Raw genomic sequence first — 56,247 nt, forward strand, 5'->3', positions numbered from 1 at the left:
GCCGATGTGACCCACGTCCACCGCCGCCCGGCCCGCGTTCGTGACGATCGCGATACGCCCCTCTTCGTTGGGCCGGGATGCAGCGACACATACGCGATTTCCGAATTTCGGTAAAGTGGAATATTTTTGATGATGTGGGTTGCCCCACCGCTGGCATGTTTTGCCCGTCGGCCCACACCAGGTCTTGTAGAGATCCTGCCGGCGGCGGCTCGGGTTTTCCGTGGAGGCGCGATTCCCGACGCGCTGCCGCGTCTTCATCGACGCGAAAGCGGCCAAGCATGAGGCCGCGGGGCTGCCGGCATGCGCCTTGAATCAGGGCGTGTACCCATAAATGTCGGCTCACCGCGTAAAGCGGAAGTCGACCACCTTGAGCGTGATCTGCAGCTTGTGACCCAACCTGGACATGGCTGCGCCGCAGCCATGTCCGGCTCGATCGTCACGGCGAAAATGAACGGCATCGACCCGCAGGCGTGGCTGGCCGATGTCCTTGCCCACATCGCCACTCATCCGGCCCATCGGCTTGACGAGCTTCTGCCTTGGAACTCGAAGCCAGCGACAGCACCAATCTCCGCTCAAGCGGCATGGGAGCGGCGCGTTCCACAAAGGTTATCGTGGCAAAGCCTATCGTAGGCATGCAAAATGCGAAATCTTACGAGTCTCGGCGCAGCCCGTGGCTCTGCGGCACCGAGGCAGACATAGGAATAATCGATATGGAGCACTTGCCGGAGGTCGGACTTGCCTTTGGTGCCTTTGCACTTGGTATGTTTAGTCCTGGTCCCAACATCCTTTCTGTCATCGGCACTTCAATGGCAGTCAGCCGCAGGGCAGGCGTCGCTTTGGCGACAGGTATCTCGGCCGGGTCGTTTCTCTGGGCGTCCATGACAGCAATCGGTTTGACGGCGCTGATCGCCGCATATGCCTCAGTGTTGACCGTCATCAAGATTGTCGGGGGACTCTACCTTCTCTGGCTGGCGTACAAAGCATTCTGCTCAGCGGCCTCTGCGAAGCCGATACCGGACCCGCCACAGTTAGCGGCACGGAGCCTCATCGCATTTTTTCTTCGCGGTCTTATCATCCAGATGACAAACCCGAAGGCCGCCCTGACATGGATCGCGATCATGTCGCTTGGTCTCTCCCATTCTGCGCCGGCGTCAACAGCGCTAACTATCGTGGTCGGTACGACGATCCTGTCGGTTATAGGGCATGTCGCCTATGCTCTAGCCTTCTCCACCGAGCGTGTGATCATCTTGTACCGTCGCGCTCGCAGGGGAATCGACGCTGCATTGGGTGTCTTCTTCACAATAGCTGGAGTGAAGTTGCTCACGAGCAGAACCTGAATTTTTGTAGAGACTGTCTTTGGCCGTTCCCACCGAATAAGCGAGAGTCCAACGCACCCAAGCTGCGGCCTTCAACCGGAGGGGCATACATGTGCACCGGGACAAGTAGCCCTTGGTGTCCGGTGAGGCTGCCGCCTCACCGGACCGATGAAGCTTCGACCGCTTTAGTTGAATGTTTGCAGCCTCAATTTGAGCGCGCCGTCGGCTTGGCGTTCGAATACGTGCATCGCCAAGCCACCCAACGGAGATGGCTTGCCCTCCTTGTCCTTACGTCAGCCACGTTGACAAATGGGAGAGAGCGACGGCGCATATAATGCCTGGGCCGGAAATCCTTGCGCTTATCACCGGAGTAATTCGCCTTTTGGCCCGAAGGCGAGGTTCGGGCGGCGTCCTCCGTTGTCGGCTCGTGGGGGTAGACCGGAAGCACCGGCCGACCTTCCAAGCGGCGCTAATGGGCTCATGGCGGACTTAAGGATGCTATGTTTGCCAAGGGAAGATTATCCCTCCGGTCCGGGAATGAAGCAGCGCCACAAAGGAGTCATTCTTCCATCGGCATAGGATGGCCACCACCAAACCATCGCCCTGCCGCTGAGGTTCTGCCGGTTGAGCACGACAGAGTTTGGCACGTCAAACCATTGACCGCGTTCGCTTGGCCGCTGCGGATTTTTCAGAAGGACTCTATAGCCATTCTTTGCCGTATCCCACTCGGCCTCCGCATATTGGCCGTCCCCTCCATCACAGCACGGCTCACCTGCTTTGTTCTTGAGACTTTTGAACCAAGCGTTCAGTTCTGGTCGCATCAGGTCATGTGAATGGGCTGTGTTGATGCCGAAAGATGTGACCGCACACAATCCCAACGTGCGCGCTACCATCAACCGATAAAGATGCACCTGGCGTCCATTGGAACTGGTCATGGAAACCTCCGTTTCCCTGCCCACGAGCGTGGGTCATCGGAACCGCGCGAAGGTTCAACGTGCCGGTCACTTCATCGGCAGGGCTTTACTTTTTCGCGTGACGCGGGGTCAATTTCGCCTCTTGGCCCGACTGAGAAATCCTCACGGCCGAAATCGTTGTCTGCCATCTGCGGTAGTGCAGACCAGATTTGCTCTGAGCGGGACTTTCGGCCTTTGACCCGTAGCCGTCTTGCACGATGCGACGCAGCAATTGCCGCCTCAGCGGGTGCGACGACCATCGATGCGTGATACGCTGCGTCACCTCGTCCTCAAGCTGCGATGAGGATCCGATGAAGCGGCGGGAGTTCATAGCGGCTACTGCGGCACTGCTCGTTTCGCGAAGGCGCTCGTGGGCGCAGGGAGCTCGCCGTCGACTTGGCTTTCTTGCCATAGGTGATGGGAGCGGGCGGGCCCTAAACCAAGCCGAGCGTGTGTTCGTTGATACGCTGCGAAGTCTCGGCTGGGTGGAGGGAAAAATCTGGTGATCGAGTATCGCTTTTCCCAACCCCTGGATCGACTACCAGCCTCCGTCGCCGACTTGGTTGCACTCAATCCGGATGTCCTCGTTGCTCCGGCATGAGTCCGCAGATGTCCCATCTGCGACCTCGGAGGCCATCCGCTCCTCGGCCGATGCTGCCGGTAAGCCGGGCGTCAGGCGGACAGCCGATTAGCGAGGCCAGGCCTTAACGGATGATCGTCGTCAGCGACGAATAACGCTTGTTCGGCTTTGCATCGCTCGGCGCAAACCGCGCGAACGCGTCGCTGACGCGGACCGCCGGCGGTGTGTCGCTCGCAAAGCGAAATTCCTTCGGCCGCGGCGCATAGAAGTTGGCGCGGTAATAGGCGTCGTCGAAGCGCATTTCGCCGACCCCGAACAATGCATCGCAAACGACCAGGAGCGCGTAGACTCCCGCGACCGCTGCAACGATCTCCCTTAGAATTGACATGCCGATAGCCCTGCCCTTTTGCCGGCAGGATGCAGGTCGGTTCCAAAGGTCTGGTTTAAGGCACCACGCTTCTTGTCCGCAGGGTTTGCCGCGGCTGAGCGGATTGCAGACAATTTTATCGATCTCAAAAAGAGCCCGCCGGATCGGACGATCAGGCGGGCTCAGGATTGGCCGCTCGGGAGGTTATCGGACGGCCAAATCAGATGGCTAAGTTCATCCACACGGCCTTGGGCTCGGTGAAATTGTCGAATGCGGCGGTACCGTGCTCGCGGCCGAGGCCGGAGTCGCGCTCGCCGCCCCAGGGCAGACGCACGTCGGTATAGCCATAGGTGTTCATCCAGACCGTGCCGGCGCGCGCCCGCTTGGCGAAGCGCTGCAACTTGCCGAGGTCGCGGCTCCAGACGCCGGCGGCGAGGCTATAGGCCGTGCCATTGGCGATACGAAGCGCATCGGCTTCGTCCCTGAACTTGATGACGCTCACGACAGGCCCAAAGATCTCCTCCTGCGAGATGCGCATCTCGTGGGCGACATCGGCGAACACGGTCGGGGTGACGAAATAACCGCGCTCCCCGACCCGTGTCCCGCCGGTGACGAGCCTCGCCCCCTCCTTCTGGCCGATGTCGACATAATCGAGGATCGATTTCATCTGCTTCTCGGAGATGACAGGACCGAGTGCCGTCTTGCGATCGAGCGGATCGCCGATCCGGATCGACTTCGCGCGCGCCGCGAGCCGCTCGACGACTTCGTCATAGGCCTTTTCCTGCACCAACACGCGAGAGCCGGCCGAGCAGACCTGGCCCGCATTGAAGAAGATGCCGGAGGCCGCAGCCTTGCTGGCGGCTTCGAGATCGGCGTCGTCGAAAATCACGTTGGCCGACTTGCCGCCGAGCTCGAGCGAGACGCGCTTGAAGTTGCCGGCCGCGCCCTTCATGATTCCGCGCCCCACGCCGGGCGAGCCGGTGAACGTGACCTTGTCGACATCAGGGTGATTGACCAGCGCGTCGCCGACGACGCGGCCGGGTCCCGTCACCACGTTGAACACGCCCGCCGGCAGGCCGGCTTCGAGCGCGAGCTCGGCGATACGCAGCGCCGACAGCGAGGTCAGCTCGGCCGGCTTCATGACGATGGTGCAGCCGCAGGCGAGCGCCGGCGCGAGCTTCCACATCCCGATCATCAGCGGGAAATTCCACGGCACGATCGCCGCGACCACGCCGACCGGCTCGCGCACGGTATAGGTCAGCGCGTCCTCGCGCACCGGCACGACGTCGCCACTGATCTTGTCGGCCCAGCCGGCGTAGTAGACCAGCGTGTCGACGGCGGCCGGAAAGTCCTGGCGCGTGGTCGCGGCGATCGGCTTGCCGGCATCGATCGACTCCAGCTCAATGATCTCCTCGGCGTTGCGCTTGAGCAGATCCGCCCAGCGCAGCAGGATCTGGCCGCGCTCGGAGGCGCGCATGGTGCGCCACGGGCCTTCGAACGCGCGGCGGGCGGCGGCCACGGCAAGCTCAACGTCGGCCTCGCCCCCCTCGGCGATGGTAGCGATCACCTGCCCGGTGGCAGGATTGAGGGACTTGAAGGTGCGGCCGGAGCTGGCGGGGACGCGGCGGCCGTCGATGAGCAGATGCTGCGGCCGCGCCATGAACTCGCTGGCCGGCGAATGCGCAAAGTCATATGCAACAGACATCATATTTCCTCCTGATCTGGTATGCCAGACTAGGCAGCTATTGGCTGTAGTAAATATGATATGGTTTGCAAATGGGCTCCCCATATATGAAGCCAAGTTCATAAGGACAACAGATGCTTCAGATCGAGATCGAGGCCGTCTGGCGGTTTCGCCGGGAGGGCAGCCCGCGCACCGCCGTCATCATGCTCGGCGTCCTCAACGAGATCCGGAAGACCGGAAAGATCACCAGCGCCGCCAGCGATGCGCACCTCTCCTACCGGCACGTCTGGAATCTGATCGAGCAATGGTCGGAGTTCTTCGGCACCCCGCTGGTCGAAACCCAGCGCGGCAAGGGCTCGAAGCTCACGCCGTTCGGCGAGCGCCTGGTGTGGGCCGGCGAGCGCATGCAGGCGCGGCTCGGGCCGCAGCTCGAAAACCTCGCACAAGAACTCGCCAGCGAGATCAAGCCGTTCCTCGAACAGCGCCCGTCCGTGATCCGCGTCCACGCCAGCCACGGCTTTGCGGTGGCCAAGCTGCGCGAATTCCTCGACCGCGAACCCGGCATCGGCGTCGACCTCCGCTATGTCAGCAACCAGCATTCGCTGGTCTCGCTCGCGCAAGGCGCCTGCGACCTCTCCGGTCTGCATCTGCCGCACGGCGCGCTGCGCGCGCAAGGCATCAAGGCCGCGCGCGAATGGCTCGATCCGCGCGAGGATCGCATCATCAGCTTCGTCACCCGCGAGATGGGCCTGATGGTCGCGCGCGGCAATCCGCAGCGCATCGCATCGCTCGATGATCTCAGCAGGCCAAACGTCCGCTTCGTCAACCGCGACCATGATTCCGGCACGCGCCTCTTGTTCGATCAGTTGCTCGCAGCTCACGGCATCGACGAGAGCAGGATCAACGGCGCGCAGCAGATCGAGTTCACCCATGCCGCGGTCGCGGCCTATGTCGCGAGCGGCATGGCGGATGCGAGCTTCGGTGTCGAAGCCGCCGCCCGGCATTTCGGCCTCGACTTCATCCGCATCCTCACCGAGGACTATTTCTTCGTCTGCAAGCGCGCCTTCCTCGAGACGGGGCCGATGCAGCGCATCCTCGAAATCATCCGCAGCGCCGATTTCCGCGCCGCCATCGCCACCCTGCCCGGTTACGTGCCGTCGGACACTGGCACCGTGACCGGCGTGAAAGCGTTTCTGGAGATGCACGCCGTGCGGTGATGGCCGCATGGCGCGGCCGCCTTGTCCGCGACGGGCAAGAGTGGCAATGTTGCGAAGCAGAATCCGAGAGACTCGTCATGTCGCGCGCGAGCGCCAAATCGCTGCCCCAGCTGAGCCTTCGCATCGACCTCGACGGCGAGGATCGGATCGGGCCCGGCAAGATCGAGCTTCTGGAGCAGATCCGCGAGCACGGCTCGATCTCGGCGGCCGGGCGCGCGATGGATATGTCCTACAAGCGGGCATGGGATCTCGTCGACGAGATCAACCGCATCTGCGGACATCCCGTCGTGGAGCCGCAGGCCGGTGGCAAGGGCGGCGGCGGCGCGATGCTGACGCCGTTCGGCGAAAAACTCGTCGCGCGCTACCGCAAGATCGAGCGCGACGCAGCGCGCGCCGTGCACAAGGAGCTGGAAGCGCTAAAGAGCGACATCGGCCGCTCCCGAAAGTCGTGACCTAGTTCGGCCGCACCGTCATTTCGGGCATCGATTGGGTCAGGGCTTCGCCCAGAAGACCCTGCTCGGCTTTCGGGATCGAGAACCGCACCTTGAAGCCGTTCTCGGTCTGCAGCGTGATGATGCGCTGGGATGTGTCTGTCGACTGCTCGATCGCCCAGGACGCCAGCGGATAGGCGTAGCGCAGGCTCTGGTCGCCATAGCGCGCCTTCAGCGCCGCCTCGAGCAGGCCCGGAAGCGTCATGATCAGCGCGCCGACCTGGTTGAGCGAGACACTGACGGCGGCGGAGCTGCCCGTCATATCCTCGAACCCCAGCGAGATCGCACCGCCGTCGGCCGCGACCTCGCAGGTCGTGAGCTGCCTCACCTTGATTTCCATCGCCGATCCCGGGCCTCGCACCTCGCTATATCCATCACGATATATCGATAAGTCCACCCGCGTCCAGCTCGCTTTTCTGGAATTGATCGAATCCGCTGCCATGGCCGACCCGAGGAAGGCGTGATATATAATTCGATATAACGAGGCCCGAACGGCCCGTTCTGCAAGGGAGCGCAAAGCCTATGAGTGACTTCAATCTTCTGATCGACGGCAAGATGGTGCCCGGCGACATGACGATGCCGGTTCTTAATCCCGCGACCGAAGAGGTGCTGGCGCAGTGCCCGCGTGCCTCCAAGTCCCAGCTCGACACGGCCGTGGCCGCCGCGAAGGCCGCCTTCCCGACCTGGGCCGCGACGCCGATGGAGGATCGCCGCAAGGTCGTGATCGGGATGGCCGACGTCATCGAGGCCAATGCGGGCGAACTGGCACGCCTGCTCACGTCAGAACAGGGCAAGCCGCTGGCGGATGCGACCGGCGAAGTGCTCGGCATGGCCGCCTTCTTCCGCTATCTCGGCTCGCTCGAATTGCCGATGAAGGTGATCGAGAATTCCGGCGACCGCAAGGTCGAAGCCTATCGCCGCCCGCTCGGCGTCGTCGGCGCCATCATCCCCTGGAACTACCCGCTCCTGATTCTCGCCTTCAAGCTTCCCTCCGCCCTGCTCGCCGGCAACACGCTGGTGGTCAAACCGGCGCCGACCACGCCGCTGGCGACCCTGCGCTTTGCCGAGCTGATCAAGGACGTCGTGCCGAAGGGCGTGCTCAACTTCATCACCGACGCCAACGATCTCGGCGGCGAGATGACCAAGCATCCTGATATTCGCAAAATCTCCTTCACCGGCTCCACGGCCACCGGACAGAAGGTGATGGCGAGCGCGGCGCAGACCCTCAAGCGCATCACGCTGGAACTCGGCGGCAACGATGCCGGTATCGTGCTCGACGACGTCGATCCGAAGAAGGTCGCGCCCGGCATCTTCGAAGGCGCATTCCAGAACTCCGGCCAGGTCTGCCTCGCCATCAAGCGGCTCTATGTCCATGAGTCCGTCTATGACGAGCTTTGCAACGAGCTGGTTGCGATCGCCAAGAACACGGTGGTCGACGACGGCTCCAAGCAGGGCACCAAGCTCGGGCCGCTCCAGAACAAGATGCAGTACGAGAAAGTGAAGGCGTTCCTCGAGGATGCGCACAAGAACGGCAAGGTGGTTGCCGGCGGCGCCGCAATGGACCGTCCCGGCTATTTCATCGAGCCGACCATCGTGCGCGACATCCAGGAAGGCTCGAAGCTGGTCGACGAGGAGCAGTTCGGGCCCGTGCTCCCGTTGATCAAGTATTCCGACAAGGACGATGTGATCCGCCGCGCCAATGCCACCACCTACGGCCTCGGCGCCTCGGTCTGGTCATCCGACATCAAGCGTGCGCACGAGGTGGCAACGCAGCTCGAGTCCGGCACAGTGTGGATCAACAAGCATCTCGACATGGCCCCGCACATCCCGTTCGGCGGCGCCAAGCAGTCGGGCATCGGCACCGAATTCGCCGAGGAAGGCCTCGCCGAATTCACCCAGCTTCAGATCATCAACGGACCGCCGGCGGCCTGATCCGAAAGCCGGGGCCGCGGCGACCGTCGCGGCCCCATCCACTATTGAAGACGGAGGCGGACCATGTTCGATGCGCAATGCGACCTCGCCGCCCTCGTCTACGAGCCGCATCAGGATCCGGACACGGTTTTGCGGAACTTCGCCAGCGATCTGCATGCGCGCGGCGTTCGCGTGGTCGGCATGATGCAGGCGGGACAGTGCGCCGACTCGAGCCTATCGGCAATTCTGCTTCACAGCGGAGAAACACTGCTCCTGGCGCAGGATTTCGATTCTGCCGCCCGAGGCTGCCGACTCGATCTGGCGCGGCTCCAGAATGCCGGCGAGCGAATCGCGGACGCGCTCTCTCTTGGCGCCGATCTCGTCATCATCAACCGCTTCGGGAAGCGGGAGCGCGAGGGCAAGGGACTTGCCCATCTCGTCGACAAAGCGCTCGATGCCGATATCCCGGTGCTGATCGCGGTTGGGAGCGATCGGTTCGATCAATGGATCAAGTTCGCCGGCGGCATGAGCGTGAAGCTCTATTGCGCCCGTGCCCCACTCGATGCCTGGTGGCGAAGCGTGACAGCGCCGCGTGCGGATCAGACAATGCCGCACGCGACGATCTGTGAGTTCAAGTAGGCCTACTTGCCGATCATCACGTCGGACGCCTTCACCACGGCATGCACGCTATCGCCGACCTTGAGGCCGAGATCGTCCACCGCCTCGTTGGTGATCGACGATGTCATCGTCACGCCCGAGGCGAGCTCGATCTTAACGTGAGCGGTCGTGGCGCCCTTGTTGATCGCGACGACCTTGCCCGGAAGCTGGTTGCGAGCGCTCAGTTTCATCTCAAAATCCTCTCTTCGACGGCAATTCGAACACTGCATCGCCGCGCACGGCTCAGTGTAGGATTACGACCGAAAGTCACCGAAGTCCGTCCGGCTGATCACCATGATTCGCCGTGACGTCAGATAGCTGCCCTTGGCCTCGGCCGTCAACCGGCCAAGAGCTAGCCGCGCGAGCTCAGCCGTGGCCGGCCTCCCTGCGATGGCCGTTGTCGCTGAGGCGGTCGACCCAGGCGATGCCGATCGCCGAGACGATGAAGGTCATGTGGATCAGCACCTGCCACATCACGCCGGTCTCGGTGAAATTGCTGCGCGTGGTGCCGAGATTGCCGGCCTCGATGAAGGTCCGGAGCAACGAGATCGAGGAGATGCCGATGATCGCCATCGCGAGCTTGATCTTGAGCACGCTGGCGTTGACATGGCTGAGCCATTCCGGCTCGTCGGGATGACCGGTCAGGTTCAGGCGGGACACGAAGGTCTCGTAGCCACCGACGATCACCATGATCAGAAGGTTCGAGATCATGACGACGTCGATCAGGCCGAGCACGACCAGCATGATCTGCTGCTCGCTGGCATCGAACGAGTGCGCGACCAGATGCCAGAGCTCCTTCAGGAACAGCAGTACATAGACGGCCTGCGCGACGATCAGGCCGACATAGAGCGGTACTTGCAGCCAACGCGAGCCAAAGATGAGCTGCGCGAACAGGCCTAGGCGCGGCGGCGCGGCTTGCGCCGAGGGCGCTTTGGGTTCGGACGTCATGAATTACTCCGGATTGCGGAAAGAGGTGTCGCCTCAGAGACTCGCGATGACAGGCGCGAGCTCGAGCGAGCCCCGATAGATCATCTCGAAGGCGACGTAAATGATGATGGCAAGGCCGACATAGGCGACCCAGCGATGCTTCTGGAGCACGCGGCCAAGCAGATCGGCGGCAACGCCCATCATCGCGACCGACAGCAACAGCCCGAAGACGAGAATGTAGGGATGCTCGCGCGCGGCGCCGGCGACCGCGAGCACGTTGTCCAGCGACATCGAGACGTCGGCGGCGACGATCTGCACCGCAGCCTGACCGAAGGTCTTTCGCTGCACGGTCGCACCATCCGCACCGCCGCCATGGCTGAACGCCAGATGCCTCGCATGCGCCTGCTCGCGCAGCTCGCGCCACATCTTCCAGCAAACCCAGAGCAGCAGCACGCCGCCGGCAAGCAACAGGCCGATGACCTGCAGCAACTGGGTCGCGACGCCGGCGAAGACGATGCGCAGTACCGTGGCGGCGGCGATACCGACGATGATGGCGCGGCGGCGCTGTTCGGCCGGAAGTCCCGCTGCGGCGAGGCCGATGACGACGGCATTGTCGCCGGCGAGAACGAGGTCGATCAGGACGACTTGAAGGAGGGCAGTGAGCGCTTCGGGTGTGATGAATTCAATCATGTTTGATCATTTTTTGGCGCAGACGGATCGAGCCAATGCGGCTTCTTGCGCTCGACCCAATCCAGGACCTTCGAACGTGAGGAGCGCAACGCAGGCACGTCCTCGGCAAGCAGCGCGAGACCGAGCGGCAGCATCCAGACGCCGAGGATCGGAAGGAAGGAAAGCACGCCGCCCACGATGAGGAGCGCGCCCGATGGAATTCTGACCCAGCGGCTCGACGGCTTGAGCAGATAGGTGACCGTGTCACCCATACGGGGCGGCAGCCGATCGACGAGCTTTTCGAGGCGCGGGTCGCCGCCGGCCATTTCGCTGGCGGGACTTGCGGCTTCACTCGTACGCTCGTGCGATGCTGCGTTCATGCTCACTCCTCTATGGCCGTCTGCCGTTCGGTGCGCCCTTGACCCGACGTGACCGGCTTCGCGCGCGGCAGCACCAGCGTCAACAAGCGCAACAATTTGATCGCCTGCACTTCATGGGGATGGACGTCCTCATCCGCCGCAGCCACGCGCTCCGACAGCTCAATCAAATGGGACGACAGCGGCAAGTTCGAAACCGGTCGCAGCGTGTCGATCACGACATTGGCAAAATCCGGTTCCTCGAGCCGTTCGGCGAGTTCATCGAACATCGCATAGAGCCGTTCGTCCGAAATGTGCGGCGCCAGCTTGCGATCCTTGATGAAACGGATCACTTCGTCGCGCTCGACCGGCGAAACCCGCCGGTCGGCAACCGCGACCAGCGCGCCCACGATCACCAGCGCGACCGCGGCCTGCTCGTTCAGGCTGGACGGTTCCGTGATCTCGATTTCGATCGGATTTGAATGCTTGGCGTCAGTCATCGTTGCTCCTCAATGTTGCGAAATGACCGCACGGAGCTGCGATGGGGGACGAATGGTCGGAGAGAACGTACAGAGGCCCGACGATCGGCCGATCCATCGCATTCGCGCGGGACAGGTCATCCGACATCACGAGGTTTGCCGACATCGTCGGCGTCCTCGCCAGAGGGGCCCGGATTCTTGTTCGTGTCAGACATAAAGGTGGGTCCGTCGGAATCAAGACGAGATGACTGCGACCAGCCGCCGCATCGGTTCCGTGATTGTGTCCGGGAGTTAAAGCGCTTCAGGCGCTATTGCGCAGAGCACGGGAACCAGGAGGCAACGAAACTTCGTTGGATAGGCCCCGGCCCCGCAGCGCACCGCCGAAGCGCGCCGCGCCGCTTCCGGGGGCAAGAGACCACCATCTCGGCGCAACTGCATCAACGCGCGTGTCACCCCACCGGCTCCACCAGATGCGCACGGGATGGCGCGGGATCGAACCGGTCGCCGAAATATTGCGTCTCGTGCGTCACCAGCCCGTCATGGAATTCCATGATGCTCACGACATATGACGGCACCCCGTCATAGCTCAGCACGAATTCACTGACCCAGAAATCGCCGCCGCCAACGATCCGCCGAACCGTGAAGCGCTTCTGGTTCGGCTGCACGAACCTGCTCTCCTGAATGTTCCTGCGACCGCGGATGCGCTCGCCCGACTGCGGATAGTCGAGCACTGCATCCTCGCGATAGATATCGTGCTCGACCTCGAAATCATTGGCGTCCGAGGCGTCCCAATGTCGCTGAAGCGCGGCCAATACGGCTTGATCGTTCATCGCGGTCTCCAATTTCGAAGTGCCGCATCGTAACACTGAAGCCGCCTCTGGTCCTGATCGCTGCTTGGCGCGGGGAACCACGAGGCCGGCACGTCGGTTAGTGCAACTCACGACCCATCCGCCGCCTCACAGGAACACTCATGTGCCGCTGGATCGCATACCGAGGCGAGACCACCTCGTTTGAGCCTTACGTCACCGAGCCCGAACATTCGCTGGTCGCGCAAAGCATCCGCTCGCTGCAATCCACGGCGGGCTCGAACGGTGACGGCTTTGGTCTCGGCTGGTACGGCGAGCATCCGGAGCCCGGCCTTTATCGCGAAACGCGCCCGGCGTGGTCGGACGAAAACCTGCGCTATCTCTGCCGGCATCTGCGCTCGCATTTGTTCTTTGCCCATGTGCGCGCCGCCACCGGCACGGCGGTAACGCGGCAGAACTGCCATCCCTTTGCCTGCGGCCACTGGATGTTCATGCACAACGGATTCGTCGGGAGCTGGAATCGGCTGCGGCGCAAGGTCGAGGCGCTGATCCCCGATGCTTATTATCCGTCGCGGCTGGGCACGACCGACTCGGAGGCCGTGTTCCTGGCAATGATGGGCGCCGGGCTCGACAGCGATCCGCTGCAAGCGACGCGGCGCGTGCTGCACGCCCTCGTCGGCCTCGTCAATGAAGGCCAGCTGCGCGAACGGCTGCGCTTCACCAGTGCGATCGCCAACGGCCGGGATCTCTATGCGTTTCGCGTTGCGGTCAACGACGCCGCGAACACGCTCTACTACCGGGAGGACGGCGGCCAGGTCATCGTCGTGTCCGAGCCCTTCGACAAGGAATCCGACTGGACCGAAGTGCCGCCGAATCACGCGCTGATCGCCCGCGCGTCCGAAAACGTGAAGATTGTTCCATTCGACGCGACAATTTGCAGGTGCGCCGACACGGAACCCGCCCCGACCAGAAGGATTAGTGCCCGCAGGTGACCTTTGCCGGGTGGGATATGGCATTTGCTTCAGACGTTTTGAAACTGCTTCGCCTCGATTCCTCGGGTGACAAGCAGAATCTCGTGATTCGCTCCGCTGGCGGCGGCGGCAAGGCGGCTGAATATTCCTTCGGCATCGAGGAGGAGTACTTCCTGGCCGATCGCCGCAGCTTCGAGGTCGCCATCCAGACTCCGAACGAGCTCTTCGAGTCGGCGAACTGGTCGACCGGCGGCCAGGCCATGCGCGAGATGCTGCAATCCCAGCTCGAGGTCGCCACCAACGTCCACGTCGACGTCAACGACGCCCGCGAAGAGCTTCGCTTCCTGCGGCGCGAAGTCGCGAACGTCGCCGCGCAATATGGTTTCGTGATCATGGCCTGCGGCACGCACCCGACCGCGGTCTGGCGCATGTCGCAGCCGAGCCCGAAACCGCGGTATGAGGAGATGATCGAGGATCTCCGCAGCATCGGCCATCGCAACATGATGTGCGGCATGCATGTGCACGTCCAGCTGCCCGATCCCGAGAAGCGCATGGCGGTGATGCGGGCGATGCTGCCGCATCTGCCGCTGTTCATCGCGCTGTCCGCGTCCTCCCCGTTCTGGAATTCGCACAAGACCGGACTGAAGGGCTACCGGCTTGCCGCCTATTCCGAGCTGCCGCGCACCGGCCTGCCCGAACTGTTCGAGAGCCGGCAGGACTACGACGATTATGTCGGCGCGTTGCAGCGCTCCGGGGTGATTCCCGACGAGAGCCACATCTGGTGGGCGATGCGCCCGTCAATGCGGCACCCGACCCTCGAGCTTCGGGCGCCCGACACCTGCACCTTCGTCGACGATGCCGTCGCCATCGCCTCGCTCTATCGCTGCCTGACGCGCCACCTCTATCTGCGACCGGATCTGTCCAAAGGGGTCACCGCGGTCGAACGCGCAATTGCGGTGGAGAACAAATGGCGCGCCCAGCGCTACGGCACCGATTGCATCTTCGCCTCCAGAGACGGGCCGGTCACGATCTCGGAGATGCTCTCCCGAATCATCGACGACACCGCCGGGGACGCCGACGCGCTCGGCTGCGCCGCCGAGATCGAGCATTGCCGCACCATTGTGGACCGCGGCAGCTCGGCCGAATTCCAGCTTCGCGCCTATCGCGAAAACGGCGACGACATCGCAGCCGTGTCACGATGGATCGCTACATCGACGATTACGGGGACGAGCGCGCCCATCGGGCGCAGTGCGCCAGCGCCGTCATAGCGCCCGCGCAAGCTTCCCGGACGAGAACGTCATTCTGAATTGCTACGCCGTGGGGGGAATGCATGACTGACATCGCCTGGTGCGCCGGTTGCGGCCACAGCCTGGTCCCGATCCTGTCCGAGAACGGCCGCGCGCGGCCAAGCTGCTTCTGGTGCGAGGGCGTCGACGCCCAGGCCATGGAGATGGCAAAGTGGGCTGACAGCCCGGCCGGCAAGCCGGATCGGGCCGCGCCTCACGCTTTTGATTGAGCCGGCCTCCGCGTCAAACCCGCGCCACCACGCGCGGACGGAACACGGAATCGACGGTCGGGGAAAGAGCCGCGACCGGCTTTCGCGTCGGCCGGCGCCGCGGGATGAAGAAATTGTTCACGAGGATCGGCTCGTCATCGCCGAGCGCGATCCGCTCCTTCACGAGCAGGCTCATGACCGAGCGCATCTTGATGACTTCCTGCGCCACGAAGCTGCAATCCTCGTCACGATTGATCTGCTCATGCATGATCGCTTCCGCTTCGCGCATGCTGACGCGGAGCGCTCTGATGGTTCTGCGAATTTCGTTGATACGGCTGTCCATGGCGGCCTCCATCTCGGTCGCACCATTAGAACAAAACGTGAACAATCTGTCAATCGCCACCCGGCCCGGTTGCGACGTTTTCGCTAAATCCCGAAGGCGCCATCGGACCGATCCGGCACCGCCACCGCTGCACGCGCACTCGCGCCTGCCGACAAATTAGACAGGTCCCCTCGCTACGCCGCAAGCGCGCGTCCCTGGTACGCGTCCGACCATCAGAACAAGCCGTAGATCTAACCCTCCGTGCAACCACCGGATTTTTCCCGAACGGGCACGCCGGCATCGCGGCGCCAGGCCGGCTTGCTGCTTCGCAAACCAACTGGCCCAAAATTCGCAATGACGGTGCAAGCGAAGCAACGGCGCAGAGCGGAGAACGTCATGAACGTGCATGCTGCGGGCGATCTCAAGACGACCGGCCTCACCCATCCGAATGGCGCGCCGCTCCGCCTCAACACGCAGGACTTCGTCGCAATCGATCGCGACCGGAACGCGAAGTTCGAGGCAACGTATCGCCCGCAAGCGCTCTACAATCGCGCCAACGAAGGCTTTCACGCCAACAACGAAACCTTCCTGCTCCACGAAGTCGCGACCAATCTGCCGATCTACCGTCCCGACACCGGTCCCACCGACTTCCATCTGCATCTGCCACCCGGCGGCTTTCAGCTCGTGCTGGTCACCTCGGGGGCTTTCACCTTCGACTATGACGGGCGCTTCTACAATGTCGGCCCGGGCGCGGTGATGCTGCAAAGCGCGATCGTGCATCGCCAACTGTTCTACACCTGGTCGGGCCTTTCGACCGAAGAGAATTTGAAGACGCCGCAGACGGTGGTGCCGGATCCGGTCTCGATGGGCTATTCGGGCAAATTCCTCGAAGCCTTCATCACCGATCCCACCACCTTTCCGAATCCCACCATCGTCGGTCCCGATCAGATCAACGAAGCCGAAACGCCGCGCGTGGCCTGGAGCCATCCGCTGCACGATCGCCCGGCCAATGCCGGCTTCTGGCTTCAGGATCCCCTCGCGCTGGATGCACTGTTCAAGCCGCTTGCGGACAGCTCGATCAAATCGGCGTGGCCCGTTTACGTGCGCGATATCGGCATCGAGGCACCGAGCGGTCAGCTCGTCACCGGCCACATCATCGCAACCGATCCGCGCGGCCGGTCGCTTCTGCCGAAGAGTCCGTCGGCATCCGCGGACGCCGCCTCGTTCGCCAAGGGCGAGGTCGTGATCTATCGCGTCATTCGCGGCACGGCCGAATTCAAGAAAAAGGCGGGCGAGACCTTCGAGCTCGCGGCTGGCGACGTCGTGACCGCAGGCAAGAGCTCGATCAGCCTCATTGCGGTCGGCGAGAACACGCAGGTGCTCCGGCTCGGCCTTCTCAGGGGTATCGACGACCTTCGCGGCTGGACGCCGACGCAGCGCGACGAGATCGACGGTCTCGCCGGCCAGATCATCACGCAGAAAGACATTCGTCCGCTGCGCACCGAAGGCCGGCCGGTCGGATATCTCTACGCTTAGGAGACGCCCTACTCCGCGGCCTGGCGCACGTGGCGCGCGGTCGGGGTGCGCATGGTGACGAGCTCTTCCGCCGCGGTCGGATGCAGCGCGATGGTCGCGTCGAAATCGGCCTTGGTCGCCTTCATCTTCACCGCGATCGCGACGGCTTGCGTGATCTCGGCGGCGGCATCGCCGACGATGTGGCAGCCGAGCACGCGGTCGGTCGCACCGTCGACCACGAGCTTCATCAGCACGCGGGTGTCGCGGCCGGACATCGTCGCCTTGATCGGGCGGAACGAGGTCTTGAAGATGTCGACGTGACTGAATTGCGCGCGCGCCTCGGTCTCGGTGAGACCAACGGTGCCGACCTCCGGCTGCGAGAACACCGCGGTCGGGATATTGGCGTGGTCGACCTTCACCTCGCGCTTGCCGAACACGGTGTCGGCGAAGGCGTGGCCTTCGCGGATCGCGACCGGCGTCAGGTTGAAGCGATGGGTGACGTCGCCGATCGCATAGATGCTGTCGACCGAGCTCCTGGAGAAATGGTCGACCGCGATGCCGCCATTCGCAGGATTAATGGCAACGCCGGCGTTCTCGAGCCCGAGATTGGCCACCGCCGGATGGCGGCCGATGGCGAACATCACCTGCTCCGAGGCGATGCTCGATCCGTTCGACAGATGCGTGGTGAATTCATCGCCGTGGCGATCGACCTTGCTCACCGTGCAGCCGGTGAGAATGGTGATGCCCTGCTTCTCCATCTCGGCACGAACATGGGTGCGAACATCCTCGTCAAAACCGCGGAGGATGTTGTCGCCGCGATAGATCACGGTGACGTCGGAGCCGAAGCCGGCGAAGATGCCGGCGAATTCCAGCGCGATGTAGCCGCCGCCCTGGATCACGATCCGCTTCGGCAGCTTCTTCAGGTGGAACGCTTCGTTGGAGGAGATCACGTGCTCGATGCCGGGAATCGACGCGCCGTGGTTGGGCGCGCCGCCGGTAGCGATCAGGATGTATCTTGCGGTGATCTTGCGGTCGTTTTCGAGCAGGCGGACGGTGTGCTTGTCCTCGATCACCGCCCGGCTCTTGACGATCTGCGCGCCTGACTTCTCGACATTGGCGGTGTAGGCCGCCTCCAGCCGCGCGATCTCCTTGTCCTTGTTGGCGATCAGCGTCGGCCAGTCGAAGTTGGCGGGCGGAACGGTCCAGCCGTAACCTGCGGCGTCCTCGAGCTCGTGGCGAAAATGCGAGCCGATCACGAACAGCTTCTTCGGCACGCAGCCGCGGATCACGCAGGTCCCGCCCATGCGGTACTCTTCCGCGATCGTCACGCGGGCGCCGTAGCCCGCCGCGATGCGGGCGGCACGCACGCCGCCCGAGCCGCCACCGATGACGAAGAGGTCGACGTCGAATTCAGCCATTGTCCACTCCGCCCCCTGTCAGGAATCCCTGATCAGATAGTGTCTGTCAGATCTCCTTGCCACGCTTGCGCATCTCGGCGCGGAAGGCTCCCATCACGGTCTCGGCGAAGTTCTGGGCCCAGGAGTTCATGAAGGCCATGGACAGGCCGATGGCGCGCGGCTCGGCATCGATCAGCTTCTTGCCCAGCGGCGACTTGTAGAAGGTGACGAGATCCTTCAGCTCCTGCTCGGTGAACTCGCTGGCATAGATCTGCGCCATGCCTTCGCCGATCTCGTTTTGGCGACCTTGCAGCTGCTGGGCGACGATCGGGGCGACCTCGTTGAGATCCTTCTGGTAGTTGAGGTTCTGCTGGGTCAGCGCGATCTTGGTCTTCTCGACGAGACCGGGCACGGCGCCCGCGTACATCGCGGTGGCGTTCTTGATCTGCAGGATCTCCCTGGCCGCCGCGATCGCCGCAGGCGAGGCTTTGGGCTGGGCGGGTGCGGCGCCAGCCTTGGGCGCGGCCTGCTGCGCGGCGGCCGGGACGACCGAGAGGGCCAGTCCCACAGCGAGGGTCGCAGCCGGCAAAAATTTCAAAACGCACTTCATTCCTAGTCTCCTTTCGGCTTACGCCGTTCAATCACGCGAATTCCCTCGCCGCCCGCCAGAACAGCCGAGCTGGCCAAGCCGATGAACAACCCATGCTCGACCACGCCGGGGATCGCGCTCAACGCGCTGGCGAGGCCGGCAGGATCCCCGATGTGTCCGAGCTGGGCATCGACGATCCAGTGGCCGCCGTCGGTGACGAAAACGTGGCCGTCCTTGTCCCCGCCCTTGGCCTTGCGGACCGCCATTTGCCCGGAAACGCCGCATTCGGCAAATGCCTTCTCGATCGCCCGGCGCGTTGCGCCAAGGCCGAACGGGATGACCTCGATCGGCAGCGGAAATTTGCCGAGCGTGGGCACCCATTTGGTGTCATCTGCAATCACGATCATGCGATCCGAGGCCGCTGCCACGATCTTCTCGCGCAGCAGCGCGCCGCCGCCGCCCTTGATCAGGTTGAGCGCGGGATCGATTTCGTCGGCGCCGTCGATGGTGATGTCGAGATGGTCGATCTCGTCGAGCGTGGTCAGCGGCACGCCGCACCGCATCGCATCGAGGCGAGTCGCCTCGGAGGTCGGCACGCCGATCACCTTGAGCCCGGCAGCGACGCGCTCGCCGAGCAGCTCGACGAAATGCTTGGCGGTCGAGCCGGTGCCGAGCCCGAGCTGCATGCCGTCCCGCACCTCCTCGAGCGCGCGCGCCGCGGCCTGTCGCTTCAACTGGTCCATATTCACGTTTGCGCCCGCCTCTGAAGTCTCGAATGTGTCGCCGATCGTGGCCGCTTTCGGCGGCCTATGTAGCCTCGTTTTCCGCCGGAGAACAGGGTCTGGGGAACCAGGCTATAAGCTGATCTTATGGCGCCGCCCCTTGCACTGACCTGACCGGGCCGGTAGCGCTTGGACCATGACCTCCCCTCACACCATCGTCTTCGATCTCGACGGCACGCTTGTGGATACGGCGCCCGACCTGATCACCGCGCTGAACCACGTGCTCGACCGCGAAGGGCTGCCGCCCGTGCCGATGGCCTCGGCCCGCAACATGATCGGCGCCGGCGCCCGCAAGCTGATCGAGCGGGGACTGGAGGCCGAGGGTCGCACCGTCACGCCCGCCGACATGGACCGGATGACCGCGGATTTCATCGCCTATTACGCCGATCATATCGCGGTCGAATCCCGGCCCTTCGAGGGGCTCGAGGCCGCGCTGGACCATTTTTCCGCGCAAGGCCATCGCCTCGCCGTCTGCACCAACAAGCTGGAATGGCTGTCGAAGCGGCTGCTGGACGAGCTCGACCTCAGTCGCCGCTTCGCGGCGATCTGCGGCGCGGACACCTTTGGCGTCCAGAAGCCCGACCCGACCATCTTTCGTGAAACGGTGGCGCGCGCCGGCGGAGCGGTCAAAGCCAGCATCATGGTCGGCGATGCCGGAACCGATGTCGGGGTGGCCCGCCGGGCCGGAGTGCCGGTGATCGGGGTCAGTTTTGGCTATACCGACGTGCCGATCGCCGACCTGAAGCCGGACCGGCTGATCCATCACATGCGTGACCTGCCAGCCGCCGCCAGCAGCCTAATGACGGCATGACCTCATCAAGATACTGATATCGCTTCGGTATTCCGCGAGACCCCGCGCTAACCATCCACTAACTATGCGCAGCGCGCCGGTTGCCTGCCCCAGACGACGCTCCTAAGGTCCGCGCGGGGTTATGTGGCGGTTTGTCGCAGTTCAAGTGGATGGGTCATGCGTCGTGTCATCGCGGTTGCGTTAGCCGGAGCGAGTCCATTGGGAGCGGCAAGTCTTGGGGCTGCTCCTCGATGTCCTGGGACATGTTCAAATCGGCCCCGCCGACCGTCCAGGTCCGAATCGAATCCAACCCGCCAGGTGCCGACGCCACGACCTCGCTCGGGCCGGGCTGCAAGACACCCTGCTCCGTCTCGGTTCCCGCACCCGAGGCCCCGTTTACGGTCGCTTTCGCGCTGCCCAAGTACCAGCCGGCGAGCGTCCCGGTGAACGTGATCAAGAATCCCGGGGATTTCACCACCCCGGCCTCGGTGGCCACCGACCCGAATCCGGTGTTTGCGGAACTCCAGCCGGCCACTCCGCCGAAACCGATCCGCAAGCCGCACCGGCCCAGGAAGCCCAAACCGGCCGCCACCGCGCCTGCCGCGGCACCGACTGAGGCCGCAACGGCCGCGGGCTCACCGTTCCCCGATCCGAATGCCGGCAGGCGATGATCTACGTATACCACCCGATTGTCCTCGTCGCTTCCAATGCTTAGATTGGGTCCCAAGCACCGCTGAAGCCAAGGTGCGCTCGTCGCCGTTAGTGACAAGGCCTCTCGCATGAACGGATCCGCCGCGCTGTCCACCCCGATGACCGATCCGTTCGGGCGGACCATCAGCTATTTGCGCGTTTCGGTCACCGACCGCTGCGACCTGCGCTGCTTCTACTGCATGTCGGAGGACATGACGTTCCTGCCCAAGGCGAACCTGTTGACGCTGGAGGAACTCGACCGGCTCTGCTCGGCCTTCATCGCCAAGGGCGTCAAGAAGCTGCGGCTCACCGGTGGCGAGCCGCTGGTCCGGCGCAACGTGATGACGCTGGTCCGCTCGCTGTCGCGGCATCTGTCGAGCGGCGCCCTGAACGAGCTGACGCTGACCACCAACGGCACCCAGCTTGCGAAACACGCAAGCGAGCTCGCCGATTGTGGCGTGCGCCGCATCAACGTCTCGCTCGATACGCTCGATCCCAAGAAGTTTCGCGAGATCACCCGCTGGGGTGAGATCGACAAGGTGCTGGAAGGCATCGAGGCCGCGCGCGCCGCAGGACTTGCCGTGAAGATCAACGCGGTGGCGCTGAAGAACCTCAACGAGGACGAGCTTCCCGACCTGATGCGCTGGGCCCACGGCAAGGGCATGGGCCTGACGCTGATCGAGGTCATGCCGATGGGCGAGATCGGCTCGGGTCGCATCGACCAGTATCTGCCGCTGTCGCTGGTGCGCGCGCGCCTCGCCCAGCAATTTACGCTGACGGATTTAGCGGAGAGCACCGGAGGTCCGGCCCGCTATGTCAGCGTCACCGAGACCGGCGGCAAGCTCGGCTTCATCACGCCGATGACGCATAATTTCTGTGAATCCTGCAACCGGGTTCGCATTACCTGCACGGGGACGCTGCACACCTGCCTCGGCCACGAGGATGCCTCCGATCTGCGCAAACCTCTGCGTGCATCCGATGACGACATGCTGCTTGCGGATGCGATCGACCGCGCCATCGGCCTGAAGCCCAAGGGCCACGATTTCATCATCGACCGCCGCCACGACCGTCCCAGCGTCTCCAGGCACATGAGCGTCACCGGCGGCTGACACCCTCGGCTGCGGCCTTATTCCCCTTAACTATCAACAAACTTCCAATTGACGGGCGGCACGCCCGCTGGTTTGGTGCGGCAGCCTCATGCCTGCGCGGCGAGACAAGCCACGCGCCCGCTTCGGCGCAGTCAAGACGGCCGGGGCACACCATCGGGGAGGACCTATCGTTGCAAGCGCTCCTGAAGCTGAGCCAAGGGATCGACGCGTTCACACGCTGGACGGGCAAACGCCTGGCGTGGCTGATCGTGGCCGCCGTCATCATCTCGGCGGTCAATGCGATCATCCGCAAGACGTTCGACACGTCCTCCAATTCGTGGCTCGAGCTGCAATGGGTGCTGTTCAGCATCGTGTTTCTGCTGTGCTCGCCCTGGACGCTGCTCGACAACGAGCATATCCGCATCGACATTGTGAACAACACGCTGCCGAAGACGGTCCGCAACCTCATCGATGTGATCGGTCACCTGTTCTTCCTCATTCCGCTGTGCATCGTCATGATCATCACCGGCGTGCCGTTCTTCCAGCGCTCATTCCATATCAACGAGCAATCCGGCAACGCCGGCGGTCTGCCGCAATGGCCCGCCAAATCCCTGATCATGATCGGGTTCGCCTTCCTGCTCGTTCAAGGCATCTCCGAGCTGATCAAGCGAATTGCCGTCATGCGCGGAATGATTCCGGACCCGCATGAATCCCAGGTGTCGGCGCTGGAGGCGGAAGTCGAGCATCTCGTCGAAGCGATCGAGAAGAAGTAGCCGTTGGCGACGGTTTAGGGGAAATCATGACCGCGTTTATCATCGCCAATATGGCGCCCATCATGTTCGCGTCGCTGGTCGTCATGCTGCTGCTCGGCTATCCGGCGGCATTCTCGCTCGGCGCCGTGGGCCTGTTCTACGCCATCGTCGGCATCCAGCTCGGCGAGTTCCGCCCGGACTTCCTCCAGGCGCTGCCCGAGCGCGTCTACGGCGTGATGAACAACGACACGCTGCTCGCCATTCCCTTCTTCACCTTCATGGGGCTTGTGCTGGAACGGTCGGGCATGGCCGAGGACCTGCTCGACACCATCGGCCAATTGTTCGGGACCATCCGCGGCGGCCTTGCCTATGCCGTGATCTTCGTCGGCGCGCTGCTCGCCGCAACGACGGGCGTGGTCGCCGCCTCCGTGATCTCGATGGGCCTGATCTCGCTGCCGATCATGCTGCGCTATGGCTATGACCGCCGCGTGGCCGCCGGCGTCATCGCCGCGTCCGGCACGCTCGCGCAGATCATTCCGCCCTCGCTCGTTCTGATCGTGATGGCCGACCAGCTCGGCAAGTCCGTCGGCGACATGTACGAAGGCGCCTTCATCCCCGGTCTCGTGCTCGCCGGCCTCTACGCCGGTTACGCCTTCCTCGTCAGCATGTTCTTCCCGAAGGCCACCCCGGGCCTGCCGAAGGAAGCCATCGGCTTCCGCGAGGAGAGTGGCAGCCGCGGCCTGGTCTCGCTTGGTATGCTGTTCCTCGCGAGCTGCGTATTCGGTTGGTTCATGATGCGCAATTCGACTGTGCATGGTGCCGATTACGTCGTCCTCAGCATGTTCTGCGGCATCATCTTCGCCTTCGTCGTCGCCGTGGTGAACTGGGTCATCGACAAGCTCACCGGCTTCCGTTTCCTTTCGAAGATGGCGCAGCAGACCACCTTCGTCATGGTGCCGCCGCTGTTCCTGATCTTCCTGGTGCTGGGTACGATCTTCATCGGCATCGCGACCCCGACCGAAGGCGGCGCGATGGGTGCCGCCGGCGCCCTCATCCTCGGTGCCGCGAAGCGGCGGCTGAGCTGGGACCTGATCCGGCAAGCCACGGAATCGACGGCCAAGCTGTCGGCTTTCGTCGTATTCATCCTGGTCGGCGCCCGCGTGTTCTCGCTCACCTTCTACGGCGTCAACGGCCACGTCTGGGTCGAGCACCTGCTCACCTCCCTGCCCGGCGGCCAGGTCGGCTTCCTGATCTTCGTCAACGTCTTCGTGTTCGTGCTGGCCTTCTTCCTCGACTTCTTCGAGCTGGCCTTCATCGTGATCCCGCTGCTCGGACCTGCCGCCGAGCATCTCGGCATCGACCTGATCTGGTTCGGCGTCATCCTCGGCGTCAACATGCAGACTTCGTTCATGCATCCGCCGTTCGGCTTTGCGCTATTCTATCTCCGCTCGGTCGCGCCGAAGGAGCGATACACCGATCGCGTCACCGGCAAGCGGATGGAACCGGTCACCACAGGCCAGATCTATTGGGGCGCGGTGCCATTCGTCGTCATCCAGATGATCATGGTCGGTCTGGTGATCGCGTTCCCGTCGATGGTCATGCACTACAAGGGCGTGCAGACCAACATCGATCCCAACACGATCAAGATCGAGGTGCCGCAGATCGAGCTGCCGCCGCTGGATCTCGGACCACCGTCGAAGTAGCCGCGGACGCCCCTCGCCGTCGTGCTCCGCTCAAGCGGCGCATGACGCGCGACGGCGCGCGTGACAAGCACCGGAAACGGAGGCATACCGGGCCATCCTCAGCCCTAAGGATGGCCACTCATGCCTCGATTTCGCCCTGCTCCATTCGTTGCCCCGTTGATCGCCTCACTCTGGCTGACCTGTGCCGCAACGATGGTGCGGGCCGAGCCGGTCGCCGATGTTCACGCGCTGGCGCAGAAAGAGCAGCAGCCGCTGCTCGATACGCTGCGTGATCTCGTCTCCATCGAATCCGGCAGCAAGGACATCGAAGGCCTAAACCAGATCGCCGAGCGCGTTGCCGGTCAGCTCAAGCAGCTCGGCGGCGCGGTGGAGATCCTGCAAGCCACCGACATCTATCGCCTCGACGACACGCCCGAGAAGATCGGGCCGGCCGTGCACGCCGTGTTCAAGGGCACGGGAACTAAAAAGATCATGCTGATCGCCCATATGGACACGGTGTACCTGAAGGGCATGCTGAAGGATCAGCCGTTCCGCATCGACGGCGACAAGGCCTATGGCCTCGGCATCGCCGACGACAAGCAGGGCGTCGCGCTCATTCTCCACACCGTGGCCTTGCTGCAGAAGCTGGCCTTCAGGGACTACGGCACGCTCACGGTGCTCACGAACGGCGACGAGGAGATCTCCTCCCCCGGCTGGCGCAGCACCATCACCAAATTCGCCTCTGATCAGGACGCGGTGTTCTCGTTCGAAGGCGGCGGCACCGACGGCACGCTGCGCCTGGCCACCAGCGGCATCGGCTCGGCCTATCTCACGGTGCAGGGCAAGTCCTCCCATGCGGGCGCGCGGCCGGAGGGCGGCGTGAATGCGCTGTACGAGCTCTCTCACCAGGTTCTGCAGATGAAGGACCTGTCCAAGCCGGAGCAGGGCCTGAAGTTGAATTGGACGGTCTCCAAATCAGGCACCAACCGCAACGTGATCCCCGCCGACGCCACCGCCCAGGCCGACGCGCGCGCGCTCAAGGTGTCCGACTTCGACGAGTTGGAGAAGGCGCTGCAGGACAAGATCAAGAATCGCCTGCTGCCGGACTCCAAGGTCAATTTGAAGTTCGAGGTGCGTCGCCCGCCGTTAGAGGCCAACGAGGCCTCACGCCGCGTGGCAGCCTATGGCAAGACGATCTATGGGGAGATCGGCATGTCCCTCAAGGTCGACGAGAAGGCGACCGGCGGCGGCACCGACGCGGCCTTTGCCGCGCTGAAGACCAGTGGAGCCGTCGTGGAGGGCATGGGCCTGTCGGGCTTCGGTGCGCACTCCAACGACGCCGAATATGTCCAGATCAACAGCATCGTGCCGCGGTTGTATCTGGCCACACGCATGATCATGGATCTGTCCACGGGCAAGCTGAAATAGCGACGGCCTTTCTTCCTTCTCCCCCTCATGTCCGCTGAAGCCCTGGCGAGGCGGATGGGGAAGTAGGCAAGGAGACCGTCTTGTCCGCTAGCCGAAACCGCAGCGTGAACTCGGCCCCGCCGCCGGGGAGGTTCTCCACCGCGACCGTGGCCGCGTGATCATCCGCCACGGCGCGCACGATCGAGAGTCCCAGTCCCGCGCCGTCGCTGCGGCGGCGGTCGGCGCGCCAGAAGCGCTGGAAGATCAGCTCGCGCTCGGCCTCCGCGATCCCCGGGCCGCTATCGCGCACGCGCACCGAACCGTCCTCGCGCACCTCGACGTCGACGGTGGTGTCTTTTGCCGTGAACTTGATGGCGTTTTCCGCGAGGTTGAAGACCGCGCGCTGCAGCATCTCCGAATTGCCGTGGATCCTGACAGGCGCGTCGGTACCCCGGAGCGCGATATCCTTGTGCTGCGCGATCGCGAACGGGGCGATCGAGGCGACCACTTCGGCGCAGACGGCGCGCAAATCCGCAGTCTCGCCGGGATCGAGCACCAGGGTGTCCAGCTCGGCGATCTCCAGCAATTGCGCGACGAGGCGGCTCATGGTTTCGATGTCGGCATGCAGCGCATGCCGTGCCGCCCGATCGTCGAGCGTCTCGATTCGCGTGCGCAGGATCGCGAGCGGCGTGCGCAATTGATGCGCGGCATCCGCGGTGAACTGCCGCTGTACCCGAAAGCCGCCTTCGAGGCGGTCGAGCGCCTGGTTGACGGCGGTGACTAGCGGCAAGATCTCGCGCGGGATCTGCTCCGTCGGCAGGCGGATGTCGGTGCGCGCCGGACCGATATTGCTGGCCTCCTCGGAGGCCTTCCACAGCGGCGCGATCGCGCGGCGGAAGATGATGATGTCGGTGGCGAGCAGGACCAGCAGGATCGGGATGGTGATCCATCCCACGCGCCGGAAGAAGTTCGACACGATGTCGTCGATGATGACGTCCCGGTGCGCGAGGTCCTCGGCGACCTGGATGCGCACCGTCTTGCCGTCGATGTCGCGGGTGACGGCGGCGCCGGAGATGCTCTCCGACGAGCGCGGTGCAGCGGTGGCGGCGGAGCGCCGATGGGAGGAGAACAGCAGCCGGCCCTCGGCATCGCGAATGTCGTACTGATAGCGGCCATACGCTTCCGAATAGAGGCCCTTGAGACTGTCGGGCAGATTGAACGTCAGCAGTCCGCCCGGCTGGACAACGATGCGCTCCGCCAGCACCTCGGCCTGGGCGCGCATGGCGTCGCGATGCAGCTGGTCGATCTCGGAATTGAGCAGCCAGAACAGCACCAGCGGCAGGAAGATCGCGACCACCGCGACCGCCAGGATGTGCAGGAACACGATGCGCCAGATCAGCGATTTGAACGTCGGAGACCTGCCATAGGACCCGGCATAGGATCCGACGTTGGATCCGAGCTGGGCCACGCTATTTCTCCACGTCCATGAGATAGCCGACGCCGCGGATGGTATGGATCACGACCTTGGCGCCGTGTTCGGCGAGCTGCTTGCGCAGCCGCGAGACATAGACCTCGACCGCGTTGGAGGCGACCTCGCCGTCGAGCCCGAAGATGTGGTCCTCGACGTTCTTCTTCGGCACTACCCGCCCCTGCCGGCGCAGCAAAATCTCCAGCACCGAGGTCTCGCGCGCGGAGATGATCCGCGGCTGGTCGTCGACGAAGATCTGGCGGCTCTCGGTGTCGTAGACGAGGTTGGCGAGACTGAGCGAGCGGCCGAGCAGCTGGCCCGGCCGGCGCAGGATCGCCTCCAGCCGCGCCACCAGTTCCTCCATCGCGAACGGCTTGGCGAGATAGTCGTCGGCGCCGCTGCGCAGACCGCTGACGCGGTCCTGCAGACCGCCGCGGGCGGTCAGCACCAGCACGGGGAGCGGTTCCATCTTGATGCGCAACTCGCGCAGCACCGACAGGCCGTCGCCGTCGGGCAGCCCGAGATCGAGGATCATCGCGGCATAGCTGACGCTGCTCACCGCCTCGCGAGCCTCGGCCGCGCTGCCGACGATGTCGCTCTGATAGCCAGCCGCCGCCAGCCCGCCAGCGACGAGGCGCGACAGCTCGGCATTGTCCTCGACGATCAGAAGGCGCATCGCATATCCGCCGGATACTCAGGTCACCGCACGCCTCGCGCGGCATCTTCGCTGTCTTCCATCATTCCGGACGCCTCGGCCAGCGAAAAAGCGTCCGGCCGAACCAGTCGTCTGTCAGGTTTTTGTAAGCCGACCAGGTGTGCCCCATAGCCAAAGGCAGGGCCTGCAGACGTTCGTAGCAGCTATCCTCCTAGCCTCGTCCCTCGAAATAGGCGCAAAGCAGGGTCGTGTCCTTTGGAGCTATGGATTTCCGGAACAGCCGGCACTTGAAGCGACGATCCTTCCCCTCTCCGCTCTCGATCAGGAACATGCACCTGCCGCAGACGTCGGCGTTGTGACGGCGCTTGGCAACATCGAGCCCATCGAGGACGCGGCGAAGCGTATCGCGCAGCTGAGATCGATCCGGGAGCTCAAGTGTCACGAGCTGATCTCGAAGGACGTTAATTGGATCGCGCTCGAGGAACTTCTCGCCTTCGCTCGTGATGCAGAGCGCAATCGAGCGCTTGTCTTCTGCAGATGGCTTGCGAACCATCAACCCCTTGCTCTCGAGCACGGCGGCGATCTGCGATGCGACGCTGCGGGTCGTGCCCAGAAAGCTGGCGAGAGCCGTGGGCGTCCGCGAGAACCTGTTTGCGCGGGCGAGAAAGCGCAAGGCCATCCATTCCCGATCGCTCAGCCCCGCAAGGCTCCCTTCAAAAAGCCAGGTGTCGGCCGATTGGACCAGGAGTTGTAGAATTTCAATTGCCAGTCTCATTTGAGAAGTCCCACGGGAAACGGCGGCCCTGGCATCTCGATCAACGATCGAGAGCCGCCGTGTTCGATGAATGCTGCATTCCCGTCGGGACTGGTTGAGTCCGGTATACCGTACCGTGAAGCCCGACCGGCGCGATGACACGCTGCGACTTCAGCCCGATTGCCGGATTCCGATAACTCGACCGTTCCGTAAAAGGAACACCGAAAAACTACGCAGCGCGTGGACGTTGAATGACACGAAATCTCGCGCGTCCGAACGCGATGGTCTCTCCCGGCGCAGCGCTGATGAGCAGGCATCAAAGAAGGCCACTCTTGTCAGGTTCGTGTAAGCAACGGGCACTTCAGCATGCAGGGATGGAGAGAGCGCAGCGAAGAACCACCTTATGGATGGATACGTTCCGAACAGACACCTCCGGCAAGTCTCAACGGAAAGCAACGCATGCACGTTGTCAGATTCACGCTCACCTTCGCCTTCTGCCTGATGGTGCTAGCCCGACTTGGTATGGCTCTGCTGAAATGCTGCCCTTAGTTCGGCTAATTGATCGCTCGTTGCTCCCAGCAACGCGTCGGCCTCATCTGCAGGCAAGTCCGCATAAGCGATCGGCCGGTCGAACTGGCCCGCCGTGAAGTCGTACCTCTTGCCTTCGATCCGATTGTAAAAATGGTCGCCGGCCGGCAGTGGCGTCTTCAGCAGGTCGCCGCCGAAGAGTTCATGAACGAGCAGCGACGTGACGTTGCATTGTCCTGCGGCCGGATTGTCCGCCGTCCATTGGCTCGCGGTGGACCGTGACCACGCCTTGAGCAGCGCGCTTTGAACGGCCTCGGGATCGAAACTCATCGTCATGTCCAAACGGCTGCCGACGAACCATATTTCGGATTATTAGATCCTAACATTCTGCTTTGCCCGACAAGTCAAGTGCTCCTGGTTTCAAAGGAGCTGCCGAGCGAAGCCATCCCTCGATAGAGCCGGTTTCGGAATAGCCTCCTCCCGCACACCGCAGCACCGACCCGCCTTCACGAAGGCCGCTTGAACCGGCCGATTTTTTCTCATGACTTATCAAGCCGCTGGCTACTGTGCATGGGGTTGTTTTTCAAATTTTGAGTCGGGCACCGACCAGGACAAGAAGCCCCGGAGCTTTCGCTCCGGGGCGCTGCATCCAACCGGTGATGAGCTCAGCTCTGCGAGCGCCGCGCCATGAAGATGTCGTAGCCGACCTCGGCGACCTGGAACCAGGCGTAGCCGTCGCTCGTGAACTTGGCGAGGGAGTCGTGCACCTTCTTGAAACTGGCGTTGGTCGCGCCGACTTCGGCATGCAGCTCCTTGGCGGCCTTGTGGCAGGCATCCATGATCGACGGCGAGAAGGCGTGCAGCTTGGTGCCGCCCGCGAGCAGCTTCTTCAGCGCCAGCGGATTGGCGGTGTCGTAGCGCGCCATCATGTAGTTGTTGGCGTAGTGGCCGGCCTGCTCCAGCACGCTCTGATAATATTTCGGCAGCGCGTTCCACTTGTCGAGGTTGACGAAGGCCAGCAGCATCGGCCCGCCTTCCCACCAGCCGGGATAGTAGTAGTGCGGCGCGATCTTGTAGAAGCCGAGCTTCTCGTCGTCATAGGGGCCGACCCATTCGGCGGCGTCGATGGTGCCCTTTTCCAGCGCGGGATAGATGTCGCCGCCAGCGAGCTGCTGCGGCACCACGCCGAGCTTCTGGAGCACGCGGCCGGCAAAGCCGCCGACGCGGAACTTCATGCCCTTGAGATCCTCGGGCGTGTTGATCTCTTTCCTGAACCAGCCGCCCATCTGGCAACCGGTGTTGCCCGCGAGCAGCGAGACGACGTTGTAGCTCTTGTAGAACTCGTTGAGGACATCGCGCCCGCCGCCCTGCATGTACCAGGCCTGGTTGATGCGCATGTTGGGGCCGAACGGCACGGCCGAACCGAAGGTGAAGGTCGGATCCTTGCCGAAATAGTAGTAGGACGCGGTGTGGCCGATTTCGCAGGTGCCGTTCTGAACGGCGTCGAGCACCTGGAGGCCCGGCACGATCTCGCCGGCCGCGAAGATCTGGATCTGGAATTTGTTGTCGGTCGCCTCGGCGACCATCTTGCACATCATCTCGGCGCCACCAAACAGCGTGTCGAGCGATTTCGGCCAGCTCGTCGGCATGCGCCATTTGATTTCCGGCATCGACTGCGCGATCGCGGGAGCCGCAAGCGTGGCCGCGCCGGCCGCACCAAGTCCTGTGACCTTGATGAAGTCTCTTCTCTTCATGATTTCCTGCCCTGATGTACCAGTGATTGTGGGCCTTCTTGCCGAGGCTTGGCACCACCATGACGCAAGCCACGGCCCAACGCCATCCCGATCGCACTGCGGCAAAGAAAAAGCCCGGCCTCCACTGGAGGCCGGGCTTTCCGGTCTTGCGACTTTAGGCCTAGGCGATCAGCCGCGCGTGCGCGAGCGGATCATGAAGCTGTCGTAGGTATATTCGGCAACCTGCCACCACAGATATTCGTCGGAGCGATAGGCCTGCATGGCGTCGATCGACTTCTTGAAGTCGGGGTTCTTGCCCGAGATCTCCGCCCAGAGCTCGTTGGTCGCCTTGAGGCAGGCTTCCAGCACCTCGTTGGTGAAGGGACGAAGCTGGGTGCCGCCGGCAACCAATCGCTTCAGCGCCGCCGGGTTCTGCATGTCGTAGCGCGCGGCCATCCAGGCGTTGGCGTTGGCCGTCGCGTTGGTGAGGATCGCCTGATAGTTCTTCGGCAGCGAATTCCACTTATCCAGGTTGGTGAAGGCATGGACGGTCGGACCACCTTCCCAGAAGCCCGGGTAGTAGTAGTACTTGGCGACCTTGGCGAAGCCGAGCTTCTCGTCATCGTAGGGACCGACCCACTCGGCGGCGTCGATGGTGCCCTTCTCCAGCGCCGGATAGATGTCGCCGCCGGCGAGCTGCTGCGGCACCACGCCGACCTTCTGGAGCACCTGGCCGGCAATGCCGCCGATGCGCATCTTGAGGCCGGAGAGGTCGGCAACGGTCTTGATCTCCTTGCGGAACCAGCCGCCCATCTGGGTGCCGGTGTTGCCGCAGGGGAAACCGACCACGTTCGACTTCTTGAAGAACTCGTTGGCGAGCTCGTTGCCGCCGCCCTGATAGAGCCACGAATTCTGCTGGCGCGCGTTGAGGCCGAACGGCACCGAGGCGAAGATCGCGAAGGTCGGATCCTTGCCGACGTAGTAATAGGACACCGTGTGGCACATCTCGACGGTGCCGCTGGAGGTCGCATCGAGCGCCTGCAGGCCGGGAACGAGTTCACCGGCGGCGAACACCTGGATCTGGAATTTGTTGTCGGTCATCTCGGCGACGTACTTCGCCAACTGCTCGGCACCGCCATAGATGGTATCGAGCGACTTCGGGAAGCTCGAAGTCAGGCGCCACTTCACCTCGGGCGAGGACTGCGCGATCGCCGGCGAGGCCACCGCGGTCGCCGCCGCGCCTGCTGCCGACACTTTCAGAAAATCACGACGCTTCATCTTCAGGTCTCTCCTTGCTGGGGCGTTTCCCCTTAACTTCTCTTCTTGCCGCCGCTCATTCCGGCGACGCGTTAGGGCCGCGTCGAACCGAAGGGGCTTGACTGCCGTGGGCCTTTACCACGGAAGCCCCGGTTGCGGAACGCGACAATGGCATGACGGGGCTCTACGAAAGTCGCATGCCCCCCAAAAGGCCAATGAAAGCGTGGCCGCGGGCGGCCGGCTCAGGCCGCCGCGATGACGCCCTTGAGCTGGTCGCGGACCTGCCCTGCAATGGCGCGGTAGATCGCCGCATGAGGACCGTCCGGCTCGCTGTCGACGACGGGATTGCCGGCATCCGAGCTGGCGCGAATCGCCATGTGCAGAGGGATCTCGCCGAGGAAGGGTACTTCGAGCTTCTCGGCCTCGTGCCGCGCCCCGCCATGGCCGAAAATGTCCGACCGCGTGCCGCAATGCGGGCATTGGAAGTAGCTCATGTTCTCGACGATGCCGAGCACGGGCACGTTGACCTTCTTGAACATGGCAAGCCCGCGTCGCGCGTCGATCAGGGACAGATCCTGCGGGGTCGAGACGATCACGGCGCCCTTCAGCGGCACGTTCTGCGCCAGCGTGAGCTGGGCATCGCCGGTGCCCGGCGGCATGTCGACGACCAGCACGTCGAGCTTGCCCCATTCGACGTCGCGCAGCATCTGCGTCACCGCCGACATCACCATGGGACCGCGCCAGATCATCGCGGTCTCTTCCTCGACCAGGAAGCCGATCGACATGATGGCGAGGCCGAAGCGCCGAAGCGGAATCATTTTTCGCTCGTCGTTCAGCTCCGGCTTGTCGTGCAGGCCGGTCAGCCGTGGCACCGAGGGGCCGTAGATGTCGGCGTCGAGCAGCCCGACCTTGAGGCCGAGGTCGCGCAGGCCCAGCGCCAGGTTCAGCGCGGTGGTCGACTTGCCGACGCCGCCCTTGCCGGAGGCGACCGCGATCACGGCGGCAACGCCGGGGATTTCCGACTGCCGCGCCATCGGCGATTGGGCGCCACCCTGTGGCGGCGGCTTGTGGGCATGGACCGGCTGCACGCCGGGCGTGCCGCGGCTGGGTTGCGGGGGTGGCGGCGGCGCGGAGCCCGGTTTGCGCTCGGCGGTCAGCGCCACCATGACGGTGGTCACGCCGGGAATGGTGCGCACAGCGGCCTCGGCTTCGGCCCGGATGGGCTCCCAGGCCCTCGCCTCGGCGGCATCGACATTGATCGAGAAGAACACCTTGCCGTCGGACGCGCTGATCGCGCTCAGCACATTGGCATTGGTGAGCGCGACCCCGCGGGGGGATTTGATCCGGGCGAGAGTGTCGAGAACCTGTTGCTGCGTCACGCTCAAAGCGCATCTCCTGAACGGAGCATGATCCGGACCGGGAGGACGGCACCAGCGCAAAGCGTGGCGCGGCTTTCCGGCAAGGTCATGCTCGAGACTTTAGGATGCCCCATTAGAGCGGAAACGCCCAAAAGGCTACTGCCTGCCGATATCGTCAGCCTTCTCGGCGGGCGCCGCCCCCTGCTCCCTGGCCGCCTCGTAGTTCAGCTCGATCATGACCCCGTTGGGGTCGTTGACGAAGATCTGCCAGAGGTCGCCGCCGGGCACCTGGCGGGACTCGAACTTCATGTCCTTGGATGCCAGCCGCTGCTTCATGCCGGCGAAGCCGCTACTGGCGAAGGCGACATGATGGACAACGCCGGAATCCGGCTTTTGTGGCTCGGCCGTCGCAGAAATATCGACGAGGTGCACCACCGCCTTGCCCTCGCTGTACATCCAGGCGCCTGGGAAGGCGAAATTCGGCCGGGCGCCTTTTTCCAGGCCCAGCACATCCTCGTAGAAGCGGACGGTCTCGGCCAGATTCCGGGTCCGGATGTTGAAATGATCGAGGACGCCAACGCTCACGCCGCCCATGCTTTCGCTCCCTTTTTTGAAGTCCTTAGGTCCGCCATCCTAGCACAGGGGGCCGCCAAACGAAGCCGTTGCCCTCCCGGCTTAACGGTTTATGGTGCGCCTCCGATCCGCCCTCGCGGCGGAACTTCGAGGACGCCGCCCTGGCGCCCTCGCCCGGCTGCAACCGTAAAACTCAAGCTACGGACAAGGTACCACACATGGCTAAAGTCGCTTTCCTCGGTCTCGGCGTCATGGGCTACCCCATGGCCGGCCACCTCGTGAAAAAAGGGGGCCATGAGGTCACCGCCTACAACCGCACAGCGGCCAAGGCGAAGGAATGGGCGGACAAGTTCGGCGGCAAGACCGCGCCGACCCCGAAGGCCGCCGCAGAAGGCCAGGATTTCGTGATGTGCTGCGTCGGCAACGACCACGATCTGCGCGCGGTCACGATCGGCCCCGATGGCGCCTTCGCGGGCATGAAGAAGGGTGCGACCTTCGTTGACCACACCACCGCCTCCGCCGAAGTCGCGCGTGAACTGGATGCGGCCGCGACCAAGGCCGGCTTCAAGTTCATCGACGCGCCGGTCTCCGGCGGCCAGGCCGGCGCCGAGAACGGCGTGCTGACGGTGATGTGCGGCGGCGCGCAGGACGCCTATGCCGGCGCCGAGCCCATCATCACAGGCGCCTATGCGCGGATGTGCAAACTGCTCGGGCCCGCCGGAAGCGGCCAGCTGACGAAGATGGTCAACCAGATCTGCATCGCCGGTCTGGTGCAGGGTCTCTCCGAGGGTATCCACTTCGCCAAGAAGAGCGGCCTCGACGTCGCCGCAGTGATCGAGACCATCTCCAAGGGCGCGGCGCAGTCCTGGCAGATGGAGAATCGCTACAAGACCATGAACGAGGACAAGTACGATTTCGGCTTCGCGGTCGAATGGATGCGCAAGGACCTCTCAATCTCGCTGGCTGAAGCCCGCCGCAACGGCGCCAACCTGCCGGTCACCGCGCTGGTCGATCAGTTCTATTCCGAAGTCGAGAAGATGGGCGGCAAGCGCTGGGATACGTCGAGCCTGCTCGCGCGCCTGCAACGCTGAGGAACGCATTGACGGCCGCAGCCGGGGCAGCTGCGGCCCGCGCGGGTCTCGACGCGGCGCCCGTCGCGACGAGGCTCGCATTGAGCCGAAGAACGGATTCCGGGGGGAATTGACTTGCTGAGCGTGATAGCCGCCGTTTTCATCGTTGCGTATGCTGCCATCGCGCTCGAACATCCGCTCGGTGTCAACAAGAGCGCCTCGGCTCTCCTGGGAGCGGGCCTGCTCTGGACCATTTATGCGCTGTCCGTCGGCGACCCCTCGCTCGTCAACCATCAGCTCGACGAATCCGTCGCCTCGACCGCGCAGATCGTCTTCTTCCTGATCGGTGCCATGACGATCGTCGAGGTGATCGACGCCCACAACGGCTTCGAAGTCATCACCTCGATCATCCGCACCACGAAGCAGACCACGCTGATGTGGATCATCGGCTTCGTGACGTTCTTCCTGAGCGCGATCCTCGACAATCTCACCACCACCATCGTGATGATCTCGCTGATCCAGAAGCTGATCGGCAACAAGAGCGATCGCCTGCTGTTCGCCTCCATCATCGTCATCGCGGCCAATGCCGGCGGCGCCTGGACGGTGATCGGCGACGTCACGACGACGATGCTCTGGATCGGGGGCCAGATCTCTCCCGTCAACATCATGAAGTCGGTGTTCCTGCCGTCGCTGGTCAACCTGCTGATACCGCTGATCATCATCGGCTATTCGCTCAAGGGAAAGGAGATCGTCCCTCCGCTGCAAGGCCAAGCACAGGCCCTCAGGGTCGAGGTGTTCGAGCGCAATCTGATGTTCTATCTCGGCCTTGGCACCCTGGTTGCCGTGCCGGTTTTCAAGGCCGTGACGCACCTTGCGCCTTTCATGGGTATTCTTTTCGGGCTGGGCATCCTCTGGCTGGTCGGCGAGGTCGTGCACCGCCACAAGGACGAGGATGCGCGCCGTCCCCTCACCCTCGTCCATGCGCTGACGCGCATCGACATGAGCTCCATCGTGTTCTTCGTCGGCATCCTCATGGCCGTCGCGTGCCTGGAGCATGCTCGCGTGCTGGAACTGTTGGCGAAGTGGCTCGACGCCACGGTCGGGCGTCTCGACGTCATCGTCATCCTGCTCGGCCTCTTGAGCGCCATCATCGACAATGTGCCGCTCGTCGCGGCCACGATGGGCATGTACAGTCTGGTGCAACATCCGCCCGACAGCTTCATCTGGGAGTTCATCGCCTATTGCGCCGGCACTGGCGGCTCGATCCTGATCATCGGCTCGGCCGCGGGCGTTGCCGCCATGGGACTCGAGAAGATCGAGTTCTTCTGGTACGCCCGCCGTATCGCAGGCCCCGCCCTGGCGGGGTATCTGGCGGGCGCGATGGTCTACATCGCCCAGTACGCAGCGCTGCATTGACGGCGCAGGCGAGATCAAAATTAACGCCGGGTTAACGTAATTCTTTAGCTCCTTAAGTCACCTCTTAAGGATTTCTTGCCAGAGATAGACAATGCAGAAAGCCCGCGTCCGGCGTGGGCAGGAATCGTTGTTGCTTGATGAGTAACCCCGCTGAAAAGCCTGAGGTTGTGGAGCTTCCGGCCGAGCCGGTGAGCGCTCCATCGGCGAGCAGCCGAAGGGCTGCGGCGCAGCGGGTGCGCGAGGCGCGGGACAAGTTAACGTCGACCAGTGGAACCCGGCCGGCCTTCGACGCCGAGATGCTGCGCCAATATGCCCAGACGCGGCTGTCGGCTTCTTATGTCGTGATGCTGCTGGTGGTCGCGACCGGCGTGCTGTTCGGCCTGTGGATGCAGCCGATCCCGGCCGCGGCCTGGACCGCCGGCATGCTCTGCATCGACAGCGCCATGACCCGCAGTTGCCGGCGCTTCCTGACCGAGCCCGCCTCGCCCGCGGCGACGCGCGCATGGCGGACGCGGTTCGTCGTGCTCGACCTGCTCTATGGCCTGTGCTGGATGGCGATCCTGATCCATCCCGTGCTCGACATGGTCACGGAAACGCTGATGATGTTCCTGATGCTGCTGGTGATCGCAGTGTCGAGCATGCTCGCCGCCAATCTGCCGATCGCAGCCCTCGCCGCCACCGCGCCGGTCGCCGTCGCCATGGCGCTGAGCTTCGTGATGACCGGCTCGCTGGACAATTACATCCTGGCCGCGCTCGCGCTCGCCGCCGAAGGCTATTTCGTCCTGCTGGCGCACCGCCTGCACTCCTCCACCTTCGCCACGCTGGAAGCGCGCGCGGAGAAGGACGCGCTGATCGGCGAGCTCGAACAGGCCAAGGCGATCTCGGACGAGGCACGCCACCGCGCCGAATCCGCCAACGTCGCCAAGTCGCGCTTCCTCGCGCAGATGAGCCACGAGCTGCGCACGCCGCTGAACGCCATCCTCGGCTTCTCCGAGGTGATGAAGAGCGAGATTTTTGGCGCGCATGCGGTGCCGGTCTACAAGGAATATTCCGCCGACATCCATAATTCCGGCGTGCACCTGCTCAACCTCATCAACGAGATCCTCGACCTGTCGCGGATCGAGGCCGGCCGTTACGAGCTCAACGAGGAAGCGGTGTCGCTGGTCGGTATCGTCGCCGACTGCCATCACCTGATGAAGCTGCGCGCCTCCAGCCGCGGCATCACCATCCACGAAGTGTTCGAGCAGGCCATGCCGCGGCTGTGGGCCGACGAGCGCGCGATCCGCCAGGTCGTGCTCAACCTGCTCTCGAACTCGATCAAGTTCACTCCGCAAGGCGGCGAGATCTGGCTCAAGGCCGGCTGGACCGCCTCGGGCGGACAATATCTCTCGGTGCGGGATTCCGGCTCCGGCATTCCCGAGGACGAGATCCCGGTCGTGCTCGCCTCGTTCGGCCAGGGCTCCAACTCGATCAAGTCCGCCGAACAGGGCGCCGGTCTCGGCCTGCCGATCGCCAAGAATCTGATCGACCTGCATGGCGGCACGTTCACGCTGAAATCGAAGCTGCGCATCGGCACCGAGGTGATCGTCACCTTCCCGCCGGAGCGCGTGATGAGCGCGCTGGCGCCGCTGTCGGATGATTCCCCGCCGCTCCAGCCGGAGAGTTCCGTACTGCCCGAGGAGAAGCGCCGGCCGCGCCACAAGCCGATCATGAGCGCAGGCACGGGCTCTTAAACCAGATGCTTGCAGACATGCCCGACAATCCCCCACTATGTCCGAATGAGCAAAGAAACGCCGTGCGTCGCCGTCTGCATGATCGATCCCAGGACCAAGCTGTGCTTCGGCTGCGGCCGGACCTTGCCCGAGATCGCGCGCTGGCACGCCATGGAAAGCGCGGACCGGCTCGCGGTCATGGCGCTGTTGCCCACACGCATGACGGAAGCTGGACTGGCGCCGATCGCGGCATCGCCGAAACGCACCTGACCGGCCAGTACGCCTGCGGAGGCGCGCGATGATCCGCTTCCTGCTCGTTCTCGTCATGCTTGCCGGCACGGCGGGCGCGGTCGTCGCCTATGGCGATCCCGATCAGATCGTGCGCGCCAGCCACAAGGTCTCCCACATTTTTCGTGCACAGACGGCAACGCCCGCTCCCGCCGTGCAAATCCCGCGCGGCCAGGGTGGCGAATTCGCGCTGCGTGCGAAGATCAACGGCATCGCCGCGCCGATGGTGATCGATACCGGCGCGACGTCGGTGGTGCTGACCTGGGAAACCGCGAAAGCGATCGGGCTGCCGCTCGAGATGCTCGAATACGATGTCGACCTCGAAACCGCGGGCGGCCATACCAAGGCAGCCCGCCTCACGCTCGACCGTCTCTCCGTCGGCCATCTCGTCGAAAAATCGGTGCCGGCCCTCGTCGTCCAGCGCGGGCAGATGAAGACCAATCTGCTCGGCATGAGTTTCCTCGACCGGCTGGAGAGCTGGGGCGTGCGCGCCGACAAGCTGATGCTGACCGGCTATCCCGAGCTTCAGAGCAGCCATCGCCGCTCGCGCACGGCGCTCGACTAGGTCATCCGCAAGAACCGTCGCGCAGGTGCCGACGGCCTCGCTTCAAACGGGTCGTGACTCAATCCATGCGCCGCGCGTGCATGCCGGTTGGTGCGGCCAACAGAAAACGCGAAAACAACCCCATGCACAGTAGCCGATGCTTGTGCAATCAAGGCCTTACGCGGGACAACGATTAGCGCCTCTCCGGAGTTATTGGATACGTCGGGGCAAGACATTGGTGACACGTCGGGCAAAACACCGGCAGAAGGGCAACATCACATCGGCCCGCAGGAATGCGGCTAGGCCGCAGCTTCCTCCGCAGGAGCGCGCGCACCGACGCGCGCGATCGCATCGCGCAGCACCTCGGGGCCGGCGCCTGCTTTCACCCCCTGCTCGGCCAGATGGCGGCGGAAGGCCCGCGCGCCGGGCACGGCATGGAACGCGCCGACGAAATGCCGTGTGATCGCATGCAGCCGCGTGCCGCGCGCAAGCTGCTGCTCGATATAAGGCATCATCGCCTCGAGCGCGTCCTGCATGGTCGCGTGCGACGTCGCCTCGCCGAAGATTTCGGGATCGACGCCCAGCAGCCGCCACGGGTCCTGATAGGCGGCGCGGCCGAGCATCACGCCATCGACATGTTCGAGATGCGCTCTCGCTTCGTCGAGGCCTCGAATGCCGCCGTTGATGATGACAGGCACGTCAGGCATTGCGCGCTTGAGCCGATAGACGCGCTCATAGTCGAGCGGCGGGATGTCGCGGTTCTCCTTCGGAGACAATCCGTTGAGCCAGGCCTTGCGGGCATGCACGATCAGTGCATCGCAGCCGGAGGCGACCACCGCGCGCGCAAGCGCATCAAGGGCGACTTCCGGATCCTGGTCGTCGATGCCGATGCGGCACTTTACCGTAACGGGAATCGCGACAGCGCGCTTCATCGCATCGACGCACCGCGCCACCAGCTCTGGCTCCGCCATCAGGCAGGCGCCAAAGCGGCCGTCCTTCACCCGGTCCGACGGGCAGCCGACATTAAGATTGATCTCGTCATAGCCGAACGTCTCGCCGATCCGCGCAGCCTGCGCCAGTTCGCGCGGATCCGAGCCACCAAGCTGAAGCGCCACCGGATGCTCGCTCGCATCGAACCCAAGCAGCCGCTCACGGTCGCCATGAATCACAGCGCCCGTCGTCACCATTTCCGTATAGAGCAGCGCCCGCCGCGTCAGGTGGCGGTGGAACACGCGGCAGTGCCGGTCGCTCCAATCCATCATGGGGGCCACGGAAAAGCGATAGTCTTGATATTTCAATAAGTTGTCCTATTCTTTCAATGGACTAGAACGTGAACCAGGTGCACACGTGTGCACTTAAACTAGCCCAAATTGCACACGTTTGTACCGCATTTGATCTCCCGGTGCACACGTAGCGCACACGAAATCGGGGTGGAGTGCACACGCAATGCCGACGTTTACAAAACTCAGATCGGGAAGCTGGCGCGTTCAGGTCAGGAGGAAAAACGAGTACATCGCAAACACGTTCGTGCGACGGCGCGATGCTGAAGAATGGGCGCTTGATGTGGAGCGCTCTATCGATCGCGGCACCCCAATTCGACGTTCCCGGCCTTTTGAGCAGCCTCGAATTTTTTCCGATTTGATCACCCTGCATCTCGACGATCTTGCCCAGGTCGGCAAGCCCGTACGACGATCCAAGTCGATGGTGCTCAAGGCCCTCAAGATCTCGCTTGGACGAACAAACCTCAAAGAGCTGACCAGGGAGAGATTGATTGAGTTCGGGCGAAAGCGAGCTGCTCAAGGCGCTGGACCGGCGACCCTTGCGATCGATTTCTCATTCATCCGAACGATCCTACTTCACGCTGCCGCAGTCCACGGCATTAACGTTTCAGTCGAGAACGTACAGCTGGCCAGAGCTGCGCTAAAGCACCTGGATCTCGTCGGAAAGTCAAACGAGAGAGATCGGCGCCCTAGCCAAGACGAACTCGATCGACTGATCGGATACACCGAATCTAACGCCCAACAGTATCTACCACTCGGTAGAATTGTTCGCTTTGCTGTGGCGACAGCAATGCGCCAAGCTGAGATCTGCCGCATCGAGTGGACTGATGTCGACATGTCAAAGCGAACCGTCACTATTCGCGACCGCAAAGATCCTCGACGCAAAGACGGAAACCACCAAGTGGTTCCTCTCCTCAATTCGACCGGGTACGATGCCTGGCAGCTTATGCTCGAGCAGCGGATTCTCACGCGCGGCCTCGGACGCGTTTTTCCATACCACTCGAAGTCGGTAGGAGCTGCCTTCCGCAGGTCATGCAACGCTATCGATATAGATGACCTATGCTTTCACGATTTGCGCCATGAAGGAACAAGTAGACTCTTCGAAGCGGGCTTTTCGATACAGCAGGTTGCGATGGTGACAGGCCATAAAGACTGGCGAATGTTGCGCCGATATACAAATCTCAAGCCCGAAGATCTGCACAAGATGCAGAAAGCTGCACAGCCATCCATGGAGCAATTCCTAGCCACCTTGGTCGCCAGCTAGAGCGCGACCTTCGTCAAATTTGAACCTGCTCGCTGAATATGTAACTGCAAGGGATCGTCTTGCCTGCTTTGGCCTTGAGAGCGGACTTCGGCGGGTAACTGCATCACGTCAGCCTTGCGCCATGAGCTGACTTGCGACAGGTGGTGGCTGTCGGCGGAACGCAGACTCATGATGGGCTTTCCGGCCCGCTGTGAGTCCGTCTTAGCGATACACGGCGCGTAGGCGAGAAGCCGTAACACTCAACCCGCCAAAAATGGCCCACTTAAAAAATGACGGGTTTCAGATCGGACCCCATAAGGCTCCCCGAAGCCAACTCTGGCCAAATCCGGTCCTTCGGCTTCTGATCGCCGCAGGGGAATGAGCCCGCTTAATCGCGCATCCGAAGATCGGTGGCGATGAAATGCGTAATGGTTGGAGCGGCTGATGCGTTGACGCCGCCGATCGCATCCTGGATGCACGGTCAGCGTTTGTCACGCGCTGGGCTGCCTCAGGTGCTCGAGCCACGAGGCGACCTTGAAAGCCTCCAGGTTGCGGCCGTTCACAGCCGCGTCCTCGAAGAGATCCCACGCGTAAGCGCCGTCGCACCGTCGTTGCTGCTCCAAGCCGGCGATCGCCTGCAGATGCGCTTCTCGTTTCGCTGGATCAATCCGGTATCCCACACCGGACGAGAAAGCGCCCTTTCCGATTGCCCGTTATTCGGGCGGCTAATGAGCCGAGCAGCGGCTCGAAGGCCCTTGCGAGCGGGCGCGCTGTTCTATTTGCCAGCGGGGCGGATCTCGTACGACGTCGTCGCCGCTGATGGCAGCGTCGCAGTGCGATGGCTATGTTTCCAATGTACCAGGCCGAGGCTATTGCTTCCTCCCCGACGGATGACAGGCGGCAGCGATTTCGGCAGCCGTTCGGCGGCAGCCAACTCTATGGCCAACGGGTTTCCATCGAGTCGGCGACACCGAGTTCGAAGCGAAGCGCAGGCGCCTGACACGCCTGGCCCATCGGATGATGGGCTCGCTCGCCGAGGCGCAGGAGGTCGTTCAGGACGCATGGCTGCGGTGGGTCGGGGTGGAGGATTACGTCGATTCGCCTCCCGCCCATCTAACCCGCATCGTCACACGCCTGTGCCCTGACGACGCGCGCCGCGCGCGCGCGCCGGGAAGCCTACCTGGGACCCTGGCTGCCAGATCCTCTCGTGGGTTCCATGGAGCCAGACGAGACGGTCGCCGACGACGTCACGGTCACGTTGATGCTGGCCCTCGAGCGTCTGTCTCCTCTGGAGCGGGCCGCTTTTCTTCTCCATGACGTCTTCGACGTGCCGCTAACCGAAGTGGCCATCACCCCCGCGGGCCAGCCGCGGTCCGTACGCTCGCGGCGCGCGCTAGTGCTTGGATGAATAGAACGGATCCTGATCGAAGCCCGTGCAACTTCAAAGCGGTCGGGCCTCGATCAGCGATTTCTTCGCCGTCCCTCGATAAGATCGAGAACTGCCATAGCGGCCTCAAGTACGTTGGTACCAGGTCCAAACACGGCTGCCACTCCGCTCCGAAGCAATTCCTCGTAGTCCTGCCGTGGCACGACGCCCCCGCAAACAACAATGATGCCGCCAGCGCCAGCCAGCTTCAACTCCCTGACAACCTGAGGAACGAGCGTCCTGTGACCGGCCGCGAGCGACGAGACCCCCAGAACATGTACCTTTGCCTGAACGGCCATCGCGGCAGCTTCGGCTGGCGTCTGAAACAAAGGACCGGCAACAACATCGAACCCCATATCGCCGAATGCCGACGCAATAACCTTCGCACCTCGATCATGACCATCTTGTCCTAGCTTGGCGACCATAATCTTTGGCCTCACGCCAATCACTTGTGACACTTCGTCGAGCCGCGAGACAAGATTGGTGAACTCGGGATCGTTTCCATAAGCAGTGCCATAGACACTCGAAACAACATCGGGTATCGCCTGGTGATCTCCAAAAGCCTGCCGCATTGCATCAGACATTTCGCCGACGGTTGCTCGAGACCTAGCGGCCTCAATCGCGGCTTCCAGCAGATTTCCCTCACCTAATTGCGCGACCCGGGTTAGTCGAGCCAACGCACTGGAGACGCCCTTAGAATCTCTCGACCGTTTGATATCGGTCAGGCGGCGAATTTGCGAAGCGCGCACAGTCGAATTGTCGATCTCCAGAATGTCGATTGGCTCCTCTTGTTCAAGCCGAAACCGATTAACTCCGACAATAACCTGATCGCCGCGATCGATCGCGGCCTGCTTGCGCGTCGCCGATTCTTCGATCAATCGCTTAGGCCACCCTGTCGCGATCGCGTTCGCCATCCCTCCCCGCTCTTCGACCTCCTCCATGAGTTGCCAGGCAGCCTTGACGAGATCGTCCGTCAGGCGCTCGACATAGTAGGATCCCGCGAGGGGATCGACGACGTCGGCGACGCCCGTCTCATGCTGAAGGATCAGCTGGGTGTTCCGGGCTATCCGAGCCGAAAACTCAGTAGGCAATGCGATGGCTTCGTCGAACGAATTTGTGTGCAGCGATTGCGTGCCGCCCAGAACGGCGGCTAAGGCCTCATAAGCGGTCCGCACGATATTGTTATACGGATCATGCTCCTGGAGCGACACTCCCGACGTCTGACAGTGCGTACGAAGCACTAAGGACGACTGCTTTTTAGGATTGAATTCCGCCATAACACGCGACCAGATAAGCCGAGCAGCGCGCAACTTCGCCGCTTCCATGAAGAAATTCATTCCGATAGCGAAGAAGAATGAAAGCCGCCCTGCAAAGTCATCGATGTTAAGGCCCTTGGCAAGAGCAGACCGGACGTATTCACGTCCATCAGCAAGCGTAAAGGCCAGCTCCTGGACGAGCGTCGCCCCCGCCTCTTGCATATGGTAGCCTGAAATCGAGATGGAGTTGAAGCGCGGCATGTTCTGCGCGGTAAACGCTATAATGTCAGCAACAATGCGCATCGATGGTTCCGGCGGATAAATGTATGTATTGCGGACCATGAACTCCTTCAGAATGTCATTTTGGACAGTTCCCGAGAGAGCTTCGCGCGGAATTCCCTGCTCTTCACCGGCGACAATGAAGGTTGCGAGAATGGGGATTATCGCTCCGTTCATGGTCATCGACACCGACGTTTCCCCGAGGGGAATGCCGTCAAAGAGGATCTTCATGTCTTCGACTGAGTCGATGGCAACGCCCGCCTTCCCGACATCACCTAGGACGCGAGGATGATCAGAATCATAGCCGCGGTGGGTCGCCAAGTCGAATGCAACCGACAAGCCCTCCTGTCCTGAGGAAAGGGCGGAACGATAGAATGCGTTTGACGCCTCTGCAGTCGAGAATCCCGCATACTGGCGGATTGTCCACGGTCTGCCAGTATACATCGTCGCCTTAGGACCGCGAACGAACGGCGACATGCCAGGTAACGTGTCCAGATGCTCGATCCCATCTAAATCAGAAGCCGTATAGATCGGCTTGACTTCAATGCCCTCCGGAACCTTCCGCACGAGCGCGATGGGATCGCCTTTTAGTTCCTTCTCGGCAATCCTCTTCCATTCATCTGGAAATGACATCGACATTCCTGATCTCGCACCGGTTACCGACCTAATTGTCAACCACGCATCTCGGGCTACATGGCCTGCTTACGCAAATTCCAAGATCAGCGCGTCCACCGCCAGCGTCGCACCGGCGCTGGCGTGGATCTTCTTCACCGTACCGTCCTGCTCGGCACGGAGCACGTTCTGCATCTTCATGGCTTCGACCACCGCCAGCGTCTCGCCGGCCTTGACCTCCTGGCCTTCGCTGACCGCGATCGAGACCACGAGGCCGGGCATCGGGCAAAGCAGCTTCTTGCCGCTGTCGGAGGCCGTCGTCACCGGCATCAAGCGCGCCGAGGCCGCTTCGGCCTCGGTCCAGACATAGACCGGCACCTCGACGCCCTGATGCGCGAGACGGATCCCGTTCGCGATGGGGCGCGTTTGCACAGCGACGAAATGGCCGTCGATGGTGCCCTGCCAGACCGGCTCACCGGGCTTCCATGGCGACTGCAGCAGATGGGCATTGCCGGCCTTGCCCTCGGAGTCGACGAAGCGGATCGCGATGGCGTCGCCCTCGCGCGCGACCTCGAGCAAGATCTCCTGGCGGTCGAGCCAGACCGCGCGGCGGCGCTCGCGCTGCACGATGCGGCCGCCCATCTGGCCGGAGATCTGCCGCTTGCGTTCGCCGAGCACGTGATCGATGGCGGCGCCGACCGCGGCGATCCGCCGGGCGACCTCGCCTTCGGGCACGCGCACCGCAAACCCCTTGGGGAATTCCTCGGCGATGAAGCCGGTCGACAGCCGGCCCTCGCGCCAGCGCGGATGATGCATCAGCGCCGACAGGAACGGAATGTTGTGGCGGATACCGTCGACGTAGAACGAGTCGAGCGCAGTCGCCTGCGCCTCGATCGCAGCAGCGCGGGACGGCGCGTGCGTGACGAGCTTGGCGATCATGGGATCGTAATGGATCGAGATCTCGCCGCCTTCCTGCACGCCGGTGTCGTTGCGCACCGTGATGCCGTCCTGGCTGGCTTCCGCCGGGGGACGGTATTTCACCAGGCGCCCGATCGAGGGAAGGAAATTGCGGAACGGATCTTCGGCATAGAGGCGCGACTCCACGGCCCAGCCGGTCAGCGTGACGTCCTTCTGCGCCAGCGCGAGCTTCTCGCCGGCGGCCACTCGGATCATCTGCTCGACGAGATCGATGCCGGTGACGAGCTCGGTGACGGGATGCTCGACCTGGAGGCGCGTATTCATCTCCAGGAAGTAGAAGCTCTTGTCCTGGCCTGCGACGAATTCGACAGTGCCGGCGGAATCGTAGTTCACGGCTTTCGCCAGCGCGACCGCCTGCTCGCCCATCTTGCGGCGGGTTTCCTCATCCAGCAGCGGCGACGGCGCCTCCTCGATGACCTTCTGGTTGCGGCGCTGAATCGAGCATTCGCGCTCGCCGAGATAGATCACGTTGCCGTGCTTGTCGCCGAGCACCTGGATCTCGATATGGCGGGGATCGACGATGAACTTCTCGACGAAGACGCGGTCGTCACCGAACGAGGCCTTCGCCTCGGCCTTGGCAAGATTGAAGCCTTCGGCGACCGCGGCCTTGGAATGCGCGATGCGCATGCCCTTGCCGCCGCCGCCGGCGGAGGCCTTGATCATGACGGGATAGCCGATCTCGTCGGCGATGCGGACCGCGTGCTTGTCATCCTCGATGACGCCGAGATAGCCCGGCACGGTCGAGACCTTGGCCTTCGCGGCCGCCTTCTTGGATTCGATCTTGTCGCCCATCGCCGCGATCGCGCCCGGATTGGGGCCGATGAAGACGATGCCGGCCGCCTCCAGCGCGCGCGGAAACGCCTCGCGCTCGGACAGGAAGCCGTAGCCGGGATGCACGGCCTGTGCGCCCGTCTTGCGGCAGGCCTCGACGATCTTCTCGATCACCAGATAACTCTCGGCCGCCGCGGGCGGGCCGATCAGCACGGCCTCGTCGGCCATCTCGACATGCAGGGCATCGCGGTCGGCCTCGGAATAGACCGCAACCGTCTGAATTCCCATCTTGCGGGCGGTCTTGATGACCCGGCAGGCGATTTCGCCGCGGTTGGCGATCAGAATCTTCTTGAACACAGCTCTTCCTACAACGGCATGTTGTCGTGCTTCTTGGCCGGGATTTCCATCTTCTTGTCACTCAGCATGGCCAGCGCCCGCGCGATCCGCTTCCTTGTCGAGTGCGGCATGATGACGTCGTCGATATAGCCGCGCTCGGCGGCGATGAACGGCGACAGGAAGCGGTCTTCGTACTCCTTGGTGCGGGCGGCGATCTTGTCGGGGTCGCCGATGTCCGAGCGGAAGATGATCTCAACCGCACCCTTCGCGCCCATCACCGCGATCTGGGCGGTCGGCCAGGCGTAGTTTATGTCGGCGCCGATCTCCTTGGAGGCCATGACGTCGAACGCGCCGCCATAGGCCTTGCGGGTGATGATAGTCACCAGCGGCACGGTGCACTGCGAATAGGCGAACAGCAGCTTGGCGCCGTGCTTGATCAGGCCGCCATATTCTTGGCTCGTGCCCGGCAGGAAGCCCGGCACGTCCACAAAGGTGACGATCGGGATGTTGAAGGCATCGCAGAAGCGAACAAAGCGCGCGGCCTTGCGCGAGGCGTCAGAGTCGAGCACGCCGGCCAGCACCATCGGCTGGTTGGCGACGAAGCCGACCGTGCGGCCCGCGATACGGCCGAAGCCGGTCACCATGTTCTTGGCGAAGCTCTCCGCGATCTCGAAGAAGTCGCCCTCGTCCACGACCTTAAGGATCAATTCTTTCATATCGTAGGGCTTGTTCGGATTGTCTGGGACCAGCGTGTCCAGCGACATGTCGACCCGCTCGATGGAATCGAAGCTCGGCCATTCCGGCACGCCGTCGGAATTGTTCGACGGCAGGAAGTCGATCAAGCGCCGCATCTGCAGCAGCGTCTCGACGTCGTTCTCGAAGGCGCCATCGGCGATCGAGGAGCGCGTGGCGTGCACCGAGGCACCGCCGAGTTCCTCGGCGGTGACGACCTCGTTGGTGACGGTCTTCACCACGTCGGGACCGGTGACGAACATGTAGCTGGTGTTCTTCACCATGAAGATGAAATCGGTCATCGCAGGCGAATAGACGTCGCCGCCGGCGCAGGGGCCCATGATGACGGAGATCTGCGGGATCACGCCCGAGGCGAGCACGTTGCGGCGGAACACGTAGGAGTAACCGGCGAGCGCGGCGACGCCCTCCTGGATGCGGGCGCCGCCCGCGTCATAGAGGCCGATGATGGGCGCCCGCGCCTTCATCGCCATGTCCTGGAGTTTCGTGATCTTCAGCGCATGGGTTTCCGAGAGCGAGCCGCCGAACACGGTGAAATCCTTGGCGAACACGAGCACCTTGCGGCCGTTGACGGTGCCCCAGCCGGTGACCACGCCGTCTCCCGGAATCTTGGTGTTCTCCATCCCGAATTCGGTCGAGCGGTGCTGGACGAACATGTCCATCTCCTCGAACGAATGCTTGTCGATCAGCAGGTCGATCCGCTCCCGCGCGGTGAGGCGGCCGCGCGCATGCTGCGCGTCGATGCGCTTCTCGCCGCCGCCGAGTTTGGCGCCGGCGCGACGTTGTTCGAGGGCTTCGATAACAGACATTGATTGGGTCAACTGATCAAACGGTTTCTGGCGATTGGAGGCAGGTCGGTGCAAATGCCCTCGTAGACTTCGGCAGCCATGCCGATCGTCTCGCCGAGGGTCGGATGCGGGTGAATGGTTTTGCCGATATCGATCGCGACAGCCCCCATTTCGATCGCGAGACAGATTTCCCCGATCATATCGCCGGCATGCGGCCCGACGATCACGCCCCCGACCATGCGATCGGTCTCGACGTCGAACAACAGCTTCGTCATGCCATAGGACGCGCCCGACGCGATGGCCCGGCCGGACGCGGCCCATGGGAATTTTGCCGAACGGATCTTCCCTCCGGAATCGGCGACATCACGCTCGGACTTGCCGACCCATGCGATCTCAGGATCGGTGTAGGCGACATTGGGGACGATCTTCGCTGTAAAGGCCGCCGGCTTCCCGGCGGCTACTTCCGCGGCGACGTGCCCCTCGTGAACGGCCTTGTGGGCCAGCATCGAACCGCCGACGACGTCGCCGATGGCGAAGACGTTGCGCACCGTCGTTCTCATCTGCTCGTCGACCTGAATGAAGCCGTTCGGATCGATTGCAACGCCGATCCGTTCGAGGCCGAGCTCGCCGCTGTTGGGAACGCGGCCCGCAGATTGCAGCACGAGATCGTAGGATCGTGTCTGAACTGACGCGCCCGTGATAGCAACCGTCACGCCGTCGGGCGTCACCGCGGCAGTTGATACGCTGCTTTCAAGGTCGATATGCTCGAAGCGATGCGCATTGCGCGAACGCCAGATCTTCACCGCATCGGCATCCACGCCCGCCAGGATATCGGGAAGCCTTTCGACAAGATCGATCTTAGCGCCGAGCGCGCTGTAGACGGTCGCCATCTCCAGCCCGATGATCCCGGCTCCGATCACGAGCATGGAGCCCGGAATGCTTCGCAGCGAGAGCGCGCCGGTCGAGGTCAGGATCCGCTCGTCCTTGGGAAGCACCGCCAACTGCACCGCGCGCGAGCCCGTCGCGATGATACATTGTCCGAAGTCGATCTGCTGCGAGCCTGCCCCTTCGCCGGCAACCTCGAGCCGCGTCGCGGAGATGAATTTCGCGGTGCCGCGGATCACCGTGACGCGGCGCGCCGCCGCCATCTGGCTCAGCCCATCCGTCAGCTTCGTGACCACGCCGTCCTTGAAGGCGCGCAGCGCCTGCAGATCGATCTGCGGCGCGCCGAAGCGAATGCCCAGGTCAGCGATCCGCTCGGCTTCCTCTTTGACGGCCGCAACATGAAGCAGCGCCTTCGACGGGATACATCCGACGTTCAGGCAAACTCCGCCCAAGGTGCCGTAGCGTTCGACGATCGCGGTCCGCAGTCCAAGGTCTGCGGCGCGATAAGCTGCTGAATAGCCGCCGGGCCCCCCTCCGATCACCACGAGGTCGTAGCGCGTGGGGTCGATTGCGTGCGGGCCAGCATAGGACTGTTCCGGCGAGATCGTCTCGGCTTGCGCGCCGCCCCCGTCGGACGCCGACGTCGTGCCGATCATGAAACCTTGAGACACCTTGTCTCCAACGCGCAACGAAATGCTCGTGATCACCCCTGCAATCGGCGACGGAATCTCCAGCGTCGCCTTGTCGGATTCCACGGTGATCAACGCCTGCTCTCGCGCGACGACGTCGCCCGCCCTGACGTGGATCTCGACGACTTCGACGTCTCGGAAGTCCCCGATGTCGGGGACCCGGATCTCCTCTGTCCGCATCTGCGTCCTCACAACGCGAAACGCCGCAGATCGGAGAGCACCGACGCGACGAAGCCCAGGAACCGGGCCCCGGCTACGCCGTCGACGACCCGGTGATCCCACGACAGACTCAGGGAAAGGACGAGCCGCGGTTCGAATTCGCGCCCATTCCAGACTGCCTCGGTGGCGGCACGACCGGCTCCGAGGATTGCCACCTCGGGCGCATTGATGATGGGCGTAAATCCCTGACCGCCGACGCCTCCCAGAGACGACACCGAGAAACAGCCGCCCTGCATGTCGCCCGACGCGAGCTGCCCCGCGAGCGCCTTGTCGGCAAGCGAGCGCATCTCGGCGGCGATCTGCCGAAGGCCCTTCTTATCGCAGTCCCGGATCACCGGCACGACCAGACCTTTCGGCGTGTCGACGGCGAAGCCGATGTGGACGTAGTGCTTGAGGATCAGTTCGTCGCCATCGAGCGATGAATTGAAGCGCGGGTACTTCTGCAGCGCCAAGGCCGCGGCCTTGATCAGCAGCGACACCATGGTGAGTTTCGCCGTGTCCTTCGCGGCCTCGGCATTGGCGAGCTGGCGGAAGGCTTCAGCGTCGGTCACATCCGCTTTGTCGAAATTCGTCACGTGGGGAATGACGGTCCAGTTGCGCGAGAGGTTCGCGCCGGTCAGCTTCTGGATCCGCGTCAGCGGCAGGCGCTCGACCGCGCCGTACCTCTCGAAATCCACTTTGGGCCGATCGACCGGCGCGTCGGGCGCAAGCGCCATCGCCGGTCCCGACCGCGCCAGTCCGTTGACGAAGGCCGCCACATCCTCGCGCAGAATCCGGCCTTTGGGGCCGGTGGGCACGACAGAGTCCAGCGCCACGCCGAGCTCACGGGCCAAAGCGCGCACCGACGGCGACGCATGCGCAGCCCCGCTGGGCCGCGGCTGTTGTGCACGTGCTCGCGAACCATCGACTGGAGCGGCGGGCGCCAGCTGTGACAGCGCCTCCTGCTGCGAGAACCGTTGCTCCACCTGTGGCGCCGACGCAGCCGCCGGCGAAGGCGCGGTGTATTCACCGCGACCTTCGAGGATCATCAGAACCGAACCTTGTGAAACCCGCGCCCCGACGTCGATCATCAGTTTGGCCACCGTGCCTGCGGCCGGGGATGGCACCTCCATCGTCGCCTTGTCGGACTCGATCGACAGCAACGGCATGTCGATTGTGACCTCGTCGCCGACCAACACATTGATTTCGACTACCGGAACATCCTTGTAGTCTCCGATATCCGGCAGAACGACTTCAATTGAATGAGACATGCGCGCTCCGCCCTCTGTCAGCGAGACCAAGGCGATGCAACGCCGGTCGGCAATTCGTAGCTGGCGATGGCTTCGGCGACCTGCTCACGCGCCACGTCACCCGATTTTGCCAGCGCCGACAGCGCCGCAACGACGATCTGCTTGCGATCGACCTCGAAGAAAGATCTCAGCGCGGCGCGCGTATCGCTGCGCCCGAAGCCGTCGGTGCCCAGCACCGTATAGGGGGCCTCGATGTAAGAACCGATCAGTTGCGGATACGCCCGGACATAATCCGAAGCCGCGACGATCGGCACCTTGCCGCCGAGGCATTGTGCGACGTGGCTCTCGACCGGGGTCGACAGCGGCGAGAGCCGATTAGTTCGCTCCACCTCACGCGCCTCTCGCGCCAGCTCGGAAAAGCTCGTTGCCGACCAGACTTCGCTGGGCACTTTCCATTCGCTTTGCAGCATCGCCGCGGCAGCGAGCGCCTCCGGAAGAATGGCGCCCGAGCCGACCAGCCTGATCTTCGCCGGCCCGTCAGCGCTCGGCAGAACCCGATAGAGACCCTTGATGATGCCGTCGCGCGCATCGTCGGGCATCGAGGGCTGCGCATAGTTCTCGTTCATCGCCGTGAGGTAATAGAACTCGTCGTTGCCCTGCTCGAGCATCGACCGCATGCCGTGATCGACGATGACGGCCACCTCGTAGGAGAATGCCGGATCGTAGGCCCGGCAGTTCGGAACGGTCGCCGCCATCAGATGGCTGGACCCGTCCTGATGCTGCAAGCCTTCGCCGCCGAGCGTCGTCCGGCCGGCCGTCGCCCCGATCAAAAAGCCACGCGCGCGCTGGTCCGCCGCCGCCCAGATCAGATCGCCGACCCGCTGAAAGCCGAACATCGAATAGTAGATATAGAACGGCAGCAACGGGAAGTTATGGATGCTATAGGAGGTCGCCGCCGCGGTCCATGACGAAATCGCCCCCGCCTCGGTGATCCCCTCCTCCAGCAATTGACCGTCGATCGCTTCCTTGTAGTACAGCATCGAACCGGCATCTTCCGGCTCGTAGAGCTGTCCCGCCGGCGAGTAGATGCCGACCTGTCTGAACAGGTTCGCCATTCCGAAGGTGCGGGCTTCGTCGGCGACGATCGGAACGATGCGCGGGCCGAGCGTTTTGTCCTTGAGCAAATTGGTGAACAGCCGCACGATCGCCATCGTGGTCGACGTCTCCTTGCCATCGCCGCGCAGCGCGAACTCCGCGTAGGATTGCAGCGGCGGCACCGGCAGCGCCGCCGAAGCGCGCCGCCGCGCCGGCATGTAGCCACCGAGTGCCGCGCGACGGGCGCGCAGGTACTGAATTTCCGCGCTGTCTTCCGCAGGCGTGAAGAACTCCAGATTCTCGACCTGCTCGTTGCTGAGCGGCAGAGCGAACCGGTCGCGGAACGCATACAGCGCATCGACGTCGAGCTTCTTGGCCTGGTGCGACGTCATGCGCGACTCGCCGGCGCCGCCCATGCCGTAGCCCTTCTTGGTCTTCGCCAGAATGACGGTCGGCCGACCCTTCATGTCCTTAGCGGCAGCAAAGGCAGCGAACAGCTTCTTGAAGTCGTGGCCACCGCGCTTCAGGCCGTCGATATCCGCGTCCGACATGTGCGCAACCAGCGCCCGGACCTCGGGGTCCTCGCTGAAGAAGTTGGCGAGGTTGTACGCGCCATCCTTGGCGCCGAGCGTCTGATATTTGCCATCGACGGTGTCGGCGAATTTGCGCAGCAGCGCATGCTTGCTGTCGCGTGCGAAGATATCGTCCCAGTCCGATCCCCACAACACCTTGATGACGTTCCAGCCGGCGCCCTGGAAGAGAGATTCGAGTTCCTGAATCACCTGGCCGTTGCCGCGGACCGGCCCATCCAGGCGCTGCAGGTTGCAATTGACGACGAAGGTGAGGTTGTCGAGATTTTCCCGCGCCGCAAGGGCGAGCCCGGCGATCGATTCCGGCTCGTCCATCTCGCCGTCGCCGAACACGCCCCAGACGTGGCGACCAGCCGTCTGCACCAGGCCGCGATGCTGCAGATACTTCATGAACCGCGCCTGGTAGATCGCGCTGATCGGGCCGAGGCCCATCGACGCCGACGGCACCTGCCAGAACTCCGGCATCAGCCAGGGATGCGGATAGGACGACAGACCCGGACCGCTCAGTTCCTGGCGATACAGCTTGAGATTTTCGTCCGACAGTCGGCCTTCGAGATACGCTCGTGCATAGACTCCGGGGGACGAATGCGGCTGGAAATACACCAAGTCCCCCTCCGACTCGGAGCTTGACGCGCGAAAGAAATGATTGAACCCGACTTCGAAAATCTCCGCGGCTGAGGCGTAGCTGGCGACGTGCCCGCCGAGTTCCCCATAGGCCCTGTTGGCACGGACCACCATCGCGAGCGCGTTCCAGCGAATGATCGCCGTCAGGCGCGTCTCGATCGCGATGTTGCCGGGGTAGGGCTTCTGCTGCTCGAGCGGAATCGAATTGCGATACGGCGAAAACGGCGGAGAGTCCGGCAGAACTCCAAGCTCCTTCGCACGCCGATCAAGCGCAGCCAGGATGTATCGCACGCGCTCGGCACCAGCGCTGCGGTGGAGCGATCCAAGCGATGCGAGCCAATCGGCGGTTTCGACCGTGTCCTGATCGGCGTTGACCGCCTTGCGTGGCGGATCGATGTGTGCAGTCATGCGTCGGGCTCCAGAAAGCCCGCACTTGGTAGCATCGGGTGCTATGGCACGTGCTGCTGAATACGGCCGCGTTCCGACGGATTGCCCGACTCCGGAGGGTGCCGAGGCTCGCGTCGCAGCATTCTCTGCTGTTGGTTTAATCAGCAAGTGATCGAACCGTGGGCCGCCTGACAGGTGCTTCCGCTTGGTCACGGCGCAACATGACGCATCACTAAGCGCTCACGCCTCAGGAGCGGGCATCTTGTCGCAGATCAGCGAACTCAACGGCTCGCCGCGACTAGTGACCTGACCTTTCAAAACAGCTAACCTCGGTTAACAGCAGGATCTGCATCAAGGCTTGACTGACTTGACGAATTGGCAGGATTGAAATGCCGCCCGAGACCGAGTTCGATCCGGATTTTGCGCGAATGGATCTGCCCGATCTTCGGATCAACTATGATCCGGTCGATCCGGATCAGTTCGATCGTCCCGTCACTTCATTCTGTCTCGAAACCAGCAAAGACAACGACGACCTACCGCTGCACTCACACCGCAAAGGCCAATTGGTCGTCGCATCTCATGGCTCGGTGATGTGCCGGGCGCCTGGCGGCTTGTGGATCGTACCTCCGCAAGGCGCGGTATGGATCCCGGCCGGCGTGCAGCACAGCAATTGCGTGGCCGATTTCGGCAAACTCTACACCGTGTTCATCGATCCACAGGTCAGCATGCTGCCGCGGACCTGCTGCACGCTGATGATCACGTCGCTGGTGCGCGAATTGATCCACCGCCTCTCGGTGTTCCCACCGCTCTATCCGCTGGAAGGACCGACCAGCCGTCTGGGCCGGGTATTGCTCGACGAACTCGTGCAGATGCCGACGACGGATGAAATGTATCTGCCGATCTCCCCCGACGCCCGTCTTCAACACCTCGCCACTTCCTTGTTGAATAATCCGGGCGACCGCAGCACGATGGACGAAGTCGCCTCGCGCTACGCAATGAGCGAGAGCACGTTCGCACGCTTCATCGCCAAGGAAACAGGGATGACCTTCGGGCGCTGGCGCCAGCGTCTCCACATTCTGATCGCCATGCAACGCCTCACGGCGGGCAGTTCGGTCCAGGCCGTGTCGCTGGAACTGGGCTACGAAACGCCCAGCGCGTTCATCACGATGTTCAAGAAGACGATGGGACAGAGCCCTCGCCGCTTCCTTGCCGAGCGGTCGCGCCTGATAAATTCGGACAGTTTGCCCTAGCTCGCACGTCCCTGCCTCGGTATTTGACGACCGCGACCCCACGACACTTTCGCGGGGCCGCACGGGACGAGCTCAGCGTTTGCTGTAAGGCGCAAGCGGATATTCGAGCGACGCTTCCGCGATGGCCTTTGGAGCCACCACCCGCGGCCTGCCTTTCAAACCCTGCAGCATCACCATCGAACAGTGGATGTTCTGGCCGGTCTCGTCGAACTTGGTGTTGTCGCCGTACATCAGGATCGGCTTCATGTCGGTCTTCTTGAGCGCGCCGTGAATCGCCGCCGACTCCGGCGAAGCCGCCCGCGTCACGGCGT

At 63.2% G+C, this 56,247-nt stretch carries 56 protein-coding genes and 2 pseudogenes (1 of these 58 only partly in view); 25 read left to right on the plus strand and 33 right to left on the minus strand.

Translation table 11 applies throughout. The annotated features are described in order from the left end of the window. A pseudogene (locus RAD04_RS25425) lies at positions 1-276 on the minus strand (hypothetical protein); the annotation flags it as partial. 135 nt (positions 277-411) lie between these two features. Between RAD04_RS25425 and RAD04_RS25430 the strand changes: the two are divergent. Both RAD04_RS25430 and RAD04_RS25435 read left to right on the plus strand, forming a co-directional pair. After that, a pseudogene (locus RAD04_RS25430) lies at positions 412-630 on the plus strand (transposase domain-containing protein); the annotation flags it as partial. Next, positions 537-1,337: a LysE family translocator gene (locus tag RAD04_RS25435; protein ID WP_461625956.1), complete on the plus strand. Its 801-nt coding sequence runs from the start codon at positions 537-539 to the stop codon at positions 1,335-1,337. The pseudogene RAD04_RS25430 and the gene RAD04_RS25435, both read left to right, overlap by 94 nt. Before the next feature lie 497 nt (positions 1,338-1,834). Here the strand turns inward: RAD04_RS25435 and RAD04_RS25440 are convergent, their stop codons facing one another. The 3 genes from RAD04_RS25440 to RAD04_RS25450 form a co-directional block, all read right to left on the minus strand. Then, entirely contained in the window at positions 1,835-2,251 is a 417-nt protein-coding gene (locus tag RAD04_RS25440) for a hypothetical protein (protein WP_461625957.1), read from the minus strand. A 722-nt stretch (positions 2,252-2,973) separates the two neighbouring features. Further along, positions 2,974-3,237 (minus strand): hypothetical protein, encoded by a 264-nt coding sequence (locus tag RAD04_RS25445; RefSeq protein ID WP_461625958.1) that lies wholly within the window; start codon positions 3,235-3,237, stop codon positions 2,974-2,976. Positions 3,238-3,436: 199 nt separating this feature from the next. Further along, positions 3,437-4,921, minus strand: a complete 1,485-nt coding sequence (locus RAD04_RS25450) for an aldehyde dehydrogenase family protein (protein ID WP_461626149.1) — start codon at positions 4,919-4,921, stop codon at positions 3,437-3,439. Positions 4,922-5,034: 113 nt separating this feature from the next. Between RAD04_RS25450 and RAD04_RS25455 the strand changes: the two genes are divergently transcribed. After that, positions 5,035-6,117 carry a substrate-binding domain-containing protein gene (locus tag RAD04_RS25455; protein ID WP_461625959.1) on the plus strand — a complete coding sequence of 361 codons (1,083 nt, stop codon included), beginning with the start codon at positions 5,035-5,037 and terminating at the stop codon, positions 6,115-6,117. Between the two features lie 77 nt (positions 6,118-6,194). Further along, on the plus strand, positions 6,195-6,569 hold the full coding sequence (locus tag RAD04_RS25460) for a winged helix-turn-helix domain-containing protein (RefSeq protein ID WP_461625960.1): 375 nt from the start codon (positions 6,195-6,197) through the stop codon (positions 6,567-6,569). A gap of 1 nt (position 6,570) precedes the next feature. Here RAD04_RS25460 and RAD04_RS25465 read toward each other — a convergent pair whose 3' ends face one another. Then, positions 6,571-6,948, minus strand: coding sequence for a hypothetical protein (locus RAD04_RS25465; RefSeq protein ID WP_461625961.1), 378 nt, complete (start codon positions 6,946-6,948; stop codon positions 6,571-6,573). A gap of 182 nt (positions 6,949-7,130) precedes the next feature. Between RAD04_RS25465 and RAD04_RS25470 the strand changes: the two genes are divergently transcribed. Next, the gene (locus RAD04_RS25470; RefSeq protein WP_461625962.1) at positions 7,131-8,540 is read left to right on the plus strand and encodes an aldehyde dehydrogenase family protein; all 1,410 of its coding nucleotides are present in this window, start codon (positions 7,131-7,133) and stop codon (positions 8,538-8,540) included. 63 nt (positions 8,541-8,603) lie between these two features. Beyond that, positions 8,604-9,158 carry a DUF2478 domain-containing protein gene (locus RAD04_RS25475; protein WP_461625963.1) on the plus strand — a complete coding sequence of 185 codons (555 nt, stop codon included), beginning with the start codon at positions 8,604-8,606 and terminating at the stop codon, positions 9,156-9,158. 2 nt (positions 9,159-9,160) lie between these two features. Here the strand turns inward: RAD04_RS25475 and RAD04_RS25480 are convergent, their stop codons facing one another. The 6 genes from RAD04_RS25480 to RAD04_RS25505 all read right to left on the minus strand — a co-directional run bounded on the left by RAD04_RS25480 (position 9,161) and on the right by RAD04_RS25505 (position 12,437). Further along, positions 9,161-9,367, minus strand: coding sequence for a TOBE domain-containing protein (locus RAD04_RS25480; RefSeq protein ID WP_461618415.1), 207 nt, complete (start codon positions 9,365-9,367; stop codon positions 9,161-9,163). Between the two features lie 175 nt (positions 9,368-9,542). Continuing rightward, positions 9,543-10,124 carry a TIGR00645 family protein gene (locus RAD04_RS25485; RefSeq protein ID WP_461625964.1) on the minus strand — a complete coding sequence of 194 codons (582 nt, stop codon included), beginning with the start codon at positions 10,122-10,124 and terminating at the stop codon, positions 9,543-9,545. Positions 10,125-10,157: 33 nt separating this feature from the next. Next, positions 10,158-10,793, minus strand: a complete 636-nt coding sequence (locus RAD04_RS25490; RefSeq protein ID WP_461625965.1) for a TerC family protein — start codon at positions 10,791-10,793, stop codon at positions 10,158-10,160. Continuing rightward, the gene (locus RAD04_RS25495) at positions 10,790-11,152 is read right to left on the minus strand and encodes a hypothetical protein (protein WP_461625966.1); all 363 of its coding nucleotides are present in this window, start codon (positions 11,150-11,152) and stop codon (positions 10,790-10,792) included. The genes RAD04_RS25490 and RAD04_RS25495 overlap by 4 nt, the downstream gene beginning before the upstream one ends. 2 nt (positions 11,153-11,154) lie before the next feature. Beyond that, complete coding sequence (locus tag RAD04_RS25500) at positions 11,155-11,628, minus strand: tellurite resistance TerB family protein (protein WP_461625967.1); 474 nt, start codon at positions 11,626-11,628, stop codon at positions 11,155-11,157. 428 nt (positions 11,629-12,056) lie between these two features. Then, positions 12,057-12,437, minus strand: a complete 381-nt coding sequence (locus RAD04_RS25505) for a nuclear transport factor 2 family protein (protein ID WP_461625968.1) — start codon at positions 12,435-12,437, stop codon at positions 12,057-12,059. A 140-nt stretch (positions 12,438-12,577) separates the two neighbouring features. On the opposite strand from RAD04_RS25505, the gene RAD04_RS25510 reads away from it, so the two are divergent. The 3 genes from RAD04_RS25510 (at position 12,578) to RAD04_RS25520 (ending at position 14,900) form a co-directional block, all read left to right on the plus strand. Beyond that, positions 12,578-13,405, plus strand: a complete 828-nt coding sequence (locus RAD04_RS25510) for a class II glutamine amidotransferase (RefSeq protein WP_461625969.1) — start codon at positions 12,578-12,580, stop codon at positions 13,403-13,405. A gap of 17 nt (positions 13,406-13,422) precedes the next feature. Continuing rightward, positions 13,423-14,652, plus strand: coding sequence for a carboxylate-amine ligase (locus RAD04_RS25515; RefSeq protein ID WP_461625970.1), 1,230 nt, complete (start codon positions 13,423-13,425; stop codon positions 14,650-14,652). Positions 14,653-14,714: 62 nt separating this feature from the next. Continuing rightward, the gene (locus tag RAD04_RS25520; RefSeq protein ID WP_461618421.1) at positions 14,715-14,900 is read left to right on the plus strand and encodes a hypothetical protein; all 186 of its coding nucleotides are present in this window, start codon (positions 14,715-14,717) and stop codon (positions 14,898-14,900) included. A 13-nt stretch (positions 14,901-14,913) separates the two neighbouring features. Here RAD04_RS25520 and RAD04_RS25525 read toward each other — a convergent pair whose 3' ends face one another. Continuing rightward, positions 14,914-15,222, minus strand: coding sequence for a hypothetical protein (locus RAD04_RS25525; protein WP_461625971.1), 309 nt, complete (start codon positions 15,220-15,222; stop codon positions 14,914-14,916). A gap of 375 nt (positions 15,223-15,597) precedes the next feature. On the opposite strand from RAD04_RS25525, the gene RAD04_RS25530 reads away from it, so the two are divergent. Then, complete coding sequence (locus RAD04_RS25530; RefSeq protein WP_461625972.1) at positions 15,598-16,737, plus strand: hypothetical protein; 1,140 nt, start codon at positions 15,598-15,600, stop codon at positions 16,735-16,737. A gap of 8 nt (positions 16,738-16,745) precedes the next feature. Here the strand turns inward: RAD04_RS25530 and gor are convergent, their stop codons facing one another. From gor to rpiA, 3 genes are read right to left on the minus strand one after another with little or no spacing between them, the layout of a single operon-like run. Continuing rightward, positions 16,746-18,134, minus strand: a complete 1,389-nt coding sequence (gor, locus tag RAD04_RS25535; RefSeq protein ID WP_461625973.1) for a glutathione-disulfide reductase — start codon at positions 18,132-18,134, stop codon at positions 16,746-16,748. Positions 18,135-18,180: 46 nt separating this feature from the next. Further along, positions 18,181-18,723: a DUF2059 domain-containing protein gene (locus RAD04_RS25540; RefSeq protein ID WP_091953978.1), complete on the minus strand. Its 543-nt coding sequence runs from the start codon at positions 18,721-18,723 to the stop codon at positions 18,181-18,183. Between the two features lie 2 nt (positions 18,724-18,725). After that, positions 18,726-19,451, minus strand: coding sequence for a ribose-5-phosphate isomerase RpiA (gene rpiA / locus RAD04_RS25545; protein ID WP_461625974.1), 726 nt, complete (start codon positions 19,449-19,451; stop codon positions 18,726-18,728). 169 nt (positions 19,452-19,620) lie between these two features. Here rpiA and RAD04_RS25550 point away from each other — a divergent pair, with 169 nt between their 5' ends. From RAD04_RS25550 to RAD04_RS25575, 6 genes are all read left to right on the plus strand, one after another. Then, entirely contained in the window at positions 19,621-20,295 is a 675-nt protein-coding gene (locus RAD04_RS25550) for an HAD family hydrolase (protein WP_461625975.1), read from the plus strand. A gap of 230 nt (positions 20,296-20,525) precedes the next feature. Continuing rightward, complete coding sequence (locus RAD04_RS25555; protein WP_461625976.1) at positions 20,526-20,945, plus strand: hypothetical protein; 420 nt, start codon at positions 20,526-20,528, stop codon at positions 20,943-20,945. A gap of 108 nt (positions 20,946-21,053) precedes the next feature. Then, positions 21,054-22,073: a GTP 3',8-cyclase MoaA gene (gene moaA, locus RAD04_RS25560; RefSeq protein ID WP_018319985.1), complete on the plus strand. Its 1,020-nt coding sequence runs from the start codon at positions 21,054-21,056 to the stop codon at positions 22,071-22,073. 170 nt (positions 22,074-22,243) lie between these two features. Beyond that, positions 22,244-22,825 (plus strand): TRAP transporter small permease subunit, encoded by a 582-nt coding sequence (locus tag RAD04_RS25565; RefSeq protein ID WP_091953964.1) that lies wholly within the window; start codon positions 22,244-22,246, stop codon positions 22,823-22,825. 26 nt (positions 22,826-22,851) lie between these two features. Then, positions 22,852-24,507: a TRAP transporter large permease gene (locus RAD04_RS25570; RefSeq protein ID WP_461625977.1), complete on the plus strand. Its 1,656-nt coding sequence runs from the start codon at positions 22,852-22,854 to the stop codon at positions 24,505-24,507. Positions 24,508-24,627: 120 nt separating this feature from the next. After that, on the plus strand, positions 24,628-25,914 hold the full coding sequence (locus RAD04_RS25575) for a M20/M25/M40 family metallo-hydrolase (protein WP_461625978.1): 1,287 nt from the start codon (positions 24,628-24,630) through the stop codon (positions 25,912-25,914). 25 nt (positions 25,915-25,939) lie between these two features. Here RAD04_RS25575 and RAD04_RS25580 read toward each other — a convergent pair whose 3' ends face one another. From RAD04_RS25580 to RAD04_RS25615, 8 genes are all read right to left on the minus strand, one after another. Further along, entirely contained in the window at positions 25,940-27,361 is a 1,422-nt protein-coding gene (locus tag RAD04_RS25580) for a sensor histidine kinase (protein ID WP_461625979.1), read from the minus strand. A 1-nt stretch (position 27,362) separates the two neighbouring features. Continuing rightward, a complete protein-coding gene (locus RAD04_RS25585; protein WP_018319980.1) occupies positions 27,363-28,037 on the minus strand; it encodes a response regulator in 675 nt (224 codons plus the stop codon). Between the two features lie 190 nt (positions 28,038-28,227). After that, on the minus strand, positions 28,228-28,791 hold the full coding sequence (locus tag RAD04_RS25590) for a MarR family winged helix-turn-helix transcriptional regulator (protein ID WP_461625980.1): 564 nt from the start codon (positions 28,789-28,791) through the stop codon (positions 28,228-28,230). 486 nt (positions 28,792-29,277) lie between these two features. After that, positions 29,278-29,628: a YunG family protein gene (locus RAD04_RS25595; RefSeq protein WP_461625981.1), complete on the minus strand. Its 351-nt coding sequence runs from the start codon at positions 29,626-29,628 to the stop codon at positions 29,278-29,280. 335 nt (positions 29,629-29,963) lie between these two features. Continuing rightward, the gene (locus RAD04_RS25600; protein WP_461618436.1) at positions 29,964-31,052 is read right to left on the minus strand and encodes a TRAP transporter substrate-binding protein; all 1,089 of its coding nucleotides are present in this window, start codon (positions 31,050-31,052) and stop codon (positions 29,964-29,966) included. A gap of 168 nt (positions 31,053-31,220) precedes the next feature. Continuing rightward, positions 31,221-32,309: a TRAP transporter substrate-binding protein gene (locus RAD04_RS25605; RefSeq protein ID WP_461625982.1), complete on the minus strand. Its 1,089-nt coding sequence runs from the start codon at positions 32,307-32,309 to the stop codon at positions 31,221-31,223. A gap of 221 nt (positions 32,310-32,530) precedes the next feature. Continuing rightward, positions 32,531-33,673, minus strand: a complete 1,143-nt coding sequence (locus RAD04_RS25610) for an Mrp/NBP35 family ATP-binding protein (protein ID WP_461625983.1) — start codon at positions 33,671-33,673, stop codon at positions 32,531-32,533. 129 nt (positions 33,674-33,802) lie between these two features. Beyond that, a complete protein-coding gene (locus tag RAD04_RS25615) occupies positions 33,803-34,240 on the minus strand; it encodes a VOC family protein (protein WP_461625984.1) in 438 nt (145 codons plus the stop codon). Positions 34,241-34,437: 197 nt separating this feature from the next. Between RAD04_RS25615 and RAD04_RS25620 the strand changes: the two genes are divergently transcribed. The 5 genes from RAD04_RS25620 to RAD04_RS25640 all read left to right on the plus strand — a co-directional run bounded on the left by RAD04_RS25620 (position 34,438) and on the right by RAD04_RS25640 (position 39,270). Continuing rightward, entirely contained in the window at positions 34,438-35,310 is an 873-nt protein-coding gene (locus RAD04_RS25620) for an NAD(P)-dependent oxidoreductase (RefSeq protein WP_461625985.1), read from the plus strand. A 114-nt stretch (positions 35,311-35,424) separates the two neighbouring features. Beyond that, complete coding sequence (gene nhaD, locus RAD04_RS25625; protein WP_461625986.1) at positions 35,425-36,705, plus strand: sodium:proton antiporter NhaD; 1,281 nt, start codon at positions 35,425-35,427, stop codon at positions 36,703-36,705. 137 nt (positions 36,706-36,842) lie between these two features. After that, complete coding sequence (locus RAD04_RS25630) at positions 36,843-38,438, plus strand: sensor histidine kinase (RefSeq protein ID WP_461625987.1); 1,596 nt, start codon at positions 36,843-36,845, stop codon at positions 38,436-38,438. A gap of 45 nt (positions 38,439-38,483) precedes the next feature. Beyond that, complete coding sequence (locus RAD04_RS25635) at positions 38,484-38,687, plus strand: DUF1289 domain-containing protein (protein WP_461625988.1); 204 nt, start codon at positions 38,484-38,486, stop codon at positions 38,685-38,687. Between the two features lie 28 nt (positions 38,688-38,715). Then, on the plus strand, positions 38,716-39,270 hold the full coding sequence (locus RAD04_RS25640) for a TIGR02281 family clan AA aspartic protease (protein WP_461625989.1): 555 nt from the start codon (positions 38,716-38,718) through the stop codon (positions 39,268-39,270). 278 nt (positions 39,271-39,548) lie between these two features. Here RAD04_RS25640 and dusA read toward each other — a convergent pair whose 3' ends face one another. Then, positions 39,549-40,547, minus strand: coding sequence for a tRNA dihydrouridine(20/20a) synthase DusA (gene dusA, locus RAD04_RS25645; RefSeq protein WP_461625990.1), 999 nt, complete (start codon positions 40,545-40,547; stop codon positions 39,549-39,551). A 148-nt stretch (positions 40,548-40,695) separates the two neighbouring features. On the opposite strand from dusA, the gene RAD04_RS25650 reads away from it, so the two are divergent. Beyond that, positions 40,696-41,793, plus strand: coding sequence for an integrase (locus tag RAD04_RS25650; RefSeq protein ID WP_177236914.1), 1,098 nt, complete (start codon positions 40,696-40,698; stop codon positions 41,791-41,793). On the opposite strand, the gene RAD04_RS25655 is transcribed toward RAD04_RS25650, so the two are convergent. Then, positions 41,790-41,963: a hypothetical protein gene (locus RAD04_RS25655; RefSeq protein WP_157644208.1), complete on the minus strand. Its 174-nt coding sequence runs from the start codon at positions 41,961-41,963 to the stop codon at positions 41,790-41,792. The genes RAD04_RS25650 and RAD04_RS25655 overlap by 4 nt on opposite strands. 300 nt (positions 41,964-42,263) lie before the next feature. Next, positions 42,264-42,452: an MFS transporter gene (locus tag RAD04_RS25660; RefSeq protein WP_461625991.1), complete on the minus strand. Its 189-nt coding sequence runs from the start codon at positions 42,450-42,452 to the stop codon at positions 42,264-42,266. Positions 42,453-42,792: 340 nt separating this feature from the next. Between RAD04_RS25660 and RAD04_RS25665 the strand changes: the two genes are divergently transcribed. Continuing rightward, the gene (locus RAD04_RS25665) at positions 42,793-43,089 is read left to right on the plus strand and encodes a sigma factor (RefSeq protein ID WP_461626150.1); all 297 of its coding nucleotides are present in this window, start codon (positions 42,793-42,795) and stop codon (positions 43,087-43,089) included. After that, complete coding sequence (locus tag RAD04_RS25670; protein ID WP_371260658.1) at positions 43,034-43,180, plus strand: sigma factor-like helix-turn-helix DNA-binding protein; 147 nt, start codon at positions 43,034-43,036, stop codon at positions 43,178-43,180. The genes RAD04_RS25665 and RAD04_RS25670 overlap by 56 nt, the downstream gene beginning before the upstream one ends. A 53-nt stretch (positions 43,181-43,233) precedes the next feature. On the opposite strand, the gene scpA is transcribed toward RAD04_RS25670, so the two are convergent. From scpA to mdeB, 6 genes are all read right to left on the minus strand, one after another. Further along, a complete protein-coding gene (gene scpA, locus RAD04_RS25675) occupies positions 43,234-45,372 on the minus strand; it encodes a methylmalonyl-CoA mutase (protein WP_461625992.1) in 2,139 nt (712 codons plus the stop codon). A 63-nt stretch (positions 45,373-45,435) separates the two neighbouring features. Then, the gene (locus tag RAD04_RS25680) at positions 45,436-47,451 is read right to left on the minus strand and encodes an acetyl-CoA carboxylase biotin carboxylase subunit (RefSeq protein ID WP_461625993.1); all 2,016 of its coding nucleotides are present in this window, start codon (positions 47,449-47,451) and stop codon (positions 45,436-45,438) included. A gap of 8 nt (positions 47,452-47,459) precedes the next feature. Next, the gene (locus tag RAD04_RS25685; RefSeq protein ID WP_461625994.1) at positions 47,460-48,989 is read right to left on the minus strand and encodes an acyl-CoA carboxylase subunit beta; all 1,530 of its coding nucleotides are present in this window, start codon (positions 48,987-48,989) and stop codon (positions 47,460-47,462) included. An 8-nt stretch (positions 48,990-48,997) separates the two neighbouring features. Further along, positions 48,998-50,722: a dihydrolipoyl dehydrogenase gene (gene lpdA / locus RAD04_RS25690; protein ID WP_461625995.1), complete on the minus strand. Its 1,725-nt coding sequence runs from the start codon at positions 50,720-50,722 to the stop codon at positions 48,998-49,000. 8 nt (positions 50,723-50,730) lie between these two features. Then, the gene (locus tag RAD04_RS25695; RefSeq protein ID WP_461625996.1) at positions 50,731-52,011 is read right to left on the minus strand and encodes a 2-oxo acid dehydrogenase subunit E2; all 1,281 of its coding nucleotides are present in this window, start codon (positions 52,009-52,011) and stop codon (positions 50,731-50,733) included. 17 nt (positions 52,012-52,028) lie between these two features. Further along, on the minus strand, positions 52,029-54,707 hold the full coding sequence (gene mdeB / locus RAD04_RS25700; protein WP_461625997.1) for an alpha-ketoglutarate dehydrogenase: 2,679 nt from the start codon (positions 54,705-54,707) through the stop codon (positions 52,029-52,031). Between the two features lie 368 nt (positions 54,708-55,075). On the opposite strand from mdeB, the gene RAD04_RS25705 reads away from it, so the two are divergent. After that, positions 55,076-55,936: an AraC family transcriptional regulator gene (locus tag RAD04_RS25705; RefSeq protein ID WP_018316658.1), complete on the plus strand. Its 861-nt coding sequence runs from the start codon at positions 55,076-55,078 to the stop codon at positions 55,934-55,936. 72 nt (positions 55,937-56,008) lie between these two features. On the opposite strand, the gene RAD04_RS25710 is transcribed toward RAD04_RS25705, so the two are convergent. After that, a protein-coding gene (locus RAD04_RS25710; protein ID WP_461625998.1) for an ABC transporter substrate-binding protein crosses the window boundary here: on the minus strand, positions 56,009-56,247 show its end. The gene runs 985 nt beyond the window's last position; 239 of the gene's 1,224 nt are visible here — the last part of the coding sequence; the start codon falls outside the window, past its right edge; it ends in the stop codon at positions 56,009-56,011.

It is taken from the genome of Bradyrhizobium sp. 25ACV (assembly GCF_054863005.1).

What these genes read in the sequence shown, in the direction of transcription:
- RAD04_RS25440 (WP_461625957.1), bottom strand. Translation starts at nt 2,251, where the DNA reads ATGACCAGTTCCAATGGACGCCAGGTGCATCTTTATCGGTTGATGGTA.
- RAD04_RS25445 (WP_461625958.1), bottom strand. Translation starts at nt 3,237, where the DNA reads ATGTCAATTCTAAGGGAGATCGTTGCAGCGGTCGCGGGAGTCTACGCG.
- RAD04_RS25450 (WP_461626149.1), bottom strand. Translation starts at nt 4,921, where the DNA reads ATGTCTGTTGCATATGACTTTGCGCATTCGCCGGCCAGCGAGTTCATG.
- RAD04_RS25455 (WP_461625959.1), top strand. Translation starts at nt 5,035, where the DNA reads ATGCTTCAGATCGAGATCGAGGCCGTCTGGCGGTTTCGCCGGGAGGGC.
- RAD04_RS25460 (WP_461625960.1), top strand. Translation starts at nt 6,195, where the DNA reads ATGTCGCGCGCGAGCGCCAAATCGCTGCCCCAGCTGAGCCTTCGCATC.
- RAD04_RS25465 (WP_461625961.1), bottom strand. Translation starts at nt 6,948, where the DNA reads ATGGAAATCAAGGTGAGGCAGCTCACGACCTGCGAGGTCGCGGCCGAC.
- RAD04_RS25470 (WP_461625962.1), top strand. Translation starts at nt 7,131, where the DNA reads ATGAGTGACTTCAATCTTCTGATCGACGGCAAGATGGTGCCCGGCGAC.
- RAD04_RS25475 (WP_461625963.1), top strand. Translation starts at nt 8,604, where the DNA reads ATGTTCGATGCGCAATGCGACCTCGCCGCCCTCGTCTACGAGCCGCAT.
- RAD04_RS25480 (WP_461618415.1), bottom strand. Translation starts at nt 9,367, where the DNA reads ATGAAACTGAGCGCTCGCAACCAGCTTCCGGGCAAGGTCGTCGCGATC.
- RAD04_RS25485 (WP_461625964.1), bottom strand. Translation starts at nt 10,124, where the DNA reads ATGACGTCCGAACCCAAAGCGCCCTCGGCGCAAGCCGCGCCGCCGCGC.
- RAD04_RS25490 (WP_461625965.1), bottom strand. Translation starts at nt 10,793, where the DNA reads ATGATTGAATTCATCACACCCGAAGCGCTCACTGCCCTCCTTCAAGTC.
- RAD04_RS25495 (WP_461625966.1), bottom strand. Translation starts at nt 11,152, where the DNA reads ATGAACGCAGCATCGCACGAGCGTACGAGTGAAGCCGCAAGTCCCGCC.
- RAD04_RS25500 (WP_461625967.1), bottom strand. Translation starts at nt 11,628, where the DNA reads ATGACTGACGCCAAGCATTCAAATCCGATCGAAATCGAGATCACGGAA.
- RAD04_RS25505 (WP_461625968.1), bottom strand. Translation starts at nt 12,437, where the DNA reads ATGAACGATCAAGCCGTATTGGCCGCGCTTCAGCGACATTGGGACGCC.
- RAD04_RS25510 (WP_461625969.1), top strand. Translation starts at nt 12,578, where the DNA reads ATGTGCCGCTGGATCGCATACCGAGGCGAGACCACCTCGTTTGAGCCT.
- RAD04_RS25515 (WP_461625970.1), top strand. Translation starts at nt 13,423, where the DNA reads ATGGCATTTGCTTCAGACGTTTTGAAACTGCTTCGCCTCGATTCCTCG.
- RAD04_RS25520 (WP_461618421.1), top strand. Translation starts at nt 14,715, where the DNA reads ATGACTGACATCGCCTGGTGCGCCGGTTGCGGCCACAGCCTGGTCCCG.
- RAD04_RS25525 (WP_461625971.1), bottom strand. Translation starts at nt 15,222, where the DNA reads ATGGACAGCCGTATCAACGAAATTCGCAGAACCATCAGAGCGCTCCGC.
- RAD04_RS25530 (WP_461625972.1), top strand. Translation starts at nt 15,598, where the DNA reads ATGAACGTGCATGCTGCGGGCGATCTCAAGACGACCGGCCTCACCCAT.
- gor (WP_461625973.1), bottom strand. Translation starts at nt 18,134, where the DNA reads ATGGCTGAATTCGACGTCGACCTCTTCGTCATCGGTGGCGGCTCGGGC.
- RAD04_RS25540 (WP_091953978.1), bottom strand. Translation starts at nt 18,723, where the DNA reads ATGAAGTGCGTTTTGAAATTTTTGCCGGCTGCGACCCTCGCTGTGGGA.
- RAD04_RS25550 (WP_461625975.1), top strand. Translation starts at nt 19,621, where the DNA reads ATGACCTCCCCTCACACCATCGTCTTCGATCTCGACGGCACGCTTGTG.
- RAD04_RS25555 (WP_461625976.1), top strand. Translation starts at nt 20,526, where the DNA reads ATGTCCTGGGACATGTTCAAATCGGCCCCGCCGACCGTCCAGGTCCGA.
- moaA (WP_018319985.1), top strand. Translation starts at nt 21,054, where the DNA reads ATGAACGGATCCGCCGCGCTGTCCACCCCGATGACCGATCCGTTCGGG.
- RAD04_RS25570 (WP_461625977.1), top strand. Translation starts at nt 22,852, where the DNA reads ATGACCGCGTTTATCATCGCCAATATGGCGCCCATCATGTTCGCGTCG.
- RAD04_RS25575 (WP_461625978.1), top strand. Translation starts at nt 24,628, where the DNA reads ATGCCTCGATTTCGCCCTGCTCCATTCGTTGCCCCGTTGATCGCCTCA.
- RAD04_RS25585 (WP_018319980.1), bottom strand. Translation starts at nt 28,037, where the DNA reads ATGCGCCTTCTGATCGTCGAGGACAATGCCGAGCTGTCGCGCCTCGTC.
- RAD04_RS25590 (WP_461625980.1), bottom strand. Translation starts at nt 28,791, where the DNA reads ATGAGACTGGCAATTGAAATTCTACAACTCCTGGTCCAATCGGCCGAC.
- RAD04_RS25595 (WP_461625981.1), bottom strand. Translation starts at nt 29,628, where the DNA reads ATGAGTTTCGATCCCGAGGCCGTTCAAAGCGCGCTGCTCAAGGCGTGG.
- RAD04_RS25600 (WP_461618436.1), bottom strand. Translation starts at nt 31,052, where the DNA reads ATGAAGAGAAGAGACTTCATCAAGGTCACAGGACTTGGTGCGGCCGGC.
- RAD04_RS25605 (WP_461625982.1), bottom strand. Translation starts at nt 32,309, where the DNA reads ATGAAGCGTCGTGATTTTCTGAAAGTGTCGGCAGCAGGCGCGGCGGCG.
- RAD04_RS25615 (WP_461625984.1), bottom strand. Translation starts at nt 34,240, where the DNA reads ATGGGCGGCGTGAGCGTTGGCGTCCTCGATCATTTCAACATCCGGACC.
- RAD04_RS25620 (WP_461625985.1), top strand. Translation starts at nt 34,438, where the DNA reads ATGGCTAAAGTCGCTTTCCTCGGTCTCGGCGTCATGGGCTACCCCATG.
- RAD04_RS25630 (WP_461625987.1), top strand. Translation starts at nt 36,843, where the DNA reads ATGAGTAACCCCGCTGAAAAGCCTGAGGTTGTGGAGCTTCCGGCCGAG.
- RAD04_RS25635 (WP_461625988.1), top strand. Translation starts at nt 38,484, where the DNA reads ATGAGCAAAGAAACGCCGTGCGTCGCCGTCTGCATGATCGATCCCAGG.
- RAD04_RS25640 (WP_461625989.1), top strand. Translation starts at nt 38,716, where the DNA reads ATGATCCGCTTCCTGCTCGTTCTCGTCATGCTTGCCGGCACGGCGGGC.
- RAD04_RS25650 (WP_177236914.1), top strand. Translation starts at nt 40,696, where the DNA reads ATGCCGACGTTTACAAAACTCAGATCGGGAAGCTGGCGCGTTCAGGTC.
- RAD04_RS25655 (WP_157644208.1), bottom strand. Translation starts at nt 41,963, where the DNA reads ATGAGTCTGCGTTCCGCCGACAGCCACCACCTGTCGCAAGTCAGCTCA.
- RAD04_RS25665 (WP_461626150.1), top strand. Translation starts at nt 42,793, where the DNA reads ATGGGCTCGCTCGCCGAGGCGCAGGAGGTCGTTCAGGACGCATGGCTG.
- RAD04_RS25670 (WP_371260658.1), top strand. Translation starts at nt 43,034, where the DNA reads ATGCTGGCCCTCGAGCGTCTGTCTCCTCTGGAGCGGGCCGCTTTTCTT.
- scpA (WP_461625992.1), bottom strand. Translation starts at nt 45,372, where the DNA reads ATGTCGATGTCATTTCCAGATGAATGGAAGAGGATTGCCGAGAAGGAA.
- RAD04_RS25685 (WP_461625994.1), bottom strand. Translation starts at nt 48,989, where the DNA reads ATGTCTGTTATCGAAGCCCTCGAACAACGTCGCGCCGGCGCCAAACTC.
- lpdA (WP_461625995.1), bottom strand. Translation starts at nt 50,722, where the DNA reads ATGCGGACAGAGGAGATCCGGGTCCCCGACATCGGGGACTTCCGAGAC.
- RAD04_RS25695 (WP_461625996.1), bottom strand. Translation starts at nt 52,011, where the DNA reads ATGTCTCATTCAATTGAAGTCGTTCTGCCGGATATCGGAGACTACAAG.
- mdeB (WP_461625997.1), bottom strand. Translation starts at nt 54,707, where the DNA reads ATGACTGCACACATCGATCCGCCACGCAAGGCGGTCAACGCCGATCAG.
- RAD04_RS25705 (WP_018316658.1), top strand. Translation starts at nt 55,076, where the DNA reads ATGCCGCCCGAGACCGAGTTCGATCCGGATTTTGCGCGAATGGATCTG.